The 56,844-nt window shown below is 69.1% G+C and carries 56 protein-coding genes and 4 tRNA genes (1 of these 60 running past the window's edge); 21 read left to right on the top strand and 39 right to left on the bottom strand.

Annotated features, from left to right (window positions below; genetic code table 11):
- From H504_RS43185 to H504_RS0117480, 14 genes are all read right to left on the bottom strand, one after another.
- Positions 1-218, bottom strand: partial view of a DUF2786 domain-containing protein gene (locus H504_RS43185; RefSeq protein WP_157440488.1) — the start only. The gene continues 904 nt to the left of window position 1, outside the view; 218 of the gene's 1,122 nt are visible here — the first part of the coding sequence; the start codon lies at positions 216-218; its stop codon lies off the left edge, out of view.
- A 249-nt stretch (positions 219-467) separates the two neighbouring features.
- A complete protein-coding gene (locus H504_RS41370) occupies positions 468-605 on the bottom strand; it encodes a hypothetical protein (protein WP_157440487.1) in 138 nt (45 codons plus the stop codon).
- A gap of 39 nt (positions 606-644) precedes the next feature.
- Positions 645-2,060 carry an aminopeptidase P family protein gene (locus tag H504_RS0117535; protein WP_026423832.1) on the bottom strand — a complete coding sequence of 472 codons (1,416 nt, stop codon included), beginning with the start codon at positions 2,058-2,060 and terminating at the stop codon, positions 645-647.
- Between the two features lie 53 nt (positions 2,061-2,113).
- A complete protein-coding gene (locus tag H504_RS0117530) occupies positions 2,114-3,400 on the bottom strand; it encodes an aldehyde dehydrogenase family protein (protein WP_026423831.1) in 1,287 nt (428 codons plus the stop codon).
- Positions 3,397-4,395, bottom strand: a complete 999-nt coding sequence (locus H504_RS0117525; RefSeq protein ID WP_026423830.1) for a proline racemase family protein — start codon at positions 4,393-4,395, stop codon at positions 3,397-3,399. Before H504_RS0117525 ends, H504_RS0117530 begins: the two co-directional genes overlap by 4 nt.
- Before the next feature lies 1 nt (position 4,396).
- A complete protein-coding gene (locus H504_RS0117520) occupies positions 4,397-5,305 on the bottom strand; it encodes a dihydrodipicolinate synthase family protein (protein WP_026423829.1) in 909 nt (302 codons plus the stop codon).
- Positions 5,302-6,576 carry an FAD/NAD(P)-dependent oxidoreductase gene (locus H504_RS0117515; RefSeq protein ID WP_026423828.1) on the bottom strand — a complete coding sequence of 425 codons (1,275 nt, stop codon included), beginning with the start codon at positions 6,574-6,576 and terminating at the stop codon, positions 5,302-5,304. Before H504_RS0117515 ends, H504_RS0117520 begins: the two co-directional genes overlap by 4 nt.
- On the bottom strand, positions 6,573-6,815 hold the full coding sequence (locus H504_RS0117510) for a (2Fe-2S)-binding protein (protein WP_026423827.1): 243 nt from the start codon (positions 6,813-6,815) through the stop codon (positions 6,573-6,575). Before H504_RS0117510 ends, H504_RS0117515 begins: the two co-directional genes overlap by 4 nt.
- Positions 6,806-7,930: an NAD(P)/FAD-dependent oxidoreductase gene (locus H504_RS0117505; RefSeq protein ID WP_026423826.1), complete on the bottom strand. Its 1,125-nt coding sequence runs from the start codon at positions 7,928-7,930 to the stop codon at positions 6,806-6,808. Before H504_RS0117505 ends, H504_RS0117510 begins: the two co-directional genes overlap by 10 nt.
- Positions 7,931-7,995: 65 nt before the next feature.
- Positions 7,996-8,580, bottom strand: a complete 585-nt coding sequence (locus H504_RS0117500) for a helix-turn-helix domain-containing protein (protein ID WP_026423825.1) — start codon at positions 8,578-8,580, stop codon at positions 7,996-7,998.
- A 106-nt stretch (positions 8,581-8,686) separates the two neighbouring features.
- A tRNA-Ser gene (locus H504_RS0117495) sits at positions 8,687-8,775 on the bottom strand.
- Between the two features lie 105 nt (positions 8,776-8,880).
- On the bottom strand, positions 8,881-9,096 hold the full coding sequence (locus tag H504_RS0117490; protein WP_026423824.1) for a CsbD family protein: 216 nt from the start codon (positions 9,094-9,096) through the stop codon (positions 8,881-8,883).
- A gap of 76 nt (positions 9,097-9,172) precedes the next feature.
- The gene (locus H504_RS0117485; protein WP_281173638.1) at positions 9,173-9,652 is read right to left on the bottom strand and encodes a nucleoside deaminase; all 480 of its coding nucleotides are present in this window, start codon (positions 9,650-9,652) and stop codon (positions 9,173-9,175) included.
- A complete protein-coding gene (locus H504_RS0117480) occupies positions 9,649-10,134 on the bottom strand; it encodes a tRNA adenosine deaminase-associated protein (RefSeq protein ID WP_026423822.1) in 486 nt (161 codons plus the stop codon). Before H504_RS0117480 ends, H504_RS0117485 begins: the two co-directional genes overlap by 4 nt.
- Positions 10,135-10,211: 77 nt before the next feature.
- Between H504_RS0117480 and H504_RS0117475 the strand changes: the two genes are divergently transcribed.
- The 3 genes from H504_RS0117475 (at position 10,212) to H504_RS0117465 (ending at position 14,543) form a co-directional block, all read left to right on the top strand.
- Complete coding sequence (locus H504_RS0117475; protein WP_026423821.1) at positions 10,212-11,438, top strand: M20 metallopeptidase family protein; 1,227 nt, start codon at positions 10,212-10,214, stop codon at positions 11,436-11,438.
- 30 nt (positions 11,439-11,468) lie between these two features.
- Positions 11,469-12,446 carry a prephenate dehydrogenase gene (locus H504_RS0117470; protein WP_026423820.1) on the top strand — a complete coding sequence of 326 codons (978 nt, stop codon included), beginning with the start codon at positions 11,469-11,471 and terminating at the stop codon, positions 12,444-12,446.
- Between the two features lie 87 nt (positions 12,447-12,533).
- A complete protein-coding gene (locus tag H504_RS0117465; RefSeq protein ID WP_157440486.1) occupies positions 12,534-14,543 on the top strand; it encodes a hypothetical protein in 2,010 nt (669 codons plus the stop codon).
- Here H504_RS0117465 and H504_RS0117460 read toward each other — a convergent pair.
- From H504_RS0117460 to H504_RS0117440, 5 genes are all read right to left on the bottom strand, one after another.
- On the bottom strand, positions 14,540-15,169 hold the full coding sequence (locus H504_RS0117460; protein ID WP_084467840.1) for a putative glycolipid-binding domain-containing protein: 630 nt from the start codon (positions 15,167-15,169) through the stop codon (positions 14,540-14,542). The two genes, H504_RS0117465 and H504_RS0117460, sit on opposite strands and share 4 nt — an antisense overlap.
- A complete protein-coding gene (locus tag H504_RS0117455) occupies positions 15,166-15,378 on the bottom strand; it encodes an antitoxin (protein ID WP_245614316.1) in 213 nt (70 codons plus the stop codon). Before H504_RS0117455 ends, H504_RS0117460 begins: the two co-directional genes overlap by 4 nt.
- Positions 15,379-15,437: 59 nt before the next feature.
- Positions 15,438-17,327, bottom strand: a complete 1,890-nt coding sequence (locus H504_RS35660) for an FUSC family protein (protein WP_035304698.1) — start codon at positions 17,325-17,327, stop codon at positions 15,438-15,440.
- A 67-nt stretch (positions 17,328-17,394) separates the two neighbouring features.
- Complete coding sequence (locus H504_RS0117445; RefSeq protein ID WP_084467839.1) at positions 17,395-18,609, bottom strand: thioester domain-containing protein; 1,215 nt, start codon at positions 18,607-18,609, stop codon at positions 17,395-17,397.
- A 387-nt stretch (positions 18,610-18,996) separates the two neighbouring features.
- Entirely contained in the window at positions 18,997-20,655 is a 1,659-nt protein-coding gene (locus H504_RS0117440) for a DUF885 domain-containing protein (protein WP_026423815.1), read from the bottom strand.
- Positions 20,656-20,760: 105 nt separating this feature from the next.
- On the opposite strand from H504_RS0117440, the gene H504_RS0117435 reads away from it, so the two are divergent.
- On the top strand, positions 20,761-21,213 hold the full coding sequence (locus H504_RS0117435) for an SRPBCC family protein (RefSeq protein ID WP_026423814.1): 453 nt from the start codon (positions 20,761-20,763) through the stop codon (positions 21,211-21,213).
- Here the strand turns inward: H504_RS0117435 and H504_RS0117430 are convergent.
- Positions 21,210-21,662, bottom strand: coding sequence for a GbsR/MarR family transcriptional regulator (locus H504_RS0117430; protein ID WP_245614315.1), 453 nt, complete (start codon positions 21,660-21,662; stop codon positions 21,210-21,212). The genes H504_RS0117435 and H504_RS0117430 overlap by 4 nt on opposite strands.
- 98 nt (positions 21,663-21,760) lie before the next feature.
- Here H504_RS0117430 and H504_RS0117425 point away from each other — a divergent pair, with 98 nt between their 5' ends.
- Positions 21,761-22,660 (top strand): ABC transporter ATP-binding protein, encoded by a 900-nt coding sequence (locus H504_RS0117425; RefSeq protein WP_026423812.1) that lies wholly within the window; start codon positions 21,761-21,763, stop codon positions 22,658-22,660.
- Positions 22,657-24,258 carry an ABC transporter permease gene (locus H504_RS0117420; protein WP_026423811.1) on the top strand — a complete coding sequence of 534 codons (1,602 nt, stop codon included), beginning with the start codon at positions 22,657-22,659 and terminating at the stop codon, positions 24,256-24,258. Before H504_RS0117425 ends, H504_RS0117420 begins: the two co-directional genes overlap by 4 nt.
- A gap of 53 nt (positions 24,259-24,311) precedes the next feature.
- On the opposite strand, the gene H504_RS0117415 is transcribed toward H504_RS0117420, so the two are convergent.
- Positions 24,312-24,503, bottom strand: a complete 192-nt coding sequence (locus H504_RS0117415; protein ID WP_026423810.1) for a hypothetical protein — start codon at positions 24,501-24,503, stop codon at positions 24,312-24,314.
- 138 nt (positions 24,504-24,641) lie between these two features.
- Between H504_RS0117415 and H504_RS35655 the strand changes: the two genes are divergently transcribed.
- From H504_RS35655 to H504_RS0117380, 7 genes are all read left to right on the top strand, one after another.
- Positions 24,642-25,907, top strand: a complete 1,266-nt coding sequence (locus H504_RS35655; protein WP_051385985.1) for an MFS transporter — start codon at positions 24,642-24,644, stop codon at positions 25,905-25,907.
- A 170-nt stretch (positions 25,908-26,077) separates the two neighbouring features.
- Positions 26,078-26,272: a hypothetical protein gene (locus H504_RS0117405; protein WP_026423809.1), complete on the top strand. Its 195-nt coding sequence runs from the start codon at positions 26,078-26,080 to the stop codon at positions 26,270-26,272.
- Positions 26,273-26,357: 85 nt separating this feature from the next.
- Positions 26,358-26,831, top strand: coding sequence for a hypothetical protein (locus H504_RS35650; RefSeq protein WP_157440485.1), 474 nt, complete (start codon positions 26,358-26,360; stop codon positions 26,829-26,831).
- Between the two features lie 460 nt (positions 26,832-27,291).
- A complete protein-coding gene (locus H504_RS35645; RefSeq protein ID WP_051385983.1) occupies positions 27,292-29,199 on the top strand; it encodes a beta-N-acetylhexosaminidase in 1,908 nt (635 codons plus the stop codon).
- Between the two features lie 58 nt (positions 29,200-29,257).
- On the top strand, positions 29,258-30,346 hold the full coding sequence (locus H504_RS0117390) for a hypothetical protein (protein ID WP_026423808.1): 1,089 nt from the start codon (positions 29,258-29,260) through the stop codon (positions 30,344-30,346).
- A gap of 2 nt (positions 30,347-30,348) precedes the next feature.
- On the top strand, positions 30,349-30,633 hold the full coding sequence (locus H504_RS0117385; RefSeq protein WP_026423807.1) for a hypothetical protein: 285 nt from the start codon (positions 30,349-30,351) through the stop codon (positions 30,631-30,633).
- Between the two features lie 201 nt (positions 30,634-30,834).
- On the top strand, positions 30,835-31,731 hold the full coding sequence (locus H504_RS0117380) for an aminoglycoside phosphotransferase family protein (protein WP_026423806.1): 897 nt from the start codon (positions 30,835-30,837) through the stop codon (positions 31,729-31,731).
- A 513-nt stretch (positions 31,732-32,244) separates the two neighbouring features.
- Here H504_RS0117380 and H504_RS0117375 read toward each other — a convergent pair.
- The 3 genes from H504_RS0117375 to H504_RS0117365 all read right to left on the bottom strand — a co-directional run bounded on the left by H504_RS0117375 (position 32,245) and on the right by H504_RS0117365 (position 34,223).
- A tRNA-Arg gene (locus tag H504_RS0117375) sits at positions 32,245-32,317 on the bottom strand.
- A 35-nt stretch (positions 32,318-32,352) separates the two neighbouring features.
- Positions 32,353-32,442 (bottom strand) — tRNA-Ser (locus tag H504_RS0117370).
- Between the two features lie 68 nt (positions 32,443-32,510).
- On the bottom strand, positions 32,511-34,223 hold the full coding sequence (locus tag H504_RS0117365; RefSeq protein ID WP_026423805.1) for a phosphatidylglycerol lysyltransferase domain-containing protein: 1,713 nt from the start codon (positions 34,221-34,223) through the stop codon (positions 32,511-32,513).
- A 119-nt stretch (positions 34,224-34,342) separates the two neighbouring features.
- Between H504_RS0117365 and H504_RS0117360 the strand changes: the two genes are divergently transcribed.
- Complete coding sequence (locus H504_RS0117360) at positions 34,343-35,107, top strand: CoA transferase subunit A (RefSeq protein ID WP_026423804.1); 765 nt, start codon at positions 34,343-34,345, stop codon at positions 35,105-35,107.
- Between the two features lies 1 nt (position 35,108).
- Positions 35,109-35,762: a CoA transferase subunit B gene (locus H504_RS0117355; RefSeq protein WP_026423803.1), complete on the top strand. Its 654-nt coding sequence runs from the start codon at positions 35,109-35,111 to the stop codon at positions 35,760-35,762.
- Between the two features lie 36 nt (positions 35,763-35,798).
- Here H504_RS0117355 and H504_RS0117350 read toward each other — a convergent pair whose 3' ends face one another.
- Positions 35,799-36,566, bottom strand: coding sequence for an ESX secretion-associated protein EspG (locus H504_RS0117350; protein ID WP_051385982.1), 768 nt, complete (start codon positions 36,564-36,566; stop codon positions 35,799-35,801).
- Positions 36,563-37,234 carry a dienelactone hydrolase family protein gene (locus H504_RS0117345; protein ID WP_026423801.1) on the bottom strand — a complete coding sequence of 224 codons (672 nt, stop codon included), beginning with the start codon at positions 37,232-37,234 and terminating at the stop codon, positions 36,563-36,565. Before H504_RS0117345 ends, H504_RS0117350 begins: the two co-directional genes overlap by 4 nt.
- A gap of 169 nt (positions 37,235-37,403) precedes the next feature.
- Here H504_RS0117345 and hisC point away from each other — a divergent pair, with 169 nt between their 5' ends.
- Positions 37,404-38,471 carry a histidinol-phosphate transaminase gene (hisC, locus tag H504_RS0117340; RefSeq protein ID WP_026423800.1) on the top strand — a complete coding sequence of 356 codons (1,068 nt, stop codon included), beginning with the start codon at positions 37,404-37,406 and terminating at the stop codon, positions 38,469-38,471.
- A gap of 3 nt (positions 38,472-38,474) precedes the next feature.
- Here the strand turns inward: hisC and H504_RS0117335 are convergent, their stop codons facing one another.
- On the bottom strand, positions 38,475-39,230 hold the full coding sequence (locus tag H504_RS0117335) for a sulfite exporter TauE/SafE family protein (protein ID WP_026423799.1): 756 nt from the start codon (positions 39,228-39,230) through the stop codon (positions 38,475-38,477).
- Positions 39,231-39,264: 34 nt separating this feature from the next.
- Entirely contained in the window at positions 39,265-39,951 is a 687-nt protein-coding gene (locus H504_RS0117330) for a GntR family transcriptional regulator (RefSeq protein ID WP_211239346.1), read from the bottom strand.
- Between the two features lie 202 nt (positions 39,952-40,153).
- Here H504_RS0117330 and H504_RS0117325 point away from each other — a divergent pair, with 202 nt between their 5' ends.
- Entirely contained in the window at positions 40,154-41,398 is a 1,245-nt protein-coding gene (locus H504_RS0117325) for an MFS transporter (protein ID WP_026423797.1), read from the top strand.
- A gap of 58 nt (positions 41,399-41,456) precedes the next feature.
- On the opposite strand, the gene H504_RS38795 is transcribed toward H504_RS0117325, so the two are convergent.
- The 3 genes from H504_RS38795 to H504_RS0117310 all read right to left on the bottom strand — a co-directional run bounded on the left by H504_RS38795 (position 41,457) and on the right by H504_RS0117310 (position 46,208).
- On the bottom strand, positions 41,457-42,821 hold the full coding sequence (locus tag H504_RS38795) for an LPXTG cell wall anchor domain-containing protein (RefSeq protein WP_084467833.1): 1,365 nt from the start codon (positions 42,819-42,821) through the stop codon (positions 41,457-41,459).
- A gap of 179 nt (positions 42,822-43,000) precedes the next feature.
- Entirely contained in the window at positions 43,001-43,900 is a 900-nt protein-coding gene (gene ypfJ, locus H504_RS0117315) for a KPN_02809 family neutral zinc metallopeptidase (RefSeq protein ID WP_026423795.1), read from the bottom strand.
- A 622-nt stretch (positions 43,901-44,522) separates the two neighbouring features.
- Complete coding sequence (locus tag H504_RS0117310; RefSeq protein WP_026423794.1) at positions 44,523-46,208, bottom strand: bifunctional metallophosphatase/5'-nucleotidase; 1,686 nt, start codon at positions 46,206-46,208, stop codon at positions 44,523-44,525.
- Positions 46,209-46,317: 109 nt separating this feature from the next.
- Between H504_RS0117310 and H504_RS0117305 the strand changes: the two genes are divergently transcribed.
- Together H504_RS0117305 and H504_RS0117300 are read left to right on the top strand one after the other, a co-directional pair.
- Positions 46,318-46,788: a MarR family winged helix-turn-helix transcriptional regulator gene (locus H504_RS0117305; RefSeq protein WP_026423793.1), complete on the top strand. Its 471-nt coding sequence runs from the start codon at positions 46,318-46,320 to the stop codon at positions 46,786-46,788.
- Positions 46,789-46,816: 28 nt separating this feature from the next.
- Positions 46,817-46,901: transfer RNA gene (locus H504_RS0117300), tRNA-Ser, on the top strand.
- Positions 46,902-47,108: 207 nt separating this feature from the next.
- Here H504_RS0117300 and H504_RS38790 read toward each other — a convergent pair.
- The 5 genes from H504_RS38790 to H504_RS0117275 all read right to left on the bottom strand — a co-directional run bounded on the left by H504_RS38790 (position 47,109) and on the right by H504_RS0117275 (position 48,872).
- Positions 47,109-47,630, bottom strand: coding sequence for a helix-turn-helix domain-containing protein (locus tag H504_RS38790; RefSeq protein ID WP_051385981.1), 522 nt, complete (start codon positions 47,628-47,630; stop codon positions 47,109-47,111).
- Complete coding sequence (locus H504_RS0117290; RefSeq protein WP_026423792.1) at positions 47,627-48,034, bottom strand: hypothetical protein; 408 nt, start codon at positions 48,032-48,034, stop codon at positions 47,627-47,629. The genes H504_RS38790 and H504_RS0117290 overlap by 4 nt, the downstream gene beginning before the upstream one ends.
- Positions 48,035-48,205: 171 nt before the next feature.
- Positions 48,206-48,427, bottom strand: coding sequence for a hypothetical protein (locus H504_RS0117285; protein WP_026423791.1), 222 nt, complete (start codon positions 48,425-48,427; stop codon positions 48,206-48,208).
- The gene (locus tag H504_RS0117280) at positions 48,412-48,675 is read right to left on the bottom strand and encodes a hypothetical protein (protein WP_026423790.1); all 264 of its coding nucleotides are present in this window, start codon (positions 48,673-48,675) and stop codon (positions 48,412-48,414) included. The genes H504_RS0117285 and H504_RS0117280 overlap by 16 nt, the downstream gene beginning before the upstream one ends.
- Positions 48,648-48,872, bottom strand: a complete 225-nt coding sequence (locus tag H504_RS0117275) for a hypothetical protein (protein ID WP_026423789.1) — start codon at positions 48,870-48,872, stop codon at positions 48,648-48,650. Before H504_RS0117275 ends, H504_RS0117280 begins: the two co-directional genes overlap by 28 nt.
- 246 nt (positions 48,873-49,118) lie before the next feature.
- Between H504_RS0117275 and cutA the strand changes: the two genes are divergently transcribed.
- Positions 49,119-49,436: a divalent-cation tolerance protein CutA gene (gene cutA / locus H504_RS0117270; protein ID WP_051385980.1), complete on the top strand. Its 318-nt coding sequence runs from the start codon at positions 49,119-49,121 to the stop codon at positions 49,434-49,436.
- A 3-nt stretch (positions 49,437-49,439) separates the two neighbouring features.
- Here cutA and H504_RS35630 read toward each other — a convergent pair whose 3' ends face one another.
- Positions 49,440-50,792 carry a helix-turn-helix transcriptional regulator gene (locus H504_RS35630; RefSeq protein WP_157440484.1) on the bottom strand — a complete coding sequence of 451 codons (1,353 nt, stop codon included), beginning with the start codon at positions 50,790-50,792 and terminating at the stop codon, positions 49,440-49,442.
- 188 nt (positions 50,793-50,980) lie between these two features.
- A complete protein-coding gene (locus H504_RS35625; protein WP_051385978.1) occupies positions 50,981-51,448 on the bottom strand; it encodes an Imm1 family immunity protein in 468 nt (155 codons plus the stop codon).
- A 1,817-nt stretch (positions 51,449-53,265) separates the two neighbouring features.
- Between H504_RS35625 and H504_RS35620 the strand changes: the two genes are divergently transcribed.
- On the top strand, positions 53,266-54,672 hold the full coding sequence (locus H504_RS35620) for an FtsK/SpoIIIE domain-containing protein (RefSeq protein ID WP_211239345.1): 1,407 nt from the start codon (positions 53,266-53,268) through the stop codon (positions 54,670-54,672).
- A gap of 320 nt (positions 54,673-54,992) precedes the next feature.
- On the opposite strand, the gene H504_RS35615 is transcribed toward H504_RS35620, so the two are convergent.
- The gene (locus tag H504_RS35615) at positions 54,993-56,498 is read right to left on the bottom strand and encodes a recombinase family protein (protein WP_051385976.1); all 1,506 of its coding nucleotides are present in this window, start codon (positions 56,496-56,498) and stop codon (positions 54,993-54,995) included.
- Positions 56,499-56,844 lie beyond the last annotated feature (346 nt).

The raw sequence follows: 56,844 nt of genomic DNA, 5'->3' as shown, positions 1-56,844 counted from the left end.
GCGCTGACCGCCTCCGCGGGCAGCCACCCGCGCTGCCACAACAACTCCAGCGCCCGGGACAGCGACGCGACCGCGGCGGCCGCGGCCTGCCGAACGCCGTGCGCCGCGACCTGCTGGATCCGATCGAGAGCAGCGGCCTGCCCGAGCGCCGCGGCCTCGGTCAGCCGGGCTGCCAGCAGCGCGACCGAACCCCGCGCCTCTCGATCATATGTTCGCATGGTGCCCATACTGCACCCACCCACCGACAGTTGCCGAGCACTTCACCCAAACATGTGTTCGACCGCAAATTCACCCGACCGAGCCGCCCGTCCTACCGGGAAACGCGACCGCACCACGTGTTTTCCCGCTCGGTGGACGCCAACGGCTCGCTGGGCCAAGCGATCGAACACCAGCGGTGTCCGCAAGAGACCTTCACGCGCGGAAAGAGTGAAAGCGCAGGTCACCGGAGCGGTGACCTGCGCAGGCCACTAGTCCTCTTCGGGCGCCGCGTGATCCGGTTTGCCCGGGTTGGGGTCACGCGACAGGTCGATGAGCGGGTGCCGCTCCGCTCCCTCCGGCGCCGCGTGCTTCCCGGTCCCCTCTGGCCGTTCGTCGTGGTCGGACACGACGTCCCTCCTTTACCCCTGTCTACAGAGGAATCGAGGCTACCCCCGAACGCCCCGGACCCACTCACAGATCCCGTCCGCTGTGATGGGCAACGCGTTCGAGATGACGTCGGCGCCTGTCGCGGTGACGACCAGGTCGTCCTCGATGCGGATGCCGATGCCGCGCAGCTCCGGGGGCACGGTGAGGTCGTTGGGGTGGAAGTACAGGCCGGGTTCGACGGTCAGCGCCATGCCGACCTCCAGCTTGCCCTCGTGGTAGGCGCCCGCGCTCGACCGGGCGCAGTCGTGCACGTCCATGCCGAGGAAGTGGCCGATGCCGCAGACGATGTACCGGCGGTGGTGCTGGCCGTTCTGCTCCAGTGACTTCTCCACCGACCCGGGCAGCAGGCCCCAGTCGTGCAGGCCCTCGGCGAGCACGCGCATGGCGGTGTTGTGGAAGTCGCGGTAGTCGCGGCCGGGCCGCACGTCCTCGATGGCGGCGAGGTGCGCGGCCAGCACCAGGTCGTACACCCGGCGTTCGGCGTCGGTGAACTCGCCGGAGACCGGGAAGGTGCGGGTGACATCCGCGGTGTAGAGGGTGCTGACCTCGACACCGGCGTCGAGCAGCAGCAGCCCGTCCTCGGTGACCGGACCGTCGCAACGGGTCCAGTGCAGCACCGGCGCGTGGTGCCCGGCGGCGACGATGGAGGTGTAGCCGGGTCCGTTGCCGAGGGTGCGGGCGCGACGGTCGAAGGTGCCCTGCAGCCAGCGTTCGCCACCGCCGCGGACAGCCTCGTCCAGTTCACGAGCCACATCCGCGAAACCGAGGACGGTAGCGTCAACGGCCGCCTGGAGCTGACCGATCTCCCACTCGTCCTTGATGCGGCGCAGTTCGGCCAGGGTGGTCCGCAGTTCCGGGCTGTGCGCGCCGACGAGGGCGTCCAGGAACGGGTCGACCCCCTTCACGGCGAACACCTCGGGCAACTGGCCGCGCAGCGACCTCGGCAGGTCCTCCAGTGGGCGGCACTCGACGCCCAGCGCGGCCGACCACTCGGCGAGCCCCGGCATGGCGCCGATCCACAGCTCACCGTCGCGGGCGCTCGCGAAGAAGTCCGCCTCGCCGGGGCCCGCGGGTTCGCGCAGGTGCAGCACGGCGTCGTGGCCGCCGCCGGACGGGGTCATGACCAGCACGGCCCCCTCGGCGTAGCAGCCGGTGAGCCAGGCGAAGTCGGAATCGACCCGGAGTTGGTAGTCGGTGTCGTTGGACCGGGTCGGGGCGATGCCCGCGGCGAGCGCCACGCGCTTGCCGGGGAACGCGGCGGAGAGCCGGGCGCGGTGGGCGGCGGCCGCCTCGGCCGCGCCGGGGACCGCGTTGACCCGGCGGTCGGCCGGGCCCCAGTCGTCGCGGACGAACTCGCGGAACCCCTCGGCCTCCACCAACTTCGACGGATCGCGTCGAGCCGGGCGGTCGCTCATCTGGGCACCTCTTTCACGTGGGCTGGTTTCACATGGGCTGGTTCAAGCGGGGACTAGCGGGACAGTTGGACGGTGCGGCTGAGGGTGTAGAACGCGGCGGCGGCCTTGCCCTGCTCCTTGCCGCCGTAGCCGGAGCCACGCTCACCACCGAAAGGCAAGTGGAAGTCGACCCCCGCGGTGGGCATGTTGACCTTGACCTGCCCGGACGCGCAGCGCTCCACATAGCTCAGCGCGGCGGCCAGATCGCCGGTGTACAAGGCGGTGACCAGGCCGTAGTCGGTCGCGTTGGCCAAGTCGATCGCGGCATCGACATCGGCGACCGTGGTGACGGTGCAGATCGGACCGAACACCTCCTCGCCGTCAAGGCGGGTGCCAGGCCCGACCAGGGTGGGCTGGACGTACCAACCGTCCCGTTCGATGGCGGTGCCGCCCGCGTCGACCACGCGCCTGCGGGCGGCGGCGGTGATGACGGGGCCGATGGCGGTGGTGGGGTCGGCCGGGTCGCCGACGCGCAGTGCTTTCACGCTCTCCCAGATGGCGTCGGTGGCGTCAGCGCCCACAACTATCACCCGTTTGGTGGCCGTGCACTTCTGCCCGGCGTAGCCCATGGCGGCGTAGGCGATGTCGGCGGCGGCCCGGTCGAGGTCGGCGTCCGGCAGGATGATCGACGCGGACAGGCCGCCCATCTCGCACTGCGCCGGGATGCCGCGTTCGGCCGCCGCCACGGCCACCAACTTCCCGACCGCGCCCGACCCGGTGAACGACACGACGTCGGCGGTGTCGACCAGCGCGGTGCCTTCCTCCGGTCCACCCGGGACGACGGCGAACAGGCCGTCCGGCAGGTGTCCGTCGGCGAGTTCGGCCAACCGCAGCGCGCAGGCTGTGGCGTCCGGGGACGGCTTGACCACGGCGGCGTTGCCGAAGGCAAGAGCGGGTGCTGCCTTCCACACCGGGATCGCGAGCGGGAAGTTCCACGGGGTGATCAGCCCGGCCACACCACGCGGTCGGCGCACGGTGAAGGAGAGCCCGCCCGGGTACGTGTCGCCGATGGGGTCATAGGCCTGTTGGGCGTAGTAGCGCAGGATCGCGACAGCGCGGGCGACCTCGCCACGGGCCTCGGTGACGGGTTTTCCCACCTCGCGCACGATGAGATCGGCGAGGTCCGACCCGGCCACGGCGTCCGCGACCGCGTCCAAGGCCGCGGCGCGGGTCGCAGGCCCCGTGGTGGCCCACTCGCGCTGTGCGACGCGAGCCCGTTCGACGGCGCCGACCGCATCACCCGCCGGTACGTCGATGACGACGTCGTCGGGTGCTTGCGGCGAGCTGGACACAATCCTCACAGGACGAACCCCCTCGGGAACGGGTCGGTCGGGTCGAGCAGGTATTGAGCGGTGCCGGTAATCCACGCGCGTCCGGTCACGGTAGGCACTACCGCCGCCGTCTGGCCAACCGTGACTGACCGCACCAACCGGCCAATGAAGTGTGTTCCGAGGAGGGACTCGTTGACGTAGTCCTCGCCGATAGCCAGTTCTCCGCGTGCGTGCAGTTGAGCCAACCGGGCCGATGTCCCAGTGCCGCAAGGAGAACGGTCAAACCAACCGGGGTGGATCACCATCGCGTTGCGCGAGCCACCTCCCGCGCGCGGGGCGACCAACTGGACGTGCTTACAACCGGAGATGGCCGGGTTCTCCGGGTGCACGGGCCGGTTGGTCGCGTTGATGGCATCCATGATGGACAGCCCGGCCGACATCATCCGGGCCTTCTCGGCGCGGTCGAACGGGATGCCGAGTTCGGCGATGGGCAGGATCGCGTAGAAGTTGCCGCCGTAGGCCATGTCGTAGCGGATCTGGCCGAGGCCGGGAACCTCGACCGTGGCGTCCAACTCGACCGCGAACGACGGCACGTTCTCGATGGTGACCGATTCGGCCTTACCGTCGTTGACCACCACCGTCGCCTCGACGAGCCCGGCGGGCGTATCGAGCCTGATGACGGTCTCCGGATCGCTTACCGCGACCATCCCTGTCTCCACGAGCACGGTCGCCACGCCGATGGTTCCGTGGCCGCACATGGGCAGGCAGCCGGAAACCTCGATGTAGAGGACGCCCCAGTCCGCGTCGGGTCGGGTTGGTGGCTGCAGGATGGCACCGCTCATGGCCGAGTGACCGCGCGGCTCGTTGACCAGGTACTCGCGCAGGTGGTCGAGGTTCGCCATGAAGTACTCGCGGCGCTCGGCCATAGTGGTCCCGGGGATGACGCCGACGCCGCCGGTGATGACGCGGGTCGGCATGCCCTCGGTGTGCGAGTCGACGGCGTGCAGGACGCGGGTGGAACGCATGTCAGGCCGCCGTCAGCGAGTCGAGCGCGCGGCGCATGTCGGCTTCCAGGGCGGTGAGCTGGTCCGGCGATAGCGGTCCGCGAGGCGGTCGGCACGGGCCGCCGTACCGGCCGACCATGTCCATACCGTGCTTGATGGCCTGCACGAACTCGGTCCGCGAGTCCCAACGGAACGCCGCGACCAGCGGCTCGTACATGGCCATGGCCTCTTCGAGTTCGCCCTGCAGCGCGAGGTCGTAGAGCCGGGCGGACTCGGCCGGGAACACGTTCGGGAATCCCGCGAACCACCCGGTTGCCCCCATCAGCAACGATTCCAAGGCAACGTCATCTGCTCCGGCTACGACCGTCAGCTCTGGAGCTGCTTCGCGGATCTCCAACACGCGGCGGACGTCGCCCGAGAACTCCTTGATGGCGACAACGTTATCGATCTGGGCGATCTCGGCGACAAGAGCGGGCGTGAGGTCGACCTTCGTGTCGATGGGGTTGTTGTAAACCATCACCGGTAGCCCTACCGATGCCACGGCCGCGAAGTGCTCGATGACCTCACCCGCGTTGGCCCGGTACATCGTGGGCGGTAGGCACAGGACCCCGCTGGCACCGTCCTCCGCTGCCAACTCGGCCCAGTGCTTGGCCTGGTGGGCTCCCACGCCGTGCACACCGACGACGACGATGCCGGTGTCGCCCACGGCGGCGATGGCGGTACGGGCCACCTCACGTCGTTCGGCGTCGGTGAGCGACGAGTACTCGCCCAACGACCCGTTGGGGCCAACGCCGCGGCAACCGCTCTCGACCAGCCACCGGCAGTGCTCGGCGTACCGGTCCAGGTCGGGGCGCAGTCCGGCGGGAGCGGTGTCGTCGGGGGCGTAGGGCACGGCGGTGGCGACGATGACGCCGTCGAGTCGCTCGGTCACAGGTCCTCCTCGGGCAGGGATGCGAGTTCGCCCAGCCGCACCGGAGTGGCGATGGGGCGGCGGTGCAGGTCGGTGGGTTCGAAGAACGAGCGCCGCAGGTGGGTGGCGGCGAGTTCGGTGGCGTTGTGGCCGCACATCCGGCCTTGGCACAGACCGAGCCCGGCGCGACTGGTCAGCTTGAGGGTCCTTGTCCCGGCGGTGTCCGCTTCGACGGCCGCGCGCAGGCCCCGGTAGGTGACTTCCTCGCAGCGGCAAACGAGCGTGTCGTCGGTGAGCCAGGTATGCCAACCGGGCTCGACAGGGTGCGCGGCCGCGAGCGCTGCGGCGAACCTGCGTCCACTACGAACTTTCGCGCGCGCTGCGACCGGGTATGGCCCTCTTGCGGCAGCCGTACCGGCGACTTCGCCTTCCGCGGTAGCGAGATCGGCTCCACCGATCCCGGTTACCTCACCGGCGGCGTACCAACCGGGGACGGAGGTCGCGCCGGTGTCGTCAACAGCGACGAATCCGTCCACGAGTTTGCACCCGGCGGACACGGCCAGCTCCAGCCTCGGTGTGAAGCCGTGCCCGAGGCAGACAGCGTCAACGTCTACTCGACGTTGGCTACGGATGGTCCAGTCCGGGTTCAACCTGGCCACGGTTACAGCGACAACCCGGTCTTCGCCGTGTGCGGCAACCACCGCGGTACGAGGACGCCACGGGGCTCTTAGCCGTCGCACGTACCCGGCAAGCTCGACGACCTTCACCGGACTCGCCGCAAGAGGGTGTGTGAACCAGCCAAGACCCGTGTTCGCTTCAAAGATGCCAAGTACGCGAGCACCCGCCGCTGACAACGATTCGGCCACCGGCAACAGGAAGGGACCAGTACCAGACACGAGGACTCGCTTACCGATGGCGATTCCCTGGCCCTTGGCGAGCGCTTGCGCAGCACCGGCCGTGTACACACCCGGGAGATCCCAACCAGGGAAGGGCACTACTCGATCATGCGCGCCGGTGGCGAGGACAACTGCATCGGCGTTGATGGTCTCCCCAGCCCGGTTAGGGCTATCGGCCAAGCCAGTTCGTATGTGTAGCCGCAGCCCTTCCACCGCCCACACAGTGCTGTTCGGCAGGTGACGCACCCTCGGATCAATCCGCTGCGGGCTACCCCGGTAGAACTGGCCGCCCAGGGCGCACTCGCTGTCGACGAGAGTGGTTTCAGCGCCCGCGCGGATAGCCGCCTGGGCCGCTGCCACACCGGCTGGGCCACCGCCGATGACTACGACCTTCATGGCGTCTCCGTGGTGATGTCGTCACCGTCGACCAGAAGTCGTTGGCAAGCGCGGACATCCGCGACACCGTTCACGGTCACCAGGCAGTCGAAGCAAACACCGATACCGCAGAACACGCCGCGCGGCTTGCCCGCGCCACGCGTGGTCCGCCACGACACCTGCCCGGCTGCCAAAAGCACTCCGGCCACGGTCTGCCCAGGCTCGACTTCGCGTCGCACCCCGTCGATGGTCACGTGCACGTCATCACCCCCGGCCGGTCTACTCGGAACGGATGGGGGTCCAGGTGCGGGGTGGCGCCGGTGATCAGCTCGGCGAGCAGGGCGCCGGTGGCTGCGGCCAAACCGATGCCTGCGCCTTCATGCCCGGTGGCGTGCCAGAGTCCCGGTACGCGTGGGTCAGCACCAATCACCGGGAGGTGGTCTGGCGCATAAGGGCGGAACCCGCCGTACGCGCGCATGACAGGAACGTCGGTAAGAGCCGGGAACAGTGCCACCGCCTTGCGTGCCAACTCGCGCAGCACACGTACCCGGATCGATTCGTCGAACCCGACGCGTTCCCGGCTGGACCCGATCAGCACGGTTCCTGCTGCCGTCGATTCGACAACGGTGGAGGTCTGCAGGTCGGCTTCACCGCTCGCGACAGCGCCGACGTAATCGGCGTCGTAGACCTTGTGGTGCACGGTAGGCGGCAGTGGCGCGGTCACAAGAACCATCCCGCGTCGCGGTGCGATGGCGATTGGTGCGCCAAGAGCTCGCGATACGTCTCCCGCCCACGGCCCGCACGCGTTGACAACGTGCTCGCACGCGATAACGCCCTCACTGGTGTGGAGGCCGGTCGTGTCCAGACCCAGGGCAGTCACCCCCGGCCGGAGAACGCCACCACGTCGTCTTACCTTGGCGAGTAGGGCTTGTGTGGCAAGAACCGGTTGCAGTTGGGCGTCCTGCGGATAGAACACCGCCGCCGTGATCCGACGGGTGAGGTGTGGTTCCATCTCCAGCGCCTCCGCGCGGCTGGTCCACCTGGCGTCCACGCCCACTTCGCGCTGAGCATCGGCGAATAGCCTCAACGGCTCCGGATCACCGGTAGCGACAACCAGCCCGCCCTTGGGATCCCACTCGACGTCGTCGTCCGCGACAAGAGCCGGCCACAGCCGCAACGATGACAGGGCCAAGTCCAACTCGGAGCCGGATTCCTTGTCGGACACAAGGACGTTGCCCTCACCGGCGGCGCTCGTCCCCGCTGCCAACGGGCCCCGGTCGAGCACGGTGACCCGCAGCCCCGACGCGGAGAGGGCTTCGGCGCAGGCGGCACCGATGACCCCGGCGCCGATCACCACCACCTCCGCGACCCGCACCGCCCACCCTCCCATCGTTCATTGAAGTGAACGATGCCGAGCGTAGGCAGCCGGACCGGCAACGGTCAATCCCGGTGTGGCACCGGGATCGGCCGGGTGTCGCCCGCGGCGTATTCGAGCAATAGAACCGAGATCACCGGCCCGTCCACGGCCGAGTACACGTGTGGACCCGCCGCCGGGAAGCAGACGTAGTCGCCGGGGCCGATCTCGTACGGGTCGTTCGGCGGACCGACCCGGAGCACCCCCTCGGTCACCAACACGTGCTCCCGACCGGCGTGACCGGCCGAGTACTGGGTCTCCCCCGGGCGAACCCGCTGGTCGAACACCTCGACCACGGTGTCGGCGAGGTCGAGCCTGCGCATCATCCGCAGGTCGACGACATCGCCGGAGAGCACCTCGACGTCAACGCCGCGGACCAGGACAACCTCGGACTCGGCGGGCGCGGTCAGCAGGCTGGACACCGGCACCCCCAGAGCGTTCGACAAACTGAACACCGTCTCGATGGTCGGGTTGCCGGTGCCGGACTCCAACTGGGACAGGGTGCCCTTGGCGATCCCGGACCGCCGGGCCAGTTCCGACAGCGACAAGCCGCCCAACTCCCGCAGCGCCCGCAGGTTCCCCGCCAGTACCTGCCCCGCCTGCTTGCCCACGCCGACCTCCTCACCCCGGTTCGGCAAGTTCTACCGCACGGGCAAACCGAGCCGACACAGACAAGAGGACCGGTCACCCTCTGCAGGTGACCGGTCCTCTTGGTCATGGCGGTGGCGGTGGGATTTGAACCCACGGACGGGGTTACCGTCACGCGCTTTCGAGGCGCGCTCCTTCGGCCGCTCGGACACGCCACCGCAAGAGAGAGTACAGAACCTCCCGCCCAGACGAGCGGGGGGTTCCCCGAACGTGCGCGGGTCCGCCTTCCAGGGGATCGAAGGCGGGCCCGTGAACCAGTGGGATCAGCGGCGATCGCCGTCCAACCGCTCCTTGGCGTCGTGGACCGCACCCGCCACGTTGTCGCGCACGGTGTGCCCGACCTCCTTGGTCTTCCCGCTCACCTGGTCGGCCTTGCCGGAGTTCTCCAGATCGCGGTTGCCGGTGGCCTGGCCGAGCTTCTCCTTAACCTCGCCGATCACCTGTTCGGCCTTGTCCTTGGCCTTGTCGAACACGCTCATCGCCATTCCTCCCGTTTCCGCTTTCACGAGAGGGGTGTCCACCATCGGCGACCACCCAACGCCATTGTGACCCGAGTCACAAATGTCGGTCCGGTCGGCGCTCGCGGAAGAAATCGGCCACCAGGGCGGCGCACTCGTCGGCCAACACCCCGCCGACGACCTCCGGCCGGTGGGTCAGCCGCCGGTCCCGGACCACGTCCCACAATGAGCCAACAGCGCCGGTCTTCGGCTCCCACGCGCCGAACACGACCCGGTCGACCCTGGCCAGCACCGCCGCCCCAGCGCACATCGTGCACGGCTCCAGGGTGACCGCCAGCGTGCAGCCGGTCAGCCGCCAGCCGTCGTCGCACACCCTGGCCGCTGCGCGCAGCGCGATGATCTCGGCGTGCGCGGTCGGGTCGCCAAGCGCCTCCCGCGCGTTGTGCGCGGCGGCCAACTCGGCGCCGTCCGGCCCGAACACGACCGCGCCGATCGGGACGTCACCGGACGCGGCGGCACCAGCGGCCGCCGCCATCGCCCGCCGGACGTATCCGGCCAGGTCAGCGCCGGGTTTCACTGCAGGATGGTGTCCAGGTGCTTGTTCAGCTCGGACGCGAACCCGCACCGCTGGGCGATCATCTGCAACTGCTCGTCGGGGTACAGGTCCACCTCGTCGATGATCACCTGCAGCTCCGGCGCGGGCAGCCCGAGATCGGCGAGGATGTCCAGCGACCCCTCCGGCCACACCTCGTCGTCGTCCTCCGGCGGGTCGACCCGCAGCAGGTCGAGCGCGTCGGCGGCGATGTCGTAGTCCAGCGCCGCCGCGGCGTCCGACAGCAGCAAAGCGACCCCGCTCGGACTCGGTCGCAACACGAGGAAGAACTCGTCATCGATGGCCAACAACCCGAACACCGCCCCGGTGGAGCGGGTCTTGCGCAGCTCGGTGATAGCCGCGTCGAGCTGACCCAGCGCGGTGCTGTCCATCGTGTCGCACCGCCATTTGCCGTCCTCACGGACGACCGCAACCCCGAAGCCCGGTACCGGCTCCTCTCCCGACATGCACACACCGTATTCCGCGTGGAGGTCACCCGGAAGAAGCAGTCCCCCATACCGGCCCGCGATGACACTATCGAGAAATGACGACGGCCCCATCACCGCTGGCGGGCGACCCCCGGTTCAGCGGTCTCCTCGAAGCCGCGCACGCCGTCCAACCGAAGACGGTCGCGTTGCGCAGGCAACTGCACCAGCACCCCGAACAGGGGTTGGCTGTCCCCCGCACGCAGGCCGCCGTGCTCAAGGCGCTGGAGGACCTCGACCTGCGCCTGCACACCGGTAGCAAGGTCGGGTCGGTCATCGGTGTGCTCGACGGGGCCAGGCCGGGTCCGACGGTGCTCCTGCGCGGCGACATGGACGCGCTACCGCTGCAAGAGGACACGAAGCTGTCCTTCGCCTCCCGGGTCGACGGGAGCATGCACGCGTGTGGACACGACACGCACGTGGCGATGCTGGCGTCCGCGGCCCGCATCCTGGCCGCCCGCCGCGACCGCCTCGCGGGCTCCGTCGTGTTCATGTTCCAGCCGGGCGAAGAAGGCCACTACGGCGCCAAGTTCATGCTCGACGAGGGCCTGCTGGACGTCGCCGACCGGCCGGTGGAGCGGGCGCTGGCGCTGCACATCACCGCCAAGGAGACATCAGGGGTGCTGCGCACCCGGTCCGGCCCGATCATGGCGAGCGCGAACTCGTTCACCATCACCGTGACCGGCCGGGGCGGCCACGCCTCGACGCCGTCCGACGCGATCGACCCGGTACCGGCGGCCGCGGCCATGGTCGGTGCCCTGCAGACCGTGGTGACCAGGCGGATCAGCGTGTTCGAGCCGACCGTGCTGACCATCTCGCGGATCACCGCGGGCACCACGTCCAACATCATCCCGGAGACCGCCGAACTGGAGGGGACGCTGCGGACGCTGTCGGAGTCCTCGCGCGCGACGATGCTCGCCGAGATCCCCAAGGTGTGCGCGCAGATCGCCGCCGCGCACGGGTGCACGACCACCTTCACGGTCGACGCGGGCTACCCCGTCACCATCAACGACGACGACGTCGCCACCCGCGTGACCGATATCGGTAGAGCTGTCCTCGGCAACGACCACGTGACGGCCATGTCACACCCTCTTATGGGCGCCGAGGACTGGTCGTACGTGTTGCAAGAGGTCCCAGGGGTGATGGCCTTCCTCGGTGCTTGTCCGCCCGGGGTGGATCCAGCGGACGCCGCGCCCAACCACTCAAACCGGGTGCAGTTCGACGAGGCCGCTCTCCCGCACGGCGTCAGCACCTACGCGGCATTTGCGTTGGACGTGCTGCGCTGATCGGTGATCCATACGGCACAATCCGGCTTCATGCGATCCGTTTGCGTGGTCGGGCTGGGGCTCATCGGCGGTTCGGTGCTGCGGGCGGCGGCCGCCGCAGGTCGGACCGTGTGGGGTACGGCGGGGTCGGCGGCGGACGCGCGGGGCGCGATCGCCGCCGACTTCAGCGTGTTGGACGTGGATTCCGCGCTGCGCAAGGCGGCCGACGATGACGCGTTGGTGGTCATCGCGGTGCCGCTGCCCGCGGTCGACGCGGTGCTGCGCAAGGTGGCCGACCTGGCGCCTCGATGCCTGCTGACCGACGTGGTGAGCGTGAAGGGGCCGGTGGCCGACGCGGTCGCGAAGTACGCCCCGAACGCCCGGTTCGCCGGCGGCCACCCGATGGCGGGCAAGTCCGAGTCGGGCTGGGCCGCCAGTTCCGCGGCGCTGTTCACCGAGGCGGCCTGGGTGGTGACCGCGGACGAGGAGACCGACCTGGCCGCGTGGCGGGAGGCCGCCCGGCTCGCGCTGGACTGCGGGGCGGGCGTGGTGCCCACGACGACGCTGGAGCACGACGCGGCGGTGGCCCGGATCTCGCACCTGCCGCACGTGCTGGCGGCCGTCCTGGCCGCCTGCGGGGCCGACGGCGGGCCGCTGGCGATGGCGCTGGCAGCCGGGTCGTTCAGCGACGGGACCCGGGTGGCGAGCAGCAGGCCGGAACTGGTGCTGGCGATGTGCGAGGGGAACCGCGCCGGGCTGCTGGACGCGGTCGACGACGCGCTGGGCAAGCTCGGAGCCGCCCGCGGCGCGCTGGCCTCGACCGGGTCACTCGGCGCCACGGTGCACGCCGGTCACCACGGCCGGGCCACCTTCGAGGGCTACCGGGACGCGGGCCGGGCGCGGGCCATGATCGACCTGGCCGGACCGGACCCGATGGAGGAGCTGCGGCTGGTCGGGGCACGCGGCGGGCGGGTCGTCGGTTTCGACGGAGACCTCGCGGTGGTCGCGCTCCCGGTGCTGCCGGACTGACGAGCGCGGTGACGGCTGGAGCGGCGGGAGGTCTCGGCTCGGCAACGAAGCTGTGACCGGTCTCTCACCGGCCCTTACCTTGTGCCGGTGGATCAACCCCCGCCGTTGGTGACGCCAACCCCACCCAACCGCGTTCGTCGAATAGCGGCGATAGCGGCGGGCTTGGCCGTACTGGTCGGGGCGGTCCTCTTGCTGCGCACGCCCCCGGACGACCAGGCGACCCCTACGACCAAGCCGACGGTGGCACCGCAGACGACGGTTAAAGCGTATGCGCGTGAAGGCGTGATCGTGCCCGGACCGGAAGGGCGACCGAGTCCACCGCCCGGCGTCCACGTGGTGCCTGGGCCGCAGCGGCTGCAACTGTTGTGGGGGCCGCGGTATTACCCGTCCGGGCAGCCCGAGAACGCCGCGGGGTACGAGGTCCAGTGGGGCCGGATGGGCACGATGGAGTTCACCCGACTCGTCGCGGTTCCGGCTGTGCAGCTAGATGCCTTGGCGGACAACACCTCTTACGACATCGAGATCCGCACTGTCGATGCGTTCGGCCAGCGGTCACAACCACTTAAGACCTCAGCCACCCCGGCAGCAACTACGGACGATCCGGTGTGGTCGTTCAACGACAGGTTCACCTCGCGGGTCGTACCGGACCCGGTCAATTGGCGCTTCGCCAGCACAGGCGGCTGCGGTAAGGCCACCCACGGCGAAGGCGAAGACGGCGTGCACCTCGTGATTAGCGGTAACTGTGGGAATGATCCGGTGGCCTTACGCGCGCGTGCCCCGTTCACACTGCGCGATACGCCGGTGAACGGTGAGTTCGGCCGGTTTGTGGTCGAGACCGATCACCCGTCGCTGGGTGGCGATCTGCTGTTGGACTTGGTGCCCGGCCCGGCAGACCTCATCGACGGATCGCCGAACGGGTCCCCCGCGCCCGGACCCGCCGGGGTCGCGCAGGACGATCCCTCGCTGCCGCCCGGGGCGATCCGGGTGCGGATCTCGGCGGCGGACGACCGGACCAACGTGCAGGTGCTCGTCGCGCCGGGGACGCCGCGGGTCGCGTCGGCGGTTTCCGCCGGGACCGCGCCTCCGCCGGAGATCGGGTTCAGCGTGCGGTGGGAGGTCGTGCTGGGCGCTGGCGGGGTGACCGTGCTGCGGGACGGCGTCGTCGTCGGTGGCGGCAACGTGGTGCCCGCCTGGCGGGTGGCCACGGCGTTGGTCGGGTTCGTAGGCGCCACCAACGGCATCTACGCGGGGGTGAACCTCATCGGGTTCGTGGGGGCGCCGACAACGGTGCCGGTGCTGGTGGTGCCACCTGAGATGAACAGCGGTCCCGTCGTCGTCGCGCCCGACGCGCCGTTCTCCACGTCAGTCAACGGAGCTCGAGTGGCTGGTGCGCAGGCGGCCCAGGTGCGGGTCGTGCTGGTGCCGCAAAACCCACCTGGTGAGGCAGTGAACGACGCCTTCACCATTGAGGTCGGTGGCGGCACCTTCCCCGCTCGACCTGCGGTGCCTGGACAGCCACTCGCGCGCGGGGTGCGCTATCCGATAGTCGCGGACATACCGGTCAACAGCCTTGTCCTGGCATCCGACGGTAAGACCCTGCCGCTGCAGGTCCGTGGACCGCAGCACACGGGTCAAGCGTCGACCAGGGTCATCTACGCGACGGTAGAGCTAACGGCACCGAATGGCGCGGTCTCACCAGCGGCCGGTAGCGGTATCGACCAACCGTTGCCGAGGCCCAAACCGGCGCTGGCGAAACCGAGCGCGAAGTTCTTCGACGCGGCGGGCAACCCGGTAGCCGAGGGCGCCGACGTGCAACGCGGCCGGATGGTGCTGGAGATCGGCACCGACGGCCGGGCGGGCCAGCAGGTCGCGGGGCGGTTGGCGGGCATGGCCGGGGTCGAGGTCCGGCTGGACGGCCAGCGCGTGGCGGGGATACCCACCACCACCGACGGCCCCGGCACAGGCGGCGTGTGGCGACTGGCCCTGCCCACCGGCAACCTCACCCCGGGCAGACACGTGGTCGAGGTGAAAGCGCTCGGGGTGGACGCGACCACGGCGCCCACCTTCGTCTACGCCTCGTTCCAGTTGGCGCGCTAGACGCGGGTGGCGACGCCGGGGAAGTCGACGACGACGCCCTCGGGGTCGACCGTCAACTCGGTGCTGAACTCGCCCTGGCTGAACGCGATGACCGCGCCCCGCTCGTCCACCGACACGGTCCGGTAGGTCTGGCTGGCGAGCCGCACCCGCAGGTCGGGCAGCGACACGTGCACCACCGGGATCTCGAACTCGCCCGGGGTGCGGTGCAGGCCCAGCCTGCGGACCGGCAGCGTGGTGAAGGTGAGCGCGCCCGCGACGTGCACGGTGACCGAGCCGCCGAAGGTGTCCCGGGTGGAGTTCTGGCCGTGGTCGACCAGCCAGGTGCCGTCCTCGGCCCGGCTGAGCGAGATCTGCCGCTCCTGCTCGGCGGTGGTGGTGCGCAGCAGCAGCCGCACCGACTCCTCACCCTTGTCCAGCGACGCCTCGTAAGAGGCGCTGTAGGGCTCGCCACCGGACGACGGGTCCGCGGCGACGATGAGCCTGCCGGAGGCGCGTACCCGGCCGTCGCCCAGCAGCAGGCGCACCGACTCCAGGGATGTCGGCGCGGTGCCCTGCCAGGTGACCACGGACGGGTTGCGCAGCCGGGTCGCGCCCTCGGCCTGCTCGGTCGACGTCGGCGAGCTCACGCCTGGTCGTCCTGCTCGCGCGGCTTGTCCGGGATCAGGTCCTGGATCTTGTCCACCACGGTGTCGACCTGGCTCTCGTGGCCGAACTTGCCCTTGACGAACTCGCCCGCCTTCTCGACGCCGTCCTCGATCTTGTCCCCGTGCTGCTCCAACAGGCCCTCAGCCTGCTGCTTGAGCTGGTTGAAGTCGATGCCCATGATGCTCCTCACGCCAGGTCGAAGGGTACCCAACCGATCCAGCAGTGCCCACTGCCAAACAATCAAGATACCTACTCCGCCGCCCGAGTTCGACGCCGCGCGGGCGGTACTGGTCCGCGCAGGGTGGCGTTCACCGAGGTCAACTCGCCCACGACGTGGGCCAGCCGTTCGCGATCGGGCAGGTCGACGCGTTTGGGGGCGCGCTCGCCGCGAACAGATCTGGCCGCTTCCCGAACGGATTCGGAGAGGACGGCGGTGTCGGCGTGGTCGACAGGGTCGGCGCCCCGGTCGACGGCCACGGCGAGGCCGGTGATGGCGTCGGTGAGCCGTTCCAGACCGATGATGACCGGCCACCACGCCGCCGCTTGTTTCCCGGCGGCCGATGGCTCCACCAGGGACTGTTGGAAGGCCGTGCGCAGGTCGGAGAGGTCCCGGTAGGCCTGTCGGCGAAGGCTCGACCGTGTGTCTGTCTTCCCTGTCAGTGCGTGGTCGAGGTAGTCGGCGATAGCGTCAAGAGTGTCGGCAAGGTCTTCGCCGACGCGGGGGTGGCGTGCTCCTGGCCACAGTGCATAGCCCGCGACGAGCACGATCACGCACCCGATAGCCGTGTCGAGTAGCCGCGCACCGACCAGGCCCCAGTCACCCGCGCGGGCAAGGTCCAATTGGACCAAGACCAGCGGGGTGACGAACGTGCTGAACATGCCGTAGTTGCGTACCTGCCCCACCGGCAAGCCCAGGGCGACCACGGCCATCAAGACGACCAGGACCCATTGCGGCGGCGCCAGCGCGAGGACACCCGCGCCGAGCAGGACGCCGGTCACGGTACCGAGGCCACGCAGGACAGCCCGACCGAACACCGAGCCGAAATCGGGTTTGAGAACGATCGCCACGGTCAGCGTCACCCAGTACGCGTGTTCCAGGGCCATGAGCTTGCCGACCGCGACGGCCAGGCCGACGCAGAGCATCAGCCGCAGCACCACCAGCCAGGTGCGGCGGCCGACCAGGACCCGCAGGTCGGTCTGCTCACTGGCCTGCCGCAGGTCGGTGTCCCGATCGCCCCGGCGGAACTCGGCGACAGCCCGCAGTCCGGCGTGGAGCTTCGCGACGGCCCGACTCTCGTCGGCCGGGGTCGGCGGTTCGGCCAGCGGCTCGCGCAGGCGGATGCGGTAGGCGCAATCGAGCAGGTAGGTGACGTACTCAGGTGGAACCGGCTGCTTGGCGTTGACGAGCGCGACAGCGGCTTCGACCACCGGCGTCGTCTCCGTGAGTAGAACAAAGAGACGCCGGTAGGACCAATCGCGCCCGGCCAGGTGGGACCGCGCGGTGAACAAGGCGTCGTAGGCGGTGTTGAGCGAGGCGGTGAGATCGCGGCGGGCCTGTCGCGCGGCGGGCTTACCGGTGGCGGCGAGCATCACCGCGAGTTGGTCGTACACCGCCGCGACCGCCGCCCGCTCATGTGCGGCCCCCCGAACCGGCCACGCGGCGAGAGACAAGAAGACGGCGAAGGCAGCGCCGCCCCCGAAGCACCCGATCGCCAACCACGGATCCGCCGACTGCCCGGTACCGAGAACCGCGAAGACCAACAGTTGGAGACCGGCCATAGAGGCCGTGCTGCCAACAGCGCTGACCAACGCGGACACACCCGCGATCAACACCAACACCCACGACCCGGACTCACCGAGCAAGGTGCCAACGAGATAGCCGACCACACCGGCGAAGGCAGCCCAACCTGTCCGCTGAGCCCGATAGGGATAAGGGCCATCGGTATCGGCGAAAACGACGCAGAGCGCGCCGATGGACACCAGGACCCCGAGGTCCAGCCGCCCGACCGCCAACCCCACCGCGACCGGACCGGCGATCGTGGCGGCGGCGCGCAGACCCCGCTTCCACGGGATCGGCACGGGCTTCTGGCTCAGCAGGCCCCGCAGCCAGTGCGGGGCAGCCACGTCGTCGGTGCTCACCCCAAGACCGTAAACGCGCCGACGCCCTCCCGGGCGAACCCGGGAGGGCGTCGGTCAGCTCACGTGCTTACGCGGCGCGGCGGCGGTGCCGGAGGTAGAGCAGCGCACCCGCGCCACCACCGAGCAGGCCGAGACCGACCAGCACGGGCAGCAGGATCGAGGCGCCGGTGTTCGGCAGGTTGTTGCTCGGCTGCGGGGCCGGGGCGACCGTGGTGGTGGTCGGCGCGACCGTGGTGGTCGGCAGCGGCGAGGTCTGCACCGTGGTGGTGGTCGGCGTGGTCGTGGTGGTCGAGGACTTGACGGTCCAGTCGACCTTGGCCTGGGCCGAGAGCGGCTTGGTGTCCGAGCCCGCGACGATCAGCGGCTGCGCGGTCTTGCCATCGGTGCCGGTGAACAGCCTGCCGATCTCACGGACCGGGGACTTGCCGCCGAGCGTCACCGTCTTGGCGTCGACGGCCGGGGCGCCCGCCGGGACCTTGACGTAGAACTTGGTGCCGTTCTTGATGTCGGCCGCCGTGAGGGTCTTGCCGTCCTTGTCGGTGACCTCGACGCCGTTGGGCAGGTCGGTCGTCAACGAGTCGACCGTGCCGTTGGTGGTGACGGTGAACGGACCGATGAGGTCACCCGCCGCGCCGTGCTTGCTGCCCGGGTTGATCGCCAGGTCACCGACCGGGGTCTCGTCGACGCCGGTGTTCTTGTCGCCGGTGAGGTAGTCGTAGAGCGCCAGGACGTCCTTGTCGGAGTCGTGGTTGCCGCGGAACAGCGGGTCCGTGCGGTCGATGGTGTAGCCGTCACTGAAGTGCCACAGCGCGGCCTGGGTGGCCGTGACGGCCTCCTCGACCTCGATGCCGTCCGCGTTGGTGGCCAGGCCCAGGTTGTTCAGGTCAGCCAGCGAGACGTTCGGGTAGCCGTGGTGCAGCACCCAGTTGATCTTCTTGGAGTTGGCCTTGAACGGGGAACCCGCGTCCGGGTAGTTGTCCCACGACGCCTCGGTCATCGCACCGTTGTCGTAGCTGGCGTTGATGTTGACGCCGACGCAGTAGACCTTCAGCTCGGTGCCGTCGGAGAGCTTGAGGCGCAGCAGGTACGGGGTGACGTCCTTGGTGCCCGTGTTGTCCGCGTTGTGCAGGTGCACACGGAAACCGACGACCTCGGCATTGCCGGTCTTCGACGGGTCGAGCAGCGTGCCCGTCACCGGGTCGGCCGCGGCGATCCCCGCCATGGACGCCGTTACCGCGGCGATGGTCAGGGCGGCCCCGGCCACCTTCCAAGGACTCCGCATGGACTCTCCTCTGCGCACGAACTTGATCCCGTCGAAAGAGCTGGACGCGGCATCGGCTTCGCACGCCCGCCGCCACTGACCTGCGCAAAGATCGACTCACTCGTTGGAGTCATATTCGCCAGATCAGCGTGCGCGGACTCTACTAAGCGTTCAAAAGTCCCCACCCATCGGGGTTACTTTGAGTCCGAAGTGTTGCGGAATATTCACTTGAGTCGGTGACATCTACTCGGAGAGTAACCACCTGGATGGCGAAATCGCCGGACTGGGCGGCGACTGTCGTCGGGGGTCCACAGTGGTGGTTCGGCCGGTTCGCCCGGTTCCGCGCAGCCGAAAACGGCGGTGCGGGCCAAGGCCCACACCGCCGTTGTGCGGTGAATCAGTTTCGGATCAGACGCCCGGCCAGGCGCTCACAACCTCGTCGAGCACCTTGAGCGGCAACGGGCCGCCGCCGAGCACCAGGTCGTGGAAGGCACGGATGTCGAACCGGTCGCCGAGGCGGGCCGCCGCCTCCGCGCGCACCCGCTGCAGCTCCAGCCGACCGACCATGTAGGACAGCGCCTGGCCCGGGTACGCGATGTACCGGTCGACCTCGTTGCCGATCTCCAACGCGGACAACGGCGTGTTGTGCCGCAGGTAGTCCACGGCCTGCTCGCGGCTCCAGCCCTTGGCGTGCAGTCCGGTGTCGACCACCAGCCGACCGGCGCGCATCGAGTCCATCGCGAGCATGCCGAACCGGGCAACGTCGTCGGAGTACAGGCCCATCTCGTCGGCCAGCCGCTCGGTGTAGAGCCCCCAGCCCTCCACGTAGGCGTTGACGTCGGCGAGCCTGCGCAGCAGGGGCAGCTCGGCGAGCTCCATCGCGATGGTGAGCTGGAAGTGGTGGCCCGGAACGGCTTCGTGGAACGCGGTGACCTCGGCGACGAACCGGTCCCGCTCGTGCGCGCGGTCGGTGTTGGCGTAGTAGACACCCGGGCGCAGGCCGTCCAGCGACGGCGGCATGTAGTACGCGGCGGGCCCGCCGGGCGCCTCGGCGGCGGGCACCGGCTCCACCTTGCAGCGCTGGCCGGGCAGCCTGCCGAACCAGCGCGGGGCGGCCTCCTCGGCTCGGGCGATGGCGGCCTTGGCGTGGTCGAGCAGCTCGTCCGCGTCGCGCCAGCGCAGGGCCGGGTCGGTGATCAGCCGTTGGAAGACCTCGGCCTGGTCGGCCGTGCCGAAGACCCGGGTGCCCAGCTCGGCGTACTCGTCACGCAGGTTGGCGATGATGTCGAGTCCGGTTTGGTGGAGCTGTTCCGGGGTCAGGTCCGTTGTGGTGTGCACGCGGGACAGCGCCGCGTACGCCTCATCGCCACCCGGTAGTGCGCACAGGCCGGGGCGGTCGTCGGGCCTACCGTGCTGGACCATCTCGTCGACCAACATCGACCGGTAGGCCGCGAAAGCCGGGCGGACGACTTCGGCGACCACTCGCTCGCGCTCGGCCGCGAACCCGTTGTCGTCGCCTACGAGCTGCTGGGCGAGCAGCGGATCGGCGGCGAGGTCGGCACCCAGGTACCGGTCCAGGTGCGCGATGGCGGAGTCCACGAGCTTGCGCACCGGCACCCGCCCGGCCGCCGCACCCGCGCGGTGCCGCTCGGCGACCTGCTCCAGGTGCTCGGGCACCTGCCGCAGCCGGGCCAAGTAGGACTGTCCGCGCTCGGCGTCCGGCAGCACCACCATCGGCAGGAAGGTCAACAACGACGCGGCCGGGCCGACGAAGATGTCCGAAATGGTGTACTCGACCATCCGCGCGTCGATCCGGTCGACCATCGCCCCGGCCTGCTGGGCCACGACCTTGGCGGTGACGTCGGCGGCGAACTCCGGGTCGGCGGCCCTGGCCGCGATGTCCAGCGCGGCGGCCCGCTGCTCGGCGTCCGCGTCCTCCGAGGCGTCGGCGAGCCGGTCGTCGTGACCGGGGAGGCCGAGCAACGTCGCCCCGAGCGGCTCCGCGGCCAGTTGCAACGCGAGCAGTTCGTCGGCGAGCGCGAGCACGCGGTCGTCGGCAGTCGTCATGCCTGGCCCCAATCCGTCATCGGTGTGTGCCTGCTGGGGAGGCTACGCCGAAACCGGGGTGGAACGATCTGGGTTGTCCACAGCCCCGAGCCGGGAGGCCGCCCCATGGTCGAGCGCCAGCGCACCTTCGCCTTCGAGATCACCACGAGCAGCAGCGCGGACGCGCCGGAGCTGTTCGCGATGGTCGTCGACGGACGGCGGTGGTCGGAGTGGGCGCGGCCGGTGGTGGCGGAGTCCTACATGGAGCAAGAAGGCGATCCCGCGCCGGGCGGGGTCGGTGCCATCCGGGTGATAGGGCGCAAACCGCTGCTGGTGCGCGAGGAGACTGTCGAGTACGAACAGGACCGTCGGCACGTTTACGTACTCCGGTCGTCTTCGCCTGTCCGGGACTACCGGGGCGAGGTGACTCTTATCCCGCGCGACGGAGGTGGCACCGACCTCGTGTGGCGCTGCAGTTTCGTCGAGCGCATCCCCGGGACCGGCCCGGCGTTCCGCGCGGGCCTGCGGTCGTTCATCCAAGACCTGAGCAGGCGGCTGGTGCGCGCCGCCGAGCGTTAGCGCTGGGCACGCCACTGGTCCAGCAGGCCGTCCATCTCGGTGCGGAGGAACTCGAAGAAGCGGTGGCTGGTGGTCAACCGCCTGCCCGCCGGGCTGTCCGGGCCGAGCAGGGTGGCGCCGTCGGACATGGCGACCGACCAGGCGCCGAGCACCTTGTCCCTGTTCATGATCGCCTCGAACCAGGCGTCGTCGGGCACCGAGTAGTGGTCGCGGCGCTGGCCGGGATCGCGGCCGCGGCTGATCAGGCCCATTTGCTCCAGGTAGCGCACCGCGCCGGAGACCGCGGCGGGACTCACCCGCAGCGATTGGGCCAGTTCGGCGGCGGTGGCCTTGCCGGAGTCGGTCACGAGCAGCTTCGTGAACACCCGCGCGGGCATCCTGGGCATACCCGCGTCCGACATGAGCAACGCGAAGCGCTCCACGTAGTGCGCCACCGGGTCTTCCGCCACTGCCCCGCCTTCCGAGATGTCACCCCACCGATCGACATCACAATGTTAGCGCGTTCAGAACGTTCACAAGATTGTGAAGCACGAGTACGTTCTGAATCATGACAACCGCAATATCGGTGTCCGGCCTGGTCAAGACCTTCGGCCGGACCCGCGCGCTGGACGGTCTCGACCTGACGGTGCGGACCGGGGAGGTCCACGGTTTCCTCGGCCCCAACGGGGCGGGCAAGTCCACCACCATCCGGGTGCTGCTCGGCCTGCTGCGCGCCGACTCCGGCACCGCCACCCTGCTCGGTGGCGACCCGTGGCGCGACGCAACCGACCTGCACCGCCGCCTCGCCTACGTGCCCGGCGACGTCTCCCTGTGGCCGAACCTGTCCGGCGGCGAGGTGATCGACCTGATCGGCAGGTTGCGCGGCGGTCTCGACCAGACGCGCCGGGCGGACCTGCTGGAGCGCTTCGACCTCGACCCGCGCAAGAAGGGCCGCACCTACTCGAAGGGCAACCGGCAGAAGGTGGCGCTGGTCGCCGCTCTTGCCTCGGACGTGGAGTTGCTCATCCTGGACGAGCCCACCTCCGGTCTTGACCCGCTGATGGAGTCGGTGTTCCAGGACTGCGTCCGCGAGGAGCGCGACCGGGGGCGGACCATCCTGCTGTCCAGCCACATCCTCGCCGAGGTGGAGACCCTGTGCGACCGGGTGAGCATCATCCGCGCCGGTAGAACCGTCGAGACGGGCACCCTCGCCGACCTCCGACACCTGACCAGGACAAGCATCAGCGCGGAGTTGGCGGGCCCACCGAACGGGATCAAAGACCTGACCGGGGTGCACGACGTTGTCGTCGAGGGCAACCGCGTGCGGTTCGACGTCGACACACGCGAGTTGGACGCGGCCCTGCGGGCGCTGTCCCAGTCGGGAGTGCGATCGCTGACCAGCCAGCCACCGACGCTGGAGGAGCTGTTCCTGCGGCACTACCAGGACGAGCAGGCGGTCACGCGATGACCGGCGTGGTGGGGACCTGGCAGTTGGCGCGGCTGGCGCGGCGCCGCGATCGCGTCATGCTGCCGATCTGGATCGTGCTCTTGTCAGTGATCCCCGGGTCGACCGCGAAGACCTACGAGTCTCTCTATCCCACAGTTGCCGCGCGGGCCTCGCTCAACGCAGGCACCGGCAGCAACCCGTCCGTCGCGGTGCTCTACGGGCCCGCGTACGACCTGACCACGCCCGGGGGCTGGATCGCGTGGCGGTACGGGGCGTTGGAGGCACTGTTCATCGCTCTGTTCGTGGTCTTCACGGTCACGCGCCACACGCGCGCAGAGGAGGATTCCGGGCGGCTGGAGCTCTTGGGGTCGACCGTGGTGGGCCGGTACGCGTCTCTTACCGCCAGCGTCGTCGTGGCCGCCGCTTCCAGCTTCGTAATCGGTCTGGTTATGGCTCTCGTCATGGTGGGCGCCGGTTTGCCTGTCGCGGGCTCGTTCACGTTGGGCTTGACGGTTGCCGGTACGGGCCTCGTGTTCACCGCGATCGCCGGGGTTACCGCGCAGTTGACCGAGTACTCGCGATCGGCGAACGGGTTCGGTACGGCGATCCTCGGGGTGGCCTTCCTGCTGCGCGCGTTCGGCGACTCGACGCCGTCCGCGAACTGGGTGTCGTGGCTGTCGCCGCTGGCGTGGCCGCAGGCGTCGAAGCCGTTCGTGGCCGACCGGCTGTGGGTGTTCGCGCTGGAGGTCGGCGTGGCGGTCGCGGTCGGTGCCATCGCCTACCGGCTGGTGCCCCGGCGGGACATCGGCGCGGGCATGTTCGCGACGAAGCTCGGCCCGCCGACGGCGCCCCGGTCGCTGTCCAGTGCGTTCGGCATCGCCTGGCGCCTGCAGCGGGGCTCGTTGGTGGGCTGGGCGGTCGGGTTCGTCGTCATGGGGGTCCTCTTCGGTTCTATGGCCAACGGCGTAAGCGGCCTGGTGGGTGACAGCGACCAGGTGAAGCAGATGCTGGAGCGGATGGGCGGCGCCAACGGGCTGATCGACGCGTACCTGGCCGCGATCGTCGGGTTGTTCGGCATGCTCGGCGGCGTCTACGCGGTCCAGGCTGCGTTGCGCATGCGGTCGGAGGAGACCGCGAGCCACGCGGAATCGGTGCTGGCCACCGGGGTCAGCCGGGTTCGGTGGGCGGCGAGCCACCTGGTCTTCGCCTTGCTCGGTCCAGCGGTGCTGCTCGCGGCGGCGGGGCTGGCGACCGGGCTGGGGCACGGTCTGCGCGCGGGCGACCTCGGCCACCACCTGACGCACACGCTGGGTGCCGCGATGGTCCAACTGCCCGCCGTGTGGGTGATCGCAGGCTTGGCGGCCCTCGTGTACGGGCTGTGGCCACCGTTGACCGTCGCCGGGTCCTGGACAGTCGCGGGCATCACCGTGTTGCTGTCCCTCTACGGCCCCGTGATCGGGCTGACGCAAGCGGTGTTGGACGTCTCGCCGTTCACGCACGTACCGAAGCTGCAAGCGGGGACGGTCTTCACCGCGACCCCTCTGATCTGGCTGACGGCAATCGCCGTTGTCGCTACCGCTGCCGGGCTGGTCAGCTTCCGACGTCGCGACATCGGGTAAGAGGGCTTGAGGGGACCGGAGGCCGGGTTGGGGATACCCGGCCTCCGTGCTGCCTAGACGCGGCCCGAGTCGGCCTCAACCGGCAGGGCGGCCAACTCGCGGACGATGCGCTGGGCCAACTCCAATCCGGCGGCCTGCCCGTCACGGTAAGGCTCGTCGGTGGCCAGCGCGCGAGCGTCCCGCTCGGCCTCGGCGAGCTTGGCGAGCAGGGCGGTGACCTCGACGGTGTCGAGCGGTTCGGACATCGGTGTTCCCTCTGGTCGCGCGGGGTTGACCCTCCCCAGGTACCCCGGACCGGGCTCCCCCTCCCAGGGTTACCCCGATTGGGACATCAAGTTCTATAGTTCGCAGGGCTAACCATTCGGCGGAGAGGCGGGCGGACCGTGTCGTCGACCGAGCGGCTGCCCCGCGAGGTGTGGGTCATCGTCGTCGCCAACTTCGTCATCGCCATCGGGTTCGGCCTGGTCGCGCCCGCGTTGCCGAGTTTCGCGCGCAGCTTCGACGTGAGCGTCGCCGCCGCGTCGATCGTGGTCTCCGCGTTCGCCCTCACCCGGCTGGCGTTCGCTCCGGTCAGTGGCAGGCTCGTCACCCGACTCGGTGAACGGCGGGTCTACCTGACGGGGGTCAGCATCGTCGCGGTGGCCACCGGGGCCTGCGCGTTCACCGACCACTACTGGCAACTGGTGGCCTGCCGCGGCGTCGGCGGCATCGGCTCGACCATGTTCACCGTCTCCGGCATCGGCCTGCTCATCCACCTGACGCCGGAGCACCTGCGCGGCAAGGCGTCCGGGCTGTGGGGGACCAGCTTCCTGCTCGGCAACGTCGCCGGGCCGCTGGTCGGCGGTGGACTCATCACGATCTCGTTGCGGGCGCCGTTCTTGGTCTACGCCGCGTCGCTCATGGTCGCGGTCGGTCTGGTGTGGTTTTTCCTGCGCAAGTCAACGTTGATTGCCCCTTCGGGCAACAACCCGGCGAACGTGATGCCGCTGCGCGAGGCGTTGCGCGACAGTGGGTACCGCGCGGCCCTCACGTCGAGTTTCGCCAACGGCTGGGCCGTGTTTGGTGTGCGCGTGTCGCTGGTACCGCTGTTCGTCGCCGAGGTGCTGCACCGCGACGGCGCCTTCGCGGGCACCGCGCTGTCGGTCTTCGCCGCCGGGAACGTGGTGATGCTGCTGGTTTCCGGGAGGCTCTCGGACCGGGTCGGGCGCAAACCCCTGGTGCTGGCGGGACTGCTGGTGTCCGCGGCGGGCACCATCTGGTTCGGTTTCACTGGGACGGTCACCGAGTTCCTCGTCGCCACCGCCGTCGCGGGCTTGGGCACGGGGTTGTTGACGCCACCGCAGCAGGCCGCGGTCGCCGACGTGATCGGCGAATCCCGTGGTGGACAGGTGCTCGCGACGTTCCAGATGGTCGCCGACGTCGGTGCGATCCTCGGTCCGGTCGTGGCCGGGTTGCTGGCCGACCGGCTCTCCTTCGGTTGGGCGTTCCTGATCGGCGGCGTGCTCGCCGTCGCCGCCGCCGTCGCGTGGTTGCCCGCCCGGGAGACGTCACCGCGGTTGGCCCGGACACCACGGTCGGCACAAACACCACTGTCACCACAGTGCCACGGGGCACCCGACGGACCGCTATCGGGTGAGCCCGTTAAGTAGCCAGTCAGGCGAAAACGCGGTCACCGCGCGTGGAAACATTGCTCCGTTGGGGCGGATTCCACCCGAACAGGTGGCCAAAGTGGGTCGCCCGGCTGCGCATCCGTGCGTGAGGTGGGAACCTTTGTGGTACCTGCCCAACGGGTTGGGAACGGTTGATCCGGGGTGATCCGATGGATACCGCACTGTGGATCGGAGCCGCGGCGATCGTCGTGGCGTTCATCGTCTGGCGACTTCGACGCGCGTCGACGACGCTGGACACGATCCTCCGCGAGGAACGCGAACGCGCAGATCCGGAGCCTGCCGAACCGGATTTCGACGAGTTCGGCGCGCACCACTCGGTGGGGCGGCAACACCGGCGGCGCTAGGCGGGCACCAGGTCTGCCAAGTCACCCGATCAGGGCTGTGGATAACTTTCGACGCGTTTTCCGCCGAGTCCCTACCGTTGTGCGCATGGCATTCAACCTTGAGTACACCAGCAAACGGCAGGGCGTCAGCTACGCGCTGACCGTCTCGGCGCACGACGACGGCGACCTCGACATCGAGGTGGCGGCCCGGGACGGCCGCGGCGTCGTGGTCGCGGAGGGCTCCCTGCGACTGCCCCCGGGTGGCGCCGCGGAAACCGCGAAACTGTTGCGGGAGGCCCTGGTCGCGATCACCGCCTTCGAGGGCAGGCGCCCGGTCGGCAACGCGAACCAACCGTGGTCGGCCGAACAGGACTCGACCCTGCGCGAGGCGTGGTTGGCCCGATCACCCGCCACCCCGGCCCCCGACGTCATCCGCGAACTGGCCGCGGAACGAAAACGCAGCCCGGCGGCGATTCGCGCCCGGCTCCCCCGGGTCGGTTGCGATCCGGACGTGGCGGGCAGGCTGCTGACCGAGGCCACGGTGACCCTGGTCGGCCGGGACGCGGTGATCGCCTCCTGACCGCGGCGCTGGTCGCGCCCCGCCGCGAACCGCGGCGGGGCGAGGAGGACTGGTGGACGAACCCGCCGTGCGGCGGACTGTCCACCCAGGAGCCCAGGGGGCGGTCGGCTCGGCGTGCGCGGCCACGCGGACCAGATCTGGTGAGCCGGTCGGGCGCGGACTGAACGTCGGCACTCGGGTGAGCGATCAGTCGGTCGCCTTGAGCTGAGTGGTTGTGGTTGTTGGTGGGGACATTTCGACGGCGGTGGCGGCTGTTCGCCATGCGAACGCCGTCGGCGGCGGGGAGTGCACCAGCTCGATCGGGTCGGCGGTCGAGCATGTCGATCGGGGGGATAGTCCAATGTGGATGTTCATGGCGAGTGGGAAACGGGATGGCGCTGGGCCGTCCGAGCGATTGACGGCACCCACGGCTGATTCTTATGGTCTAGACCATAAGTCCGGCTTGTCCTGGAGGGGCACAATGCGAAGGACTTGGCGCGCGGTCGGCCTGGTGCTGGCGGCACTGGTGGCGGCGGTAGTCGTTCCGACGGAAGCGGTCGCGGCGGGCGAATCCGCTACAGCCGGACTGGTACCCCGCCCGGTGGCGGCAGAGAGCACCGGGAGCGATCCGTTCACGGTCACTGAGAACAGCGGCATCGTCGCGCGGGGTGCGGCGCGCGCGGTGGGCGAGTACCTCGGTGAGTTGTTGCGGCCCGCGACCGGGTACCGGCTGCCGGTGACCTCGCACGCGGCCCGGCGGGGCGACATCGTCCTCGACCTCGGCGTGGGGAAGGCGCCCGAAGGGCACGCGGCCGAGGGATACCGGCTGGTGGCCGATGAGCGGGCGGTGACCATCTCGGCGGACACGCCCGCGGGTCTGTTCCTCGGGGTGCAGACCCTGCGCCAACTCCTGCCCGCGTGGGTGGGAAGTCGGACCAGGGTCGACGTGCCGTGGCGGGTGCGGGCGGTGCGGATCAGCGACTACCCGAGGTTCGCCTACCGCGGCGTCATGCTCGACGTGGCGCGGAGTTTCCTCAGCGTCGCGGAGGTGGAGCGGTACATCGACACAGCGGTCCAGGTGAAGGTCAACACGCTGCACCTGCACCTGACCGACGACCAGGCCTGGCGGATCGCGATCGACCAGCCCGCGGACAACCCGTCCGGACTGGACTACGGCGCGCTGACCAGGGTCGGGTCGCTCGGGGCGACCGACGTCCTCGGCAACGGCACACCGCTGGGCACCGGGCCGGGGGTGCGCGGGTCCTACAGCCGGCGGGACTACGCGGAGATCGTGGCGCACGCGCGGTCCCGGTTCGTCACGGTGGTTCCGGAGATCGATGGGCCGGGGCACACGAACGCCGCGCTGGCGTCGATCGCGCGGTTGAACCCGGACGACGTGGCGAAACCGATGAACAACACCGCCAACGTCGGCTACTCGACACTGGACGCGACATCGCCGGTCACCTACGAGTTCCTGCACACCGTGCTCACCCAGGTCGCCGCCCTCACACCGGGGCCCTACCTGCACATCGGCGGTGACGAGGCGACCGCCACCGGGCACGACAACTACCTGAACTACGTGCGCACCGTCCTGCCCGAGGTCGCCGCACTGGGCAAGCTCCCGATGGGGTGGAACGAGTACGCCGCGGCCGACCTGCCGCCCGGCGCGGTCGTCCAGTTCTGGCGCGGCTCCAGCCTCGACCAGGTGATCCGGCAGGCCGCCAGGGGCGCCAAGGTCGTCATGTCACCGGCGGGCACCAGCTACCTCGACCAGAAGTACGACCCGACCAGCCCCATCGGCCTCAACTGGGCCTGCCGGGACGCCTGCGACTACGACCGCTACTACGACTGGAACCCGGTCCCCACCGGGCTCAGCGAGTCCGATGTGCTCGGTGTCTGCGGCCCGCTCTGGTCGGAGACCATCCGCGGCCTCGCCCAGGCGGAGTGGCTGAGCTACCCCCGCCTGGCCTCGCTCGCCGAGATCGGGTGGACCCCGCAGTCCGACCGCGCGCTCCCGGATTTCACCGCCCGGCTGGCCGCTCTCGGCAGCCGGTTGACCATCGCGGGGGTCAACTTCCGCCCCAGTCCGACCGTTCCGTGGGTCACCGACGTCACCGCGCCGACCCGACACAGCCGCACCGTGCGCGGTGAGGTCGCCCGCTTCACCTCCGCCGTCACACCCACCGCCACCGTCGACTTCGGTGACGGTGCCAGTTCCTCCGCGATTGTCAACGCCGCGAGTCCAGGCGGTCCCCTCGCCGCCCCGGGCTTATGGACCGCGACCGTGGCCGAACACCGGTACGCCCACGCGGGCACGTACCGGGCCACGATCGCCATCACCACCCCCACCGGGGTGACCACGGCTCATTTCACGGTCCACGCCCACTGAAACCTGGTACGACTGCCCCGACAGCCCACCAGGACCGGAGCAGCGCAAGGGATCAAGGGTGTCGTTCACTGTGGACCCGGTGCAGATCGGGTTGTACGCCGGGATCATCGGCAACCACCACGCCGATGCCGTCGCGGCGGCGGAGTTCGCCGAGCGCAACCTCCACATCGGAGCGCAGCCCGGTCTGCTGCGACGCCTCACGGGAGTGCACGACCACGTGCGTGCCGAGATCGTCGCCGTGCTCGGCGAACTCGCGGACGTGTGCGCGGGCAGTCGGTCCGAACTGGACCGGACCTGGCGCGAGTACGACCGCGTCGACCACGCGGAGGCCGAACACCTGGACCAGACCTACCCGGACCCAGGTCCGCCGCCGACCGTGCCCGCGCTCCCCGGCATCCCGACGGGCACCGAGCCGCTCGGGGTGCGCCAGTACCGGGTGCCCACCGGTCGGCTCGGCACGCCGGAGCCGCCCGCCGAGTTCCCCAACCCGTTCGACGTGGTCAACGACCTCGGTGATCTGGTCAGCGTGACCAACTGGGCCCAGGAGATCCTCGACGCGACCATCCACGTCGACCCGGTCGCGGAGATCACCCGCTGGTTCGCCGGGGACTGGGAGCAGTTCGCCCGCACCGCGGCGGCGCTGAACTCGCTGTCCTGGTTCTGCGCGGACCTGGCGAGCGATCAGCGGGTCAACATCGCCGAGCTCACCGACCACTGGTGGCGGGGCCACGCCGCCAACAGCGCCTTCGGGTACTTCACCGCCCTTGCCGACCACATCGACACCTACGCCACCGACCTGGCCGCCCTGCGGGACCGCTACACCGACACCGCGCACGGCGCCTACGAAACCGCCGAGGCCCTGCGCAACATCCTCCAGAACATCGCCGACAGCGTCTTCTGGGCCGCCCTCTCCGCCGCGGCGGGCACCCTGCTCACCGAGACCGTCGTCGGCCCCGCCGCCCTGTGGAGCCTCGCCGCCCTGGAGTGCCGCACCATCGTCGCCTCCTGGCAGGAAGCCACCCGCCTGCTCACCCTCCTCGAAACCACCGCCCAATCCCTGCACGGCGCACTCCTGCAGTTCACCAACTCCCCCCGCCCCCTCCCGTCCCACCCCTTCCCACCCGCCTACGACCACCCCGGAGCCTGACCATGCGCGCACAACCCCTGACCAAGGCGCGATCAGCGCTGCTCCGCCACTTGCTCGACCACACCACAAACCCCGAACTCACCAACCTGGCCCGAAAACTCGCGACCGGCCACCTGACCCCCGCCACCGCCCAGACCGACCCCACCTACCGCGAGCTTCTCACCCACGGATCCACCCAACTCCGCACCCAGTTCGCCCAACCCCCCGAACAACCCCCCACCCCAACCGAGGATTTCTCCGAACGCACAACCTGGCTAACCGGCCCCAACCCCCGCCACCCCCGGTGAAAGCGAGGAGAGTGCCCGACCCCGGATATCCTCCTCCTTGCGCCCGAAGGGATTCGAACCCCTGACTTTCTGATCACACGGCTGCGCGCAGAAGGCCAGGGTCATGTCGATGTCTTCGATTTCGCCGACCCAACCTTCGGCTTGTGCGCGGATGCCGCAGTCGAGCCGCTGCCGCCTGTCGCCTCGGTAATGTGAGGGCGCATGACGGGCACCGAGATCGAGATCACCGGAGACCTGGTCCGAGACCTGCTGCAGGAGCAACATCCAGACCTCGCCGGGCTGGCGATTCGTGAGGTGGCGGGCGGCTGGGGCAACCAGATGTGGCGTCTCGGGGACGAGTTGGCCGTGCGCATGCAGCGCATGGATCCCACCCCGGAGCTCCAACTCAAGGAGCGGCGATGGTTACCTGTGCTGGCCCCGCGCCTGCCGCTCCCGGTGCCGGTCCCGGTGCGGTTCGGCGAACCGTCCGAGCGCTTCCCCAAGCACTGGACGGTGATGACGTGGGTCCCCGGCGAGCCGCTGGACCACGGCTCAATCAGCCGCGCCGCCCACGCGGCCAACACGCTGGCGGGTTTCCTCCAGGCGCTCCACGTAGCGGCGCCCGCCGAGGCACCGATCGCCACTGACCGCGGTGCCCATCCCAGGAACTACACGGGCGGCTTCGAGAAGTTCTTCCAAGCTGTCGCTCCTGACGACATCGCCGCCGAGGTCCGGGCCGTCTGGGACGACGCCGTCGCGGCCCAGGCGTGGGAGGGCCGGCCGGTGTGGGTGCACGGCGACCTCCATCCCGCGAACGTCGTCGTCTCGGACGGAACGCTCTCGGGCATCGTCGACTTCGGTGACATGTGCGCAGGCGATCCAGCGTGGGATCTCGCTGCCGCATGGGTGCTGCTACCCGCGGGCACGGCCTCACGATTCTTCGAGGTGTACGCCCATGCGGATGAGGCGGCGATCCGACGCGCCCGCGGGCTGGCCGCTGTGAAGAGCCTCTTCCTGATGCTCATGGGGCAGAACGGAGATCGGGGTCTTCCCGGTGGCAAGCCCCACTGGGGACCTGCGGGTCGGGCGGCACTTGATCGTGTTGTGCAGGGTGTCTGACGCACGCTTCGGTGAACCCACTGTCGATCTTGTTGAGAGCCGCGCGGCAGTGATTGCCCACAACTTCTCCGTCCTGGCGCCGGAATTGGCGGATGCGAAGGTGCATCGGCTCGCAGAGTCCCTCGATGCGGACGCCGGAGTGGCGCAGCGTTTCAACGCAGGCCCAGCACAGCATTTCCGGGTGCGCACCGGAACGCCTGCTGGTAGCAGGGTCAGAGTTGGCCGAGCAGCAGGAGTACCCGCGCGTCTCGCGCTTGATTCTCGGTGGTTGGCGTTGTCATGAGCCTGCCTCCCGTCCGGTCCGCCTCGCACAGCCAGCTACCTACGCCCCTAGCTCATGTGGGGAACCATCGGGATGAACGACGGCGCCGCACGACGGACGGCTACCGCCACGTCGTCAGGTCTCGCGAGCCGGGTGGACGCACTCCTGCGCCTGCTCCGGTCCTGGCGCCAGGGCCGGCTGGCAACCGTGGGCATGTAAAGAGCCCCAGGTCGTGTGACCTGGGGCTCTTGCGCGCCCGAAGGGATTCGAACCCCTAACCTTCTGATCCGTAGTCAGATGCTCTATCCGTTGAGCTACGGGCGCTTGTTTAGTTGTCACCCGGCGGGCCGGGTGTACAGCGGAGGCTCCGGGATTTGAACCCGGGAGGGGCTTTGAACCCCAACCGCATTAGCAGTGCGGCGCCATAGACCAGACTAGGCGAAGCCTCCCGGGGCCTCTGGCCGCTCGGGAGGTAAGAGTACACAGGTGCCGCGACCGCGGGCAAAACGCCCCCCGGTCAGCGCCGGAGGGCTCTTAAAAGCGCTGGTGGGCGGCCTCCGAAGCCTTCGGCCTCGATGGCGGCGAGTGCTACTCGGGGGAGGTCGCGGACGGCGGGGAAGACCAGGAAGCGGGGGGTCCAGTAGGGGCCGAACTTGGCGTTGAAGCGGTAGAGGGTCTCGATCTGCCACCAGCGGCTGGCCAGGCGGAGGGCGCGGGCCCAGAGGCGGGCTACCGGGCCCGCGCCGATGCGACCACCCCGTTCCAGGGCGGAGCGGAAGACGGCGAAGTTCAGTGACACGCGGTCGACGCCGAGGGAGCGGCAGGAGGACAGCAGGTCGGCGATCATGAGCTCGTTGAGGCCGTTGTCGCCGATGGCGCGGTCGCGGCGCATCAGGTCGAGGGACAGGCCGTCGGTGCCCCAGGGGACGAACTGGAGGATGCCGCTGACCTCGGCCTCGCGTTCGGCGGTGACGATCACGCAGTCGGGGTCGTCGGGGCCCGCGAGGCGGGACAGGGCCATCGAGAAGCCGCGTTCGGTCTCGGTGCCGCGCCAGCGCTCCGCCAGGTCGACGAGGGCGGCGCGTTCGGTGTCGTCGATGTCGGCGGAGCGGCGGACGCGGACCGAGTAGCCCGCGCGGCGCAGCTTCGCCACGGCCTGGCGGACGCCACGCATGGAGCGGCCGTCCAGGCTGAAGGTGGGGACGTCGACGACGGCCTCGTCGCCGAGTTCGATGGCGTCGAAGCCGTGCCGCACCCACACCGTGGCGCCGCGTTCGGAGCAGCCGATGACGGCGGGCACCCAGCCGTTGTGCCTGCAGCCCGCCAGGAACACCTCGATCGCGCCCGGCCACGCCTCGATGTCGCCCAGCGGGTCCCCGGAGGCCAGCGCGACCCCGGCGAGGACCCGGAACGGGATGGCGGCCTTGCCGGACGGGGAGAACACCACCGACTTGTCCCGGCGCAGCGCGAAGTAGCCCAGCGAGTCCTCGGCGCCGCGGCTGGCGAGCAGCTCGCGCAGCCGGGCCTCGGCGTCGGCGTCCAGGCCGGGTTTGGGTTCGGCGGAGCGCAGCAGGAAGTAGCCGCCGATGAGGAGGGCGCCGATGCCGAAGGCGAGGCCGATGGCGGCGCTGAGGTCGTCGAGCCACTCGGCCGGGTGGACCGGGCCGCTGACCCCGGCGAGGGCGAGCAGCGAGTGCCCGGCCCGGTCGAGGATGTCGGTGCGGCCGGTGAACCGGATCGGGGCCGCGGACAGCAGCACGAAGTTGACGATGAACCCGGTCACCAGCAGTTGCAGGGTGACCGCGACGGCGCGCCACTTGCCGTGCACCGGGTCGGCCTGGGCGGTGAAGTGCCGCCGGGTGACGAACAGGGCGACGAACAGCACCGCCGCGGTGACCCCCGAGCCGATGCCGCGGCCCCAGCCGAGGTGGGCGACCGCGATCAGGCCGGTGACCAGCAGCGCGACCTGCCAGGCCCGTCGTTTGCGCCTGCGCAGCGCGGTGGCCAGCATCATCAGCATGACGCCGCTGGCGACCACCACCACCCCGGCCGCGACGCTGGCCTCGACCGGCAGGTCGAGCCAGCCGCCGACGGTGTCGCGCAGCTTGCGGCGGCCGATCGGCAGCACCACGGACACGACCGCGATCAGGCCGACCAGCCGCGCCGCGATGGTCAGCAAGCGCAGCGTCAGGTCATCACTGGGCCGCCAGCGGCGGCCGTCTTCCCGCACACCCACGCCCAACAGTGTCCATGGCCACTGGCGCGCGGCGATTTATGGCGCTTTCGACCACATCTGGACCGGGGTCTCCCCCGCTAGAGTCGCCGGTGCCACACCCAGAAGGAGGGGCAATGGACAAAGTCGTCCCCAGTGCCGCGGCGGCGGTGGCCGACGTGCCGGACAACGCCAGTCTCGCGGTGGGCGGGTTCGGTCTCTGCGGCATACCGAGCGCGCTCATCCAGGCGTTGCTCGACAAGGGGGTCTCCGGGCTGCGCGTGACATCGAACAACTGCGGCGTTGACGACTGGGGGCTGGGCCTGCTGTTGCGCGAGAAGCGGATAGCGAGGATGACCAGCTCTTACGTCGGCGAGAACAAGGAGTTCGCCCGGCAGTACCTGTCCGGTGAGCTGGAGGTCGAGCTGACGCCGCAGGGCACGCTCGCGGAGCGGCTGCGCGCGGGCGGCGCGGGCATCCCGGCGTTCTACACCCGGACGGGGGTGGGGACGCAGGTCGCGGAGGGTGGCGTGCCGTGGCGGTACGACGACGCGGGCAACGTGGCGGTGTCGTCCCCGGCGAAGGAGGTCCGGGAGTTCGACGGGCAGGACTACGTGCTGGAGCAGGCGATCGTCACCGACTTCGGTCTGGTGCGGGCGTGGAAGGGGGACCGGCACGGCAACCTCGTGTTCCGGGACTCCGCGCAGAACTTCAACCCGTTGTGCGCGATGGCCGGACGGGTCAGCGTGGCCGAGGTGGAGGAACTGGTCGAGCCGGGTGAGCTGGCGCCGGGTGAGATCCACCTGCCGGGGATCTTCGTGCAGCGCGTGGTGGTGTTGACGCCGGAGCAGGCCAGGGAGAAGCGCATCGAGCGCCGGACCGTCCGTACGAAGGAGGCGTGAGATGGGGTTGACCCGCGAGCAGATGGCCGCCCGTGCGGCGGCGGAGTTGTCCGACGGTTCTTACGTCAACCTGGGCATCGGGCTGCCGACGCTGGTGCCGAACTACGTGCCGGACGACGTTGAGATCGTCTTGCAGTCGGAGAACGGCATCCTGGGGGTCGGCGCGTACCCGTGGGCGGGTGAGGAGGACCCCGACCTGATCAACGCGGGCAAGGAGACGGTGACGGTGCGCCGGGGCGCGTCGTTCTTCGACTCGGCGTTGTCGTTCGGGATGATCCGGGGCGGCAAGGTGGACGCGGCGATCCTGGGCGCGATGCAGGTGTCGAAGGTCGGCGACATCGCGAACTGGATGATCCCGGGGAAGATGGTCAAGGGCATGGGTGGCGCCATGGACCTGGTGCACGGGGCGAAGAAGGTCATCGTGCTGATGGAGCACGTGGCCAAGGACGGCTCGTACAAGATCGTCGAGGAGTGTTCGCTGCCGTTCACCGGGCTGCGGGTGGCGCAGCGGATCATCACCGATCTCGCGGTGATCGACATCACCGGGGACGGCCTGGTGCTGCGCGAGGTGGCGCCGGGGGTGACCGTCGACGAGGTCAGGGCGAAGACCGAGCCGGAGCTGATCACCACCGAGGTCACCCAGACCGCGGTCTGAGCGGGCGGTGGGGGCGGTCGGCGCACCGCCCCCACCTCACGGCCGGACCGAGGCGACCAGGTCGTGCAGGCGCTTGGCCAGCCGGGGCGGGTCGGCGGGGGCGAGGGTGATCCAGTCGACGCCCTCGCGCTTGCCGGGCAGGGCGAGGTAGCGGCCCGCGGTCGTGTCGAACCAGTTGACCACGTCGGTGCGGGTGCGGCGGCCGAGCCGGTCGACGCTGTTGGCCGCGACCTGCCCGCCGCCGTGCCGGGAGTTCTCCACCAGGGTGGCGATGGTCCGCATGTCCCGACCGGTGACCCCGCCCTGGTTCAGGGCGGTCTCCAGGCCCGCGAACCCGGAGTCGACGTAGGCGTCGATCGCGTTGTGGAACACGGACTTGGGCAGGGTGACCGAGGTGCCGGGGCCGGGTTCGGCGTCGGGCAGCAGGGCCAGGATCTCGGCGACGATGCCGCCGTGGCGCGGTTGCCCGATCCGGACTCGCTCGCCCATCTGCATGGCCAGCACGGTGCGGGTGCCGCGTCCGGCGCCGATGAGCCGCACGTGGCGGCCGACCGAGAGCAGGCCGTCCACGCTGTACTCGTGCTGCCAGAGCAGGCCCAGCGAGTCCTCCAGGTCGCGGTCGAGGTCGTTGCCGTCGTGCAGGCCGCGGGCGATGAGCCCGTCGATGACCTCTTTGCGCAGCCGGTCCCGGTCGTCCACGGTCTCGCCGAAGGACGGCACTTCCAGCGGGTACGGGCGGTCGGTGCGGCCGAGCGACTCCCAGAGCAGGTCGAACTCGACCAGCGTGAGCGATGCGATCCTCACCGCAGGTGGGCGTCGAGCCAGTTGAGGGCGCGCGCCCACGCCTCGGGGGCGTCGGGTTCGGCGCGGTAGCGGACCACGTCGGTGGCGATCTTGGCCGTGCCTGCCGCCTCGCGCAGCTTCTCCACCTCGGCGCCCTGGTCGGCGTCGATGTCGTCGCGGTAGAGGCCCAGCCAGGGGACGCGCAGGTCGCCCGCGACCTCGACCAGGGCGGGCAGGCCGTCGGAGAGCGGTTCGAGGATGCCGCCGCCGGAGACGGTGACGGCGGCGGCGATGTCGCGGCGGGCGCCGACGACCATGGCGACGGTGCCGCCGAGTTCGAACCCGATCACGCCGATCCGGTCGGAGGTGAGGCCGTGCGCGGCCAGCCACGCGAAGGCGATGTCGGTGGCGGCCAGCACCGAGTCGCCGGAGAGGCCGCTGACCTTGTCCCTGGCCTCGTCGTGGCCGATCTCGGCCGAGCCCGCCTCGCCCGGGTACAGGTGCGGGACGACGGTGAGCCAGCCCTCGCCCGCGAGCCGGGCGGCCATGGCGGTGACCGTCTCGGTGATGCCCCTGGCCTCGTGCAGGACTACGAGCCCACCCCGGGTCACGCCATCCGGTTCGGCGTAGGTGAGGCGCAGCGCACGGCCGTCATCGAGCCGGTAGTCCTCAGTGCGTGTCTGGGCCATGACATACCCAACCATGCCGGGGTTAATAGCAGTCAACGTGATCACAGGCTCACCCGTCCGCAGGAAAACGGCCATTTTGGCGCCTGGCGCAGCGCACGGAGAACGGACACTCATGTCCGGTCGATACGATGCGGTCAGCGCACCACACACTCGATCAAGGAGTCCCCCGATGACCGTGCGAACCCGTGCCGACCTGGACGCGTTGCCCAGCTACGTCCCCGGCGGGACCGTGCCGGGCGCGGTGAAGCTGGCCAGCAACGAGGTCTCCATCGGCCCGCTGCCCAGTGTGGTGACCGCGATCGCGGAGGCGGCCGGTCAGGTCAACCGCTACCCCGACAGTGGCGCGGGGGCCCTGGTGGCCAGGTTGGCCGCGAAGCTGGGTGTTCACGAAAACCAGGTGAGCGTGGGCTGCGGCTCGGTGACCCTGTGCCAGCAACTGATCCAGGCGACCTGCACCGACGCCGACGAGGTCATGTTCCCGTGGCGGTCGTTCGAGGCGTACCCGCTGCTCACCGTGGTGGTCGGCGCGAAGCAGGTCCGGGTGCCGGTGACCGCCGAGCACGCGGTGGACGTCGACGCGATGATCGCGGCGCTGACCCCGGCGACCCGGCTGGTCTACGTGTGCACGCCGAACAACCCGACCGGGACCGCGTTGCACCGGGCCGAACTGGAGCGGTTCGTCGACGCGGTGCCGTCCGAGGTGCTCGTGGTGATCGACGAGGCCTACCGCGAGTTCGTCACCGACGCCGACGTGCCGGACGGCGTGGAGTTCGCCAAGGAGCAGTGGGCGCGCGGCCGGGACAACGTGGCGGTGCTGCGGACTTTCTCGAAGGCGTACGGCTTGGCCGGGCTGCGGGTCGGTTACCTGGTGGCGCCCGAGCCGGTGATCGACGTGGTGCGCAAGGTGTTCGTGCCGTTCGGGGTGAACGCGGTGGCCCAGGCGGCCGCGATCGCGTCGCTGGACGCGGAGGCCGAGCTGCTGGCGCGCTGCGGTGACATCGTGGCCGAGCGCGGGCGGGTACGGGCGGAGCTGGTCGAGGCGGGCTACGAGGTGCCGGTGAGCGAGGCGAACTTCGTGTGGCTGCCGCTGGGTGAGCGGACGGCGGAGTTCAACGAGCACTGCCTGGCGCACAAGGTGGTCGTCCGGGCGTTCGCCGGTGACGGCGCGCGGGTCACCATCGGCACGCCGGAGGAGAACGACCTGTTCCTGGCCGCCGCCAAGTCCTTCCCGCGCTAGGAACTACTTCAGCAGGAGCTGCAGGATGGCGATCGTGCCGACCAGCACGATCGCCCCGCGCAGGACGGTGGGCGGGAGCTTCTTGCCCACCTTCGCGCCGATCACGCCGCCGATGGTGGACGACACGGCGATCAGCAGCACGGCCCACCAGGCGACGTGCGCGACGAACACGAACACGATGCCGGACGACAAGTTCACCAGCGCCGCCAGCACGTTCTTGACGGCGTTGATCCGGTGCAGCGACTCGTCGAGCAGGATGCCCATGCAGCCGAGCAGCAGAATCCCCTGCGCCGCGCCGAAGTAGCCGCCGTAGATGCCGACCACGAAGGCCGCGGCGAGCAGGGCCACCCCGCCGTTCGGGTGGCGTTCGCCCTGCCGCTCGGCCAGTTTCCTGGCCAGCCAGGGCTGCGCGATCACGAGCACCAGGGCGATCGCGATCAGCACCGGCACGATCGTCTCGAACGCGCCGGGCGGCAGGACCAGCAGCAGGACCGCGCCGCAGACCCCGCCGAGCAGGGACGCGGCGCCCATCCGGAGCAGGCGGGGGCGCTGCCCGACCAGGTGCTCGCGGTAGCCGATGGCGCCGGAGACCGATCCGGACACCAGGCCGATCCCGTTGGACACGTTGGCGACGACCGGCGGGTAGCCGACGGCGAGCAGGACCGGGAAGGTGATCAGCGTCCCGGAGCCGACGACCACGTTGATGCCGCCCGCGACCAGCCCGGCGAGGAAGACCAGGGCGCCCTGCCAGAAGCTCATCGGCGACATCCCATGATCGGCACCCTAGTGGACCTCACCCGGCGCGCCGCTCGAAAGCGGCGAGCATCTCCCGCTGCGCGTCCGCGAGGTAGGTGGTGAGCAAGGCAACCGCGCCCTTGACGTCGCCGCCGCTGATGGCCTTGACGATCGCGTGGTTGCGGTCGACGTACTTCTCGTGGAACGCGCGCGGGTGGCCCATGGCCAGGAAACCCAGGCGCAGCTCGGCGGACAGTTGGTCCATCAGCTCGTCGAGCCTGCCGCTGCCGACGGCGCGCACGATCGCCTTGTGGAACCGCAGGTTCGCCGTGCCGACCCCGCGCCAGTCGCCGTTGGCCGCACGCGCCCTGCCGTCGGCGACGGCGTCGGCCATCGCGGCCCAGTCCGGCTCGGTCGAACCGCGCAGGGCGGCCACCTCGATGACGAAACGGACCCGGAACAGGTCACGCACGTCGTCGGCGGTCAGGGTGCGCACGAACACGCCGTGGTTGATCCGGTGCTCCAGCAGCTTCTCGTGCGCCAGCAGCCGGAACGCCTCGCGCAGGGTGTTGCGGGAGACCTCCATCGGTTCCAGCAGCGGCTCCTCGGCGATCCGCTGGCCGGGTTGGAAGTCACCGGCCATGATCAGGTCGCGCAGGTTGGCCGCTGCGGTCTCGGCCGCCGTTCCCCGGCGCCTGCCCGCGTTCATCTCGCGCACCCGCGCGGCGAGGTCTTCGACGCTCACCGAACCTCCGTTGTCCTGCGACCCATGGTTGAACACCCAGCCGAGCACTCAGTCGAACAGCCAGTCGAGCACCCGGTTGTCGTTGAACAAGACTACAAGTCAACAGGTGACGAGTTTAATCCCCCGATCGGTTCATTGTCATATCGTTGAACAATCCCCACACTCAACAACACTACAAGTGAACAGCCAAGTGGGGTGAGTGATGGTGCACACAGCGGAGCAGAAGACCATCCGGACCGGTCGGTGGTGGCGCGACCTGCCCCGACCCGGGCGCAAGGCCGTCGTCGGGGCCTTCCTCGGCTACGGGCTCGACTCGTACGACTTCTGGGTCCTGCCGCTCGGCCTGCCCGCGATCGCGGCGACCTTCGGCCTGAACACCGGGCAGACCGGGCTGCTGTCGACGATGACCCTGCTGTTCTCGGCGGCGGGCGGGGTCATCGCCGGGGTGCTCGCCGACCGGCTCGGCCGGGTCCGGACGCTGATGATCACCGTCGTCGCCTACGCGCTGTGCACCGCCCTGTGCGGCCTGGCGCCCGACTACGGAACGCTGCTGGTGCTGCGGGCCCTGCAGGGCCTCGGCTTCGGCGGCGAGTGGGCGACCGGGGCGGTGCTGGTCGCCGAGTACGTCGGCGCGGCGGGCCGCGGCCGGGCGGTGTCGGTCGTCCAGAGCGCCTGGGCGGTCGGCTGGGGCGCGGCGGCCCTGGTGTCGACCGCCGTGTTCAGCCTGACCGAACCGACCACCGGGTGGCGGATCCTGTTCCTCACCGGCGCGCTGCCCGCGCTGCTGCTGGTCTACCTGCGCAAGGGCATCGAGGACGCGCCCGCGTTCTCCGCCGAGCGGGCCCGCGGCTCGCTGCACGCGATCTTCCGCCGGGACCTGTTGCGGCACACCGTGTTCGCGTCCGCGTTGGCCACCGGCGTGCAGGGCGGCTACTACACGCTGGCGACCTGGCTGCCGTCGTACCTGCACAAGGACCGCGGCCTGCCCGCCCTGAACGCGGGCGGCTACCTGGGGTTCCTGGTGGTCGGCGCGTTCCTCGGGTACCTGGTCGGCGGCCACCTCGCCGACCGGTTCGGCCGCAAGAACACGTTCCGGTTGTTCGCGGTGCTCAGCGCGGCCCTGTTGCTGCTGTACACCGAACTGCCCGGCTCGGCCGGGAGCTACGTGATGTACCTGGGGCTGCCGCTCGGGTTCTGCGCGTCGGCGATCTTCAGCGGGTTCGGCGCGTACCTGTCGGAGCTGTACCCGGGCGAGGCCCGCGGCACCGGCCCCGGCTTCACCTACAACATCGGCCGCGCGGTCGGCGCGTTCTTCCCGGCCTTCGTCGGCTTCTTCGCCGTGCACTACGGGATCGGCGGCGCGATGGCCTTCGGCGCCGTCGCCTACGCGCTGGCGTTCACCGCATTGTTCTGGCTGCCCGAGACCCGCGGCCGCGAACTGTCCTAACAGGATTGGGCAGAAGGGCGGCACCCGGAACCCGGTGCCGCCCTTCTCGACTACCGCTTTACGAAACGCGGCGCCTGCGGGAGGTGCCGATGACGGCACCGGCACCCGCGATCAGCGCGATCAGACCCGCCCAGGCGAGACCGGTGACGTTCGCGCCGGTCTCGGCCAGGGAGGTGTTGGTGCTCGGGGTGATGCTCGCCTGCGCGACCGGGACGGGCTGCGGGACAACCGGGTTCACCGCGGGGACCACGTTGCCGGGATTGGTGACGGGGTTGATAACCGGGTTGGTTTCGGCGACGAGGACCTGGGCGGAGGCGCGCGCCTCGACGTAGTCCAGCCACGAGCTGTGCTGGTCGGAGTAGACCGCGCACTGGACCTCGATCGCGCCCTTGCCCGCGGTGTCCGGGATGGTCTGCTTGACGTGGACCGTCTCGGTCTTGCCCGCCACGACGGTGATGCCCTCGTCGAAGTAGCCGATCGGGGTCCAGTCACCGTCGAAGTCGTCCTGCACGGAGCACAGGGTCCGGACGCCGGTCTGGTCCGCGGTGCCCACGTTGCCGAAGGTGAAGGTGAAGATCACCGGGTCACCGGCGTGGTAGGTCGGCTTGTCGAAGGCGACGCTCGCGGTGAGGATCGACTGCAGGTCGCCGGTCGCGCGGATCAACACGCCGGTGCGGCCCGACTCGGTCAGCTCGAAGTCGTCGAAGGCGACACCGGTGTGGTCCGCGTTGTAGAAGCCGACTGCGTACGAGCCGACCGTGAGCTCAGTGAAGGAGAACCCGCCCTGGGCGTCGGTGCTGCTCCCGTGCGGGTCGTCGCTCGGGTCGCTCAGGTTGACGGCCCAGACCTCCAGGCCGCTGACGCCCTCGCCCTGGTCGTACTGGTTGTTGCCGTTGGCGTCGGCGTAGACCTGACCGGAGTACGCGGCGGTGACCACCGTCGCGGCTGCCTTGTCGGCCTTGTCGGCGACCGGCGCGGGCTTCTCGGCGGGCTGCTCGGCTTCTGGCTTGTCCGCGTCCGGTGTGGTGCTGTCCGGCTTGCTCGCGTCCGGCTTGGCGTCCGCGGGCTGCTCGGCGGCCGGGGTGCCCGGGTCGGGACTGGTGGAGCTCGGCTTCGTGCTGTCCGGCTCGGTGGTCGGCCCGGTCGGGGCGGGCTGGGTGTCCGGAGTGGACGGAGTGGGCGCCGGGGTGCCGTCGACCGGGGCCGGTTCGTCCGAAGTGGGCGGTGCGGTCGGCGGCGCGGGCTCGGTGCTCGGCTGTTCCGACTGCGGGGTGGGGACTTGTTCGGGCTGTGCGGTGGCGCCGGCGGGGGCGGTGGTCTCGTCCGCGGTGGCGGACGGAACGACCAGCGTCCCGCTCAGGGCGAACGCGGCAACGACTACGCCGACGCGGGTGACCGCTCGGCGCACAGAGGTGCGGCGCACTGTTGTTCGACTCTCCCCAGAATCAACGGCTCGACGCGACGGGCCCCCGAAGTTCCCGCGCGTGAGGGAATTTCAACTTGGGCCGAACTCTAGTGCCGTGCCCGGTTTGCCGGACAAGGGGATTTCGCGATGCTGCCGGTTTCGTGATTGAGTCGAGACAGTCCGGGTGGCCGCTAGCTTCAGCCGAGGTTACGAGCGCCGAACGTGTCGCACTCGGTGGGGTTTCCGCTGTTGATGCCCGCGAGGAACCACTTCTCGCGCTGCGCGGAACTGCCGTGGGTGAACTGGCTCTGGTCGACCCGGCCACCGCCGAGGTTCTGCTGGATGTAGTCGTCGCCGATGCGGGACGCGGCGTCCAGCGCCCGGTTGACGTCGTCCTGCGAGATCGAGCGGATCAACGGCTTGCCACCGGAGGTCGGTGTCGAGGTCGCGTGGTTGGCCCACACCCCGGCGTAGCAGTCGGCCTGCAGTTCGAGGCGGACGCTGTCGGAGGTCGGACCGGAGCCCCGGCGGACCTTGCCGGAGGTGCCGAGCAGGTTCTGCACGTGGTGGCCGTACTCGTGGGCCAGCACGTACGCCTCGACGAAGGTGCCGCCCTGCGCGCCGAACTTGGACTGCAACTCGCGGAAGAACGACAGGTCGATGTACACCTTCTCGTCGGCGGGGCAGTAGAACGGGCCGACGTCCGCCGTCGCGCCGCCGCAGCCGGTGTTGACCGAGCCGCTGAAGAACAGCGTCGGCGCCTGCTGGTAGGTGCGGCCGGAGCGGGCGAACTGGTCGGTCCAGTAGCCCTGGATCGAGTTGATCAGCGCGACCCTGGCGCAGTCCGGCTTCCCGTTCGCGTCCTTGCCGGTGCGGCACTCCTTGGCCAGGTCGCTGTTGGCCACCGCCTGGTTGCGCTGCACGCCGTCGGTGCTCAACGGCACCGACGCGGGCACCCCGCCCAGCGAGTTCAGCACGAAGTACACGATCAGCCCGACGATGCCGAGCCCACCACCGCCCAGCGCCACCCGCCCGCCGACCCCGCGGGAATCCTGCACCTGGGACGTGTCCAGCGCCACGTCGTCGTTGAAGTCCACGACCACACTCTCCGCATCCGCGCCGCCGACCCTGTCCGGGCAAACGATAGTGCGCGCGGCGGCTCGCGTGGGGACGACCTGGTCACGGAGCACGACCACCCGGCAAACGCCTGGGTGCGGCCCCTGCCGTAGGGGCCGCACCCAGGGTCCGTCACGTCGTAATGACCTGCCACTTCGGCGGTTGGCGTGGAGCCCAGCCGAGCGGATCAGGAGACGCGCTCGATGCGGGGGTCAACATCGTCGAGGTGCGTTGAGACCGGCACACCCGTGCCGGGCACTCGAAGAGAATCCGTCGAGCTTGCCGCCCTCGTCCGCGGCCGAGTCGAGGCTGTCGGCTCAGTCGCGGGGTAGCGGCAGGCGGCAGACCATTACGGGGCTTGTCTGCTTCGCCACGGCACCACCTACCCTTTCCCGGCGGGCGCGGTGACCCGAGTTGGATCGGCGTTTCGTGCGGTCGATCCGAGCCGGCCGTCCCCTCCATGGTGCGCCCGCCGTCCCAGATGGACAACCCCGGGGCGGGGTCTCGAACCGGTGAACTTCGGTAACGCCGTCCGATGAGGACGAAAGCGGGGGCGGTCGCCCACAGTGGACGACCGCCCCCGATCGCGTTGCCGCTGAACGGTTACGGCAGGACCGTGACCCGGTCCGACGCCGGGGGCGCCAGGTTGGGGTGCGCGGTCAGGTACGCGGTGAAGGCGTCCAGGTCGACCGGTCCACCGGCCAGGTTGGTGCCGTTCTTCAGCTCGGCGAACCCGTCACCACCGGCGGCGAGGAAGTTGTTCACCGACACCCGGTACGCGCCCGCCGGGTCGACCGGCGTGCCGTTGACGGTGATGTTCGAGACCCGGTTGCCCTGGGTCGCCGACTGGGACCACGAGTAGTGCAGCGAGGACGAGATCTGCAGGAACTTGGTGCCCGACGCCTGCCACTGCTGCTCCAGCGTGTTCTTCAACTGCGCGCCGGTCAGCGTGATCGTCTGCATGATGTTGCTGAACGGCTGGACCGCGAACGCCTCGCCGTAGGTCACCACGCCGTTGCCCTCGCCCGCCGGGGAGGTCGCGTAGACGAGGTCGGTGCGGATGCCACCCGGGTTGGTCATCGCGATGACGGCCTGGTTGCCCTGGGTGCCCGCCAGTTGCGCGTCGGCGATGACGTCACCCAGCGGGGTCTCCCCGGCGGGCGACGCGGTGCGGGTCAGGTCCGCGGTGATGGTGCCGACCTGGCGGTTGGCGATCGGGCCGGACAGGGTCACGGCCTTGTCGACCAGCGCCTGCACGGTCGGGTCCGGGGTGACGGTGCGGGTGACGACCTCGTTGTGCGCGACGGTGGCCGAGCGGTCCACGTCACCGGTGCGCTTGTTGATCTTGAGGTCGACCACGGACAGCAACCGGCCGAACGAGGCGCCCTGGATCAGCGGCCGCGGGTTGCCCGCCGGGTCGGTGACCACGCAGTTGTACTGCTGGTGGCTGTGCCCGGTGAGGAACACGTCGATCGACGCCGACGCCCTGGTGGCGATGTCGCGGGCCGGGCCGGGCAGCGTCCTGCAGTCGTCCGGGCCGCCGCCCTCGGTGCTGTCACCCTGGTGCATCAGCACCACCTGGGTGCGGATACCGGCCAGGTCGAGCAGCCGCGAGGTCTTGTTCAGCGCCTGCACCTCGTCGCCGAACTTCAGGCCCTTGATCGCCTCCGGGGTCACCACGGACGGCAGGTCGTGCAGGGTGACACCGATGATCGCGACCGGCACGTTGTCGACGAACTTGATGGTCACCGGCAGCGCGGCGGGCAGCCCGTTGTCGAAGGTGATGTTCGAGGCCACGAACGGGAACTTCGCCCCACGGAACGGCTTCTCGAACTGGCAGCCGTCCGTCGGGTGGCAGCCGCCGAACTGCATGCGCAGCAGCTCCTGGTAGCCCTCGTCCAGCTCGTGGTTGCCGATGACCGACGCCGACACGCCGACCTGGTTCAGGAAGTCGATGGTCGGCTCGTCGTGGAAGAGGGCCGACGTCAACGGCGACGCGCCGATGTTGTCACCCCCGGACAGCACCAGCGAGTTCTTGACCTGCCCCCGCAACTGCGCGATGTGCGTGGCCAGGTACGCGGCGCCACCCGCGTCGACGGTGGTCCCGTTGGACAACACCACCCGACCGGACGAACCGGCGGGCGGCTGCAGGTTGCCGTGGAAGTCGTTGAACGCGATCAACCGCAGGTCGGTGCTGGCGGCAGGCGCCGCGGCCGCCGTACCGGCCAGCCCGGTCACCGCGAGGCCAACGGCTGCGGCGACCGCCGCGATCCGCTTGGAGACGATCATCAGTCCTCCGTCCAGGCGCCGGGCACCGGACCCGGCACGAGGTGCTGGAGTCTGCCCGCCGGAGATGGCTAGGACCAGGGCCCCGAGGTGAACGCCGTAACCTGGATGCGTGACATCAGTGCGAGCCGAGCCCCGCTGGCTGGAACCCGACGAGATGCGCGCCTGGCGCGCCTACGTCATCGGCAGCGAACTCCTGCGCCAGCAGCTCAACCGCGAACTGCAGGACAACCACGGCCTGGCCCTGCCCGACTACGAGGTGCTGGTCCGTTTGTCCGAACGCGAAGGCGGCCAAATGCGGATGAGCCAACTGGCGGGCCAACTCGCCTCGTCCAAGAGCAGACTCTCCCACCAGATCTCCCGCCTGGAAAAAGCAGGCCTGGTCCGCCGCGTCGGCTGCGCCGAAGACGCCCGCGGCGTCGTCGCCGAACTCACCCAGAAGGGCGTGGAAACCCTCCGCACCGCCGCCCCCGTCCACGTCCAAGGCGTCCGAGACCACCTCGTCGACCTGATGACCCCCGACGAACAACGCGTCATGGCCGCCCTCTTTGAACGCGTCATCGAACACCTGGACCTCGGCTGAGGCCCAGCGACTAGGCTGGGGGGCCACTGGAGGTGTGGCAGAGCGGCCGAATGCATCCGCCTTGAAAGCGGAAGACGGGCAACCGTCCGGGGGTTCAAATCCCTCCACCTCCGCGGGCTTTGGGCTGCCCTGTCCACGGAAAGCGTGGACCTGGGCGCCCGCCATCGCACTGGGGGGCGACCCCCCAGACCCCCAGGCCATAGGCCCATTGGTTACATACCTGTGACCTTGCCGAGTTGGCAGGTGGATGTGGGCCTGGTTCCCACTCGCTGCAAGCGTGGTTGCGCGTCAAGGTGTGCTAACAGCCATCCCCGTATGGGCTATGCCTCGACAGTGCGCGGGCGGCACGTGGTGTAGCGGTCGCGTCCGGTGGATTCGGGATGCCCGTCAAGGTGGGTGGTCTCGTCGGGGATGTGGGTGATGTGGTCAGCCTGACTCGGTTGTGTTTGTTGGTGGGGTGGGTGGCTGTCGACGTGGCCGACGAGGTTGTCGAGGAAGTCGGTCAGGTTGCCGATGTGGTGGGCCGCGAGTTCGAGTTGGTGTTGGAGGAGTCGGAGATTGTCGGTGAGGGGGTCGAGGGTGGCGAGGGTGGCGAGGTCGTGAGGGACGGTTGGTTGGCGGTTGTGGGCGATGGCGTTGAGGTGGGCGGGGTGGAAGCCGAGGGCGGTGGAGATGGCTTCGAGGGTGCGGGTGCCCCGGCGGCGGCGGAAGGCGTGTCGTAGTTCCCGGATGACTGTTTTGGAGACGCCTGATCGGTAGACGAGTTCTTCCTGGGTGATTTTGAGGATTGCCATTCGGTGGTTGATGGCGCGGGCGACGGCGCCCCAGTCTTCGGTGGTCACCTGCGTCCGTGGGCGGCGTTGTGCAACCAGGTGATGACCGCCGTGTCGGTGATGGACCGGCCGCGATATTCCTCGACGTGGTCGGGTGAGAGGGGCGCGGTGACGAACAGCGTGGTTGCGTCGGCGATGTGGCCTGCGATGTTGACCTGGGGGGATTCGTGTTCGGTGTCGCCGGTGAGGGCGGGGCGGGGGTTGTGGAGGGTGTTGTTCCAGTGCAGGAGTTGGGCGGCGGTCGCGGCGAGGGATTCGGCCTCGATGGTGACGGTGATCTCGTGGTCGGACTTCTTGTTGTCGCGGACGGAAATGTCGACCTGGCACGGGTTGGGCAGGGCGTAGGTGACCAAGTGGTGGCCGAGTAGGGCGGCCAAGGCGGTCAGGTCGTGGGTGACGGTGGTGTGGCTCAAGGGTGCGCTCCCTGATGTGGTCCGGCCGTCCTGAGTGGGACGACCGGTGTGGGCGATGGGGACGGGGAGAGGGCGGGTGGCCTGCCGTTCTGGCTGTGGGGTTGACTGCGGGACGGGTGGCCAGGGTGTCCCGGGTGATGTGCGGTCGCCAGGCGCGGGCGGCAGGTCGACTCAGGCGTTGGTGTAGGTGGGCGTGTTGAGTTTGGCCAGGGATTCCTGGGCGAGGTGGATGAAGCGGGTGAGGCTGGTGGGGTCGAAACCGATTTCCAGGCCGTCGGTGGTGGGAGGGCCGATGAAGAAATCGATCTGGCCGGTGGTGGAGTGGGTGCTGGCCGTCATCGCGCAGTCGTCGCTGATGATGACGGTGGTGACGATCTTCAGGGACTGGAACATGGGATGGACCTTTGCTTGTGGGGTGGGTCGGTCGCTTGTCGGGCGTGGTGGGTGAGTTGTTGAGCGGCCTGGGCCAGGTCCTCGGCCAGTTGGAGTTCCTCCAGGACCGTGGGCGGGGGTCTGCGGCCGGCGTCCGCGTCGAGACAGGCCAGGACGTAGGCGGCGACGAGTTTGTTCACGGCCGAGAGGTTGGCCAGCAGGACAGCGTCGAAGGCCCGGGTCATCGGGCGGTGCGCCGGGCCAGCCATCGGCAGCAGGCGATGATGCCGATGGTCGCGTCCTCGAAGTTCTCGATCTCCCGGCCCCGGCCGAGGGTGTCGTTCTCCAGCGCAGCTTTGAGGGCCTGGACGTGTTGGCCGAGTTCGTCGAGGTCCTTCGACAGGTACGGGACACCCTGAGGACGGGGTGTACTCGACCGTGCCGGCCCTGGCCGATCGACGATCACAGGCCGCCACCCGGGCGACCCGGCCGTCGAACCCGAACCGTCCGAGGGCGACGGCGCAGTAGTGGCCGTGGGCACAGGTTCCTGGTATCGCATGTATCGCTCACTCAGGCTCGTAGTTATGCATACTGGGGAGTCACATCTACCCTGAACCCATCACTGCGGTGAATCCATATCGACTCGGGCATGCGCCATTCCTCGGCGGAATCTTTGCGGCGTGGGACCTGACCCGCAGCTACGATCCTGGTCATGGCTGACTACCTACAGGTCACGACTGTCGCGGACAGTGAAGAAGTCGCTAGGCGGCTTGCGCGGTCGGCCGTGTCTGCACGGCTCGCGGCCAGCGCCAACGTCGTCGGCCCAGTCGTTTCGGTGTTCTGGCACCTGGGCGAACTGGGAGATGGCCAGGAGTGGCAGGTAGTTTTGAAGACAACCTCAGCGAGGTTCGCGGAACTGAGGGATCATCTGCTCGCCGAGCATCCTTGGGAGAATCCCGAAATCTCGGCGGTGCAAATGGTGGCTGGCAACACCGCCTACTTTGACTGGCTAGACCGGACAGTGGGGTAGCACCTACCCGAATAGCGGCGTAACCGCGTCGAGATCCTTGTATTCGCGAAGCCTGTGCATCACCTCGGATATGAGGATCGACGGCCGGACTGATCCCACTCCTCGCGCGAGGTCCATCGACTTCGCGGTGACATGCGCTGCCCGTTCGACTTCGGCACCATCGATGAGCGCGTTCGCGAGGTACGTCAGGTACAGCGACTTGTCGCGCGCATGAGTCTCGTCGAAGTTGGCCAGGGCAGATTCCAGAGCAGTGACAGCGTCGTTGGGGCGACCCAATGCTGTCCAGCAACGGCCTGACATGATCTCGATCTCGACCTCGTCGACCCAGAACACCCAGTCAGGTTCGGGCCGATCGACCTGCATGCGCAGTGCAACCCTGGCGTCTTCCAAGGCCCGACTGGTTGCCTGGTAGTTCCCGGCAACGGCGTAGGTCCATGCCTTGCGTTCCAGCAGCAGCGCGCGAACCCGTGGTGTTGCGCCCACCTCGGCGGCCGCGAAGGATGCTTCGGCGAGGGCAACGTTTGGCCCAGTGGTCCCGACCTCCTGATAGGCCAAGAATGCGAGAGCGTTACCGGTCAGAGCTGGATCATTGGCTTCTCTTGCAGCTGAAAGGCTGTCCTCGTAGTGCCTCTTGGCCTCGGCGTGCATCCCGGCATCGAACGCCGCCCAACCGGTGAGCTGAGCCTGTTCGGCGATGAGCTTGATGAGTTCACGCTCTAGCTGTGGGTTGGACCGGGCGTGCTTGACATAGCCGATGGTCGACGATAGTTCGGACATGTACAGGTTGTACGTGTCACGACCGCCGAGGTGGTTGTCCAGGCGCCGCAGCCGTGCTGTGCGGTTGGCTAGGTAGTCGAGATCCGTCGAACCTGCCCGTGGCGACAGCGTGCGGTGGAACGGGTCTGTCATCCCCAAGAAAGCTCCAGAAGCGACCCGCATAAAGTCGCGCCTGTCCACGTCGATGTCCTCCGTGACACTTGGTTGTCGTTGACGGCTCTGCCCTGGCAGGTCGAACCACAAGAGGTGCTGCGGCAGATGAAGCACCTGTGCGTATGCGCGGAGTAGTTCAAGGTTCTGTTCCGGTTTACCGTTCTCCAGCTTGCTGACCTGCGCCTGCGTTAGGCCGAGCCACCTTCCCAGTAGTTCCTGGTTTAGCGCTTTACCAAATATTTGCAGGTGTCGGGGGTGGTGTCGGTACGCCTTGAGCACCTTTCCTATGTGTTGTGTCTGGAAAGCTGCCCGGAAGTCGTCCGTTTCAAAGAAGTCGCGACCTGGTCGGGTCGGCTGGCCCAGTTGGTCACGTTGGTCTCGAAAACATCTGTTGCAGAGTTGTGCGGTGTTGTCGAGCGCGAGCACCGCGCCACATGCTGCGCACCGACGACCGGCAGTTGTTCGGCCTGCCGTTCCGCGCGGGCTGGGAGTGCTCATCTCGGTCCCAATGTCCGTCTCTAGCTGGTAAGACATCTGCAACCGAGCGTACACCGCCTGAGTTTTGGCGTGCTGTTGCGATCAACTGGCCAGGGATCGTTAACCCGATCGGCTGACTAGTAGTTGTCGAACGGCTGCCACTCGATACAGGTAGGTCTACTCCGCGTGAGAAGCCATTCACCTAGGGCCTGACGAGCGTCCACTATCGGTATCGCTGCGGTCCGGGGAAACACGGTGCGTGTCGAGCCGTTGAAGATCAGCGCAAGGTCGGGCGCGCGGAGACGCGGGTTGTACGAGTTCGCGATCGGCGGATCACAGTTGGTGTCGCTGTGGTTCAGGGCGGCATAGCCCAGCGACGGGCGCACAGTGACGCGTAGTTGCTGGTCTGGGAACGGGCCGTTCTTGGACTGGTAGAACTGGCGGTCTCCCAGCAGGAGAATGCTCTCCCATTCGTCATGATCTAGGCGAAGGACTTCTTCGATCAACTGGACAGATGCCCTGATGCCGTAGGCGACTCGCGCGATGCCCGTAGTGAGGGAAACCGTCAAGGTGAGCCGGTCCGGTGGTCCGTTCTGATCGTCCATGCCTGTTCCGTGAGTGCGCCGAGAGCATGTAAGCGGGAATCGGTCCAACCGTGGAGCCGGAGCTGGCCCCTTGTCTATGTCGGTCTCTGCATGTCGCATACCTTGCTGGAATACGCCCTGGTCAGACCTATCTTGAAGCGCTCGACCCGTTGCTCCTGTCGCTTTCCAGACGAGGGTCGACGTGGCGTCGATCGACATTCCCGGTGGGAATATTTGCGGCGTGCACATTCTTTTTCGGAATATCGCCGATTGACTCCGCGTCGTCGACCGGGGAAATTCTCCTGCTGAATGTTTTATTCTCGACGAGAGTGGTTCTTTTCTGCTGGCTGGTTCTTACTCGACTTGCCTGCCTCGCGAGACGGCGGGGCAACGAGTCAAAGGATCATTTCAATGAAGAAGAACTCATCTGATCTAAAACGTTCTCTGCTGTCGACCCGTGATGTGGCTTGGTTGCTCGGGGTGGACGAATCGTGGGTGTGTCGGGCTGTCCGGCTGGGGCAACTGCCGTTCGTCCGACGTCGGGGCCGCGTCATGGTCCCTACGTCGGCGGTTACACGCCTTCTGGTGGTTCGGTCGTCTGGCGCTGCTGGGCAGGGTGGTGCCGGATGAGCGATCCCCGCGAGAAGCTCGCTGCCGGCCTGGACGGTGTTGGGCGATTCACCGATGACCTGCTGCACGAGGCCGTGATCGGTGGGGTGTGCATGGCTCCCATGGTTGAGCCGACGTGGGCAGGTGTTGGTCTGACGGACCGGGATGTGGCGGCTCAGATGTGCGCCGGATGTCCAGTGCGGAACGAGTGCTTGGAGCTGGTGCTACGCAACTCGGTGAGGACGCCTTGGGAGTGTGGGGCGGTCTGGCGGCTGACGATGTGCGAGAGCTGTATCCGGTCTGGCGGGCGAGGCGTTGGGGCGGTGAGCTGGCGTGAATCTGCATCTCACTGCTTCTCAGGTGGCTGCCGGGGCGGGGTTGTTGGTCGTCTTGGCTTGGGCGTGGCGTGCTGGTGCACGGCGTGCCAAGGCGGCGGAAGTGGTCCGGTCAAGCGCGCGGGTGGTGTCACTGACGGGTCGGATGTTGTTCACGGCGGGTCTGATCGTGGGTGCTCAGTGGCTGGTGATCACGCGCCCTTTGGTGGCCGGGTGGCTGGTCGTCACAGCGCTGGGTGTGCCTGCCCTCCTGGCGTCGTACACGTTGACGCGAGCGCTGACCGTGTCGATGGATGTCTCCCGCAGGCGAGGGCGCCGTCGATGACGCGCGTCGTGGCGTACATCCGGCAGGCGTGGAGTTCGGACGTAGCGCGGCAGGCGCGGTCAGTTGCTGAGTATCGGGTTCGGAAGGCGCCTGTCGACGTGGCGCGGCTTGTGTGGTTTGTGATCCGTGGTCACTGGCGATGGCTGGTCAAGGTGTGGACGTGGGCGACGTATGCCGATCTGCGCGCAGACGCCAGGACTGCGCGGTCGGCCGGTGACGCCGAGGCACGTCGGGCCGCGCAGGAACTGCTCCGCGCTGATGCTCGTGCGCGGTGGGAGCGGATGGGAACAGCCTTCCGTCGACTTGCCACCACGATGCGGCTGGTTGCGGTGTTTGCAGCACTCCTGTGGCTGGTGGATTCGCTGGTGGAGCGGGCGGACATGTGGCCATGGTTGCTCGCGGTGTACGGCTACCTGGGCGTTGCTCGGGCGGTGCTCATCGGTGCTGTGCCCTATGTTTTGGTGAGCGTGCCAGTGGTGTGGCTGGTGGCCGCAGCGTTTGAGGGGCGGGATCGCTCTCCCGGCGCGGGGTGGTTGATCCGTCCCGATCGGGATGACGGGGAGTCGTGGGTGGACGAACGGATGATCTCCCGCGCTCTGGCGCACTTGGGTATCGCGCCGTTGAACCGGTTCTTCAAGGGCGGCGGAGAGCTGATCTACACCGTTCCGGCCAGGAAGGACGGAGACGGCACATTCGCGCAGGTCAGACTCCCTCTCGGGGTCACTGCGGACATGGTCGCGGGGCAGCGCGGCAAGCTCGCGGCCAACCTCGGACGGTCCGGTTTGGAGACGTGGCCGACCAAGGGAGACGAAGACGGTCTGTTGGATCTGTGGGTCGCGGACAAGGGCGCCCTGACCGGCGGCGCCGGGCGGTGGCCGTTGATCGACGATGGCCGGGTCGACCTGTTCGACGGGGTCCCGTTCGGACTGTCCCAACGAGGAAGCGTCATCAACGCGCCGCTGATCGGTGCGTCATGGCTGATCGGCGGTCGACCCGGGCAAGGCAAGTCGTCGGCGCTGCGAACGCTCATGCTCGGCGCCGCTCTCGATCCGACTGCCGAACTGTGGGCCTTCGCGCTGGGCGAGTCGCCGGACTTCGACCCGTTGGCGCCCCGGCTGTCCCGCTACCGGATGGGGATGGACGACGCCACAGCCGAAGCCGCCATCCAGGCCCTGGCCGACCTGGTCGACGAGATGGAACGGCGGGGCAAGGTACTGGGCGACCAACCTGGACGGCCGCCGAAGGTCTCACGCAGGCTCGCCGACGATCGCAGCCTAGGACTCCACCCCCTGGTCTGCGCGTTCGACGAGTGCCACGAACTGTTCCAGCACCCCCGGCACGGCAAGCGGGCGGCCGAACTGGCGATACGCCTGGTCAAGCGAGCTCGCAAGTACGGCATCGTCCCGCTGTTCGCGACCCAGTCACCCACGACCGACAGCATCCCGAAGGAGATCACCCGCAACATCACCTGCGCCGCCGCGTACTCCGTCGCCGACCACATCGCCAACGACGGGCTCTTGGGTTCCGGCCGCTATGCCGCAGGCATCCGGGCCACGGAGCTACGCACGCACACCGATCGGGGTACCTGCGTGGCCGTCGGTCTCTCTCACGCCACGTTCGAACTCGTCCGCACGTTCTACGTCGCGCTTGAGGACGGCATCGACGAGGTCACACCGATCATCCTGCGCGCCCTGCACCTCATGGGCGGTGTCGGTCGCGCCGTACTGGGCGGAGTGCCGGAACCGGAGCCGCTCGACCACCTAGCCGACATCGCCGAAGCCATGCACGGGGAACGGCGGGTGCGGACCCAAGTCGTCCTGACTCGGCTTGCCGCGCTCAACCGGCGGTACGAGGGGTGGACCTTCACCGACCTGCACGACGCGCTGGCTGATCACGGCATCACGGTGCGGAAGTCAGACGGGTACAAGGTCATCCGGTTGGAGGACGTCACCGCCGGTGAAGGGACATCTCCCTGACGGGTCCCTGGGGGCGAATCCCTGCCATGACCAGCGAAGTTGTGGCGCCAGGGACCTAGGGAACGTTCCGGCGGGCGAGCGCTGTTCGCGGCCTTGAACGAGAGGTTCGAGGCTGATCGGGCTCCCTGCCCTGACGTGAGGTGAGAGGGGGTGAGGCAACACGACAGCACGGAACCATCAGGCATCAGGAACGCGGCTAGCAGCGGAAGGTGATCATGCGCAGTGTCCCGACGGAGTCGATCCGGAGGCGTGGGTTCGGTGGAGCAGAGCGTGCGCCGCCATGGCGCCGATGACCGGGGAGGAGATCGCGGCGGTCGCGGTCATCTTCGACCGTATCGACCGGCGGTGCGGGGGCTGATGAGCCGGGGGTGACCTGTTGGGTTGGGGTCACCCCCGGTTCGTTTGTGCTTTGGGGTCGATCCAACGGATGCGGTTCGGTCGAACACGTGCCGCACCGTTCCGACCGGGTCGATGACCATGTGCAGGGTGCCCAGGGCGCGGGTGAACATCGCACGGCGGTCCACGATCTCGCCGTTGGCCCATTGATCGGCCACCGCGTCGGCAAGGCCGGTTGCAGCGGTGGGGGTGGTAGCGCCTGCGGCTTCGATCAGGGAGTCGCGTTCGGCGGTGAGACGGGCGAGGTCAGCGGTTAGGGGTTCGTTGGCCTTGTCGAACGCGTCCAGGGTGATCTTGCGGGCGCCCAGTCGAGCGGCGAGAGCTTCGCTGATCTCGGTGCACGAGGCGATCTCGGCTTCGACCTGGTCGAGTCGCTCCGATACCCGGGCGCGAGCGGCGGTCATGGCCGCTGCGACGCGCGGATCCGACAGGCGCGCGACGGTGAACGCGTGGATCTCGCGGTCTACGCCGCGCTGGTCGGCGTAGACCTTGCCGCACCCCTTGCGCTGGCGGTTACAGAAGTACATCCGCCGTGTCGTGCCGTCCGGGTAAGCCTTGCCGCCGGAAGGACGGGCGCTGAGCTTGGCCCCGCACAACCCGCACCGGACGATGCCGGTCCCCAGGTAACGCTCACCGACCGGGGCACCAGTGCTGCGCGAGGCGAACAAGGCCTGCAGCCGCTCGAACTGGGCCGGGTCAATGATCGGGTCGCCCTGCACACGTGCTTCCAAGACACCCTTGTACTCGATCAACCCCGCCAACACCGGGCGTTCAAGCGTCGCCCGGACCGCGTTGCGCTCCCACAACAACCCGCCCGGCACGGTCCGCAACCCCGCCGCGTTCCAGTCCCGCGTCACCTGCCCGATACTCCCGCCCGCCAGGATCGACTCCACCGCGTCCCGCAGTGCCTGCCGCTCGCGTTCCACCTGCTCAGCAGGCACCGGCGTCCTCTTCCCAGTAGGGCCGACTGCCACCCCATCGAACCCGAACCGGCGCGGTCCTCCCGTCTGAGCCCGTCCGCCGGCGCGCATCGCCGCGAACTTGCGCTTCAACCGCCGCGACGTGTCATCACTCGACCGCGCAGCATGAGCCACCTCAATCCGCAGGATGAACCGGTCATCAGGGTCCGACAGATCCCGGGCACCATGCGCAGACAGCACCAAGAAGCCCTTGTCCGCGAGTTCGATCAACCGTTCCAGGTCACGTGGCTGCCGGAACAACCGGTCGATATGCCACACCACGATCCCATCCGACTCCCCGGATTCGACACGCTCCAACAGCCGCTCCCAGTCCGGACGACGGACTCGCAGGTTCCACGCGGACAGACCATCGGACAGTTCCTCACCCAGCACAGCCCCACGCCGCTCAATCACCAGCCGGTTGTCAGCCCATTGAGTCTCGATCTTCTCCAACTCACCGGTCTCAGGCACACGCGACAGCCGCCCATACGAGTCATAGACAGGACACCGCCCGCCAAGACCCTGCACACTGTTCTCGCTGGTCACCATGCCAACAGAGTATGTAACCAATAGGCTTGTCACCCACGGTGCGACAGGCGCCCGAACCAGCGTGCTCGTTTGGGCCTGTCGGCCCTCACATCGGTATGTGAGCAATGGGCTTGTCGCCCATGGTGCGGTGGGGGCCGGAACCAGCGTTTGCTCGTTTGGGCCTGTCGGCCCTCACATCGGTATGTGAGCAATGGGCTTGTCGCCCACGGTGCGGCGGGCGCCGGAACCAGCGTTGCTCGCTCGGGGCTGTCGGCCCTCACATCGAGTA

This window comes from Actinokineospora inagensis DSM 44258 (genome assembly GCF_000482865.1).
Classification (GTDB): Bacteria; Actinomycetota; Actinomycetes; order Mycobacteriales; family Pseudonocardiaceae; genus Actinokineospora; species Actinokineospora inagensis.
This window is presented reverse-complemented; position numbering and strand designations above follow the sequence as displayed.

Excerpts from the sequence above, each read along its gene's own strand:
- H504_RS0117535 (WP_026423832.1), bottom strand. The coding sequence starts at position 2,060 with ATGAGCGACCGCCCGGCTCGACGCGATCCGTCGAAGTTGGTGGAGGCC.
- H504_RS0117525 (WP_026423830.1), bottom strand. The coding sequence starts at position 4,395 with ATGCGTTCCACCCGCGTCCTGCACGCCGTCGACTCGCACACCGAGGGC.
- H504_RS0117515 (WP_026423828.1), bottom strand. The coding sequence starts at position 6,576 with ATGAAGGTCGTAGTCATCGGCGGTGGCCCAGCCGGTGTGGCAGCGGCC.
- H504_RS0117490 (WP_026423824.1), bottom strand. The coding sequence starts at position 9,096 with ATGAGCGTGTTCGACAAGGCCAAGGACAAGGCCGAACAGGTGATCGGC.
- H504_RS0117480 (WP_026423822.1), bottom strand. The coding sequence starts at position 10,134 with ATGTCGGGAGAGGAGCCGGTACCGGGCTTCGGGGTTGCGGTCGTCCGT.
- H504_RS0117475 (WP_026423821.1), top strand. The coding sequence starts at position 10,212 with ATGACGACGGCCCCATCACCGCTGGCGGGCGACCCCCGGTTCAGCGGT.
- H504_RS0117470 (WP_026423820.1), top strand. The coding sequence starts at position 11,469 with ATGCGATCCGTTTGCGTGGTCGGGCTGGGGCTCATCGGCGGTTCGGTG.
- H504_RS0117445 (WP_084467839.1), bottom strand. The coding sequence starts at position 18,609 with ATGCGGAGTCCTTGGAAGGTGGCCGGGGCCGCCCTGACCATCGCCGCG.
- H504_RS0117440 (WP_026423815.1), bottom strand. The coding sequence starts at position 20,655 with ATGACGACTGCCGACGACCGCGTGCTCGCGCTCGCCGACGAACTGCTC.
- H504_RS0117435 (WP_026423814.1), top strand. The coding sequence starts at position 20,761 with ATGGTCGAGCGCCAGCGCACCTTCGCCTTCGAGATCACCACGAGCAGC.
- H504_RS0117425 (WP_026423812.1), top strand. The coding sequence starts at position 21,761 with ATGACAACCGCAATATCGGTGTCCGGCCTGGTCAAGACCTTCGGCCGG.
- H504_RS0117420 (WP_026423811.1), top strand. The coding sequence starts at position 22,657 with ATGACCGGCGTGGTGGGGACCTGGCAGTTGGCGCGGCTGGCGCGGCGC.
- H504_RS0117415 (WP_026423810.1), bottom strand. The coding sequence starts at position 24,503 with ATGTCCGAACCGCTCGACACCGTCGAGGTCACCGCCCTGCTCGCCAAG.
- H504_RS0117405 (WP_026423809.1), top strand. The coding sequence starts at position 26,078 with ATGGATACCGCACTGTGGATCGGAGCCGCGGCGATCGTCGTGGCGTTC.
- H504_RS35650 (WP_157440485.1), top strand. The coding sequence starts at position 26,358 with ATGGCATTCAACCTTGAGTACACCAGCAAACGGCAGGGCGTCAGCTAC.
- H504_RS35645 (WP_051385983.1), top strand. The coding sequence starts at position 27,292 with ATGCGAAGGACTTGGCGCGCGGTCGGCCTGGTGCTGGCGGCACTGGTG.
- H504_RS0117385 (WP_026423807.1), top strand. The coding sequence starts at position 30,349 with ATGCGCGCACAACCCCTGACCAAGGCGCGATCAGCGCTGCTCCGCCAC.
- H504_RS0117380 (WP_026423806.1), top strand. The coding sequence starts at position 30,835 with ATGACGGGCACCGAGATCGAGATCACCGGAGACCTGGTCCGAGACCTG.
- H504_RS0117360 (WP_026423804.1), top strand. The coding sequence starts at position 34,343 with ATGGACAAAGTCGTCCCCAGTGCCGCGGCGGCGGTGGCCGACGTGCCG.
- H504_RS0117355 (WP_026423803.1), top strand. The coding sequence starts at position 35,109 with ATGGGGTTGACCCGCGAGCAGATGGCCGCCCGTGCGGCGGCGGAGTTG.
- H504_RS0117345 (WP_026423801.1), bottom strand. The coding sequence starts at position 37,234 with ATGGCCCAGACACGCACTGAGGACTACCGGCTCGATGACGGCCGTGCG.
- hisC (WP_026423800.1), top strand. The coding sequence starts at position 37,404 with ATGACCGTGCGAACCCGTGCCGACCTGGACGCGTTGCCCAGCTACGTC.
- H504_RS0117335 (WP_026423799.1), bottom strand. The coding sequence starts at position 39,230 with ATGAGCTTCTGGCAGGGCGCCCTGGTCTTCCTCGCCGGGCTGGTCGCG.
- H504_RS0117325 (WP_026423797.1), top strand. The coding sequence starts at position 40,154 with ATGGTGCACACAGCGGAGCAGAAGACCATCCGGACCGGTCGGTGGTGG.
- H504_RS0117310 (WP_026423794.1), bottom strand. The coding sequence starts at position 46,208 with ATGATCGTCTCCAAGCGGATCGCGGCGGTCGCCGCAGCCGTTGGCCTC.
- H504_RS0117285 (WP_026423791.1), bottom strand. The coding sequence starts at position 48,427 with ATGTTCCAGTCCCTGAAGATCGTCACCACCGTCATCATCAGCGACGAC.
- H504_RS0117280 (WP_026423790.1), bottom strand. The coding sequence starts at position 48,675 with ATGGCTGGCCCGGCGCACCGCCCGATGACCCGGGCCTTCGACGCTGTC.
- cutA (WP_051385980.1), top strand. The coding sequence starts at position 49,119 with ATGGCTGACTACCTACAGGTCACGACTGTCGCGGACAGTGAAGAAGTC.
- H504_RS35625 (WP_051385978.1), bottom strand. The coding sequence starts at position 51,448 with ATGGACGATCAGAACGGACCACCGGACCGGCTCACCTTGACGGTTTCC.